A 57671-nucleotide genomic window follows, 5' to 3' on the forward strand; every position below is an offset into this window, starting at 1 on the left:
TGGCTCTGGCTCTGGCTCTGGCTCTGGCTCTGGCTCTGGCTCTGGCTCTGGCTCTGGCTCTGGCTCTGGCTCTGTAGGCTGTTGTTCAATACCATCTAAGTCAACATCTAGTGGCGATACTTCTGAATCTATTTCACTCTCTGTTGAAGGCTCTAATGGCTCTTCTGCCTCACTTTCAGCCTCAACGCTAATATCAGTATTCTGTTCGTTATTATTATCAATAGCATCAATCGCATCAATCGCATCAATCGCATCATCGATTGACAAAGGATCAGATAAGTCTAATAACGGATCAGATTCCGGAGCTGCGCTAAGCATGTCATCGATAAAGTCTTCACTATCAAAATCATCAGACTCTGCTGCTTCACTCTCCCCACCCTGAGTAAGTTCAGCTTCAGCCGACGCGACTTCCTCTAATGAATCTTCCGATGGTGATGCAGTTATATCAAGGTCTGATTCCGGCATAGCTCCAAGATCTAGAGCTGACTCAACATCGGCCATCGTCTCGGTTTCTGAATCAATACCCGATTCAGTTGAAAGTTCTGTTTCATCGATGGATTGCTGTTCGATCTCCAGAAGTTCATCGAATAGTTCCGTACCATCGGACTCAAATTCTTCACCTGAGTCCATCAGTTCATCTAACGTGTCTGTCGAATCTAAATTAGGTTCTGATTCTGTAGAATCAAGAAGATCGTCCAATAAGTCAGTACTGTCTTCATCGACAGATACTTTATCGGCTTCGCTATCACCATTAAGCACTTCATCAAGAGTTTGAGTCGACTCATCAGAAATATCCTCATCGATACTGATATCCGATTCTGACTCTGAAAGTAGTTCATCCAGCAGTTCAGTACTGCCATCTTCAAGCTCTTCTAATGATTCAGCGTCAGGCGAATCTAGCTGAAGATCATTTGAATCAAGAAGTTCATCTAATAAATCAGTGCTATCAGAGGCAATATCTGATGTTGTCTCTTCCTCTAAAAGCTCATCGAGTAATGCAGTTTCATCAACAGATTGCTCCTCAAGGGAATCTAAGTCTGCTTGAGACTCGATCTGAGCAAACAGGTCATCAATTTCACTGTCACTCGCTAGTGGCGCATCACTTAGGTCAAAATCATCTTTCGAATCAACCGAGGCAAAAATATCATCAATTTCCGTATCTGAAGGCTCGCTCGACTCTTCAGTATCTAAGTTGAAATCGTCAGCAGATTCTGCCAATAACGCATCGACATCGAAATCATCGTCTTCCTCAGAATCTGCCGCTTCACTTAACAAATCATCAAGCAATGATTGATCTAATTCGTTATCTAGTAGGTCTTCTGCTGTGTCATCACCGGCTAAAAGTGCTTCAATATCATCTTGTGACATCTCATTGTCATCAGATAAGTCGAACTCAACATCATCGCCTTGGTCATCCATGGAGACATCATCAAGAGCTCTCTCCATCTCTTCTAGCCCAAGCGCTTTGTCTTCGCCATTGACGCTGATACCATTTGAACTCATATCAATGTCTTCGAGTTCTGCATCTAAGTCGCCATTGTCACCTACACCGGCAAATGGATCTTCGCCATCTTCACCTTCTAGATTAAAGTCGAGATCATCATCATCTAATCCGGCAAAGACATCATCTTCATCTTTCGCTGAATCATCACCATCCATATCATCAGAGAAGGCTAGATCGACATCGTCGTTATCTCCAAACAGATCATCATCAAGCAACAGATCATCATCAATGCTTTCATCTAGGTTCTGTGGCGGAATAACTGGCGCTTGAGGTGTCGGAGCTTCTTGAGTTGAAGATAACTCGTCTTCTTGATTTTTCTTAGAGCGACGACCTATCAATAAAATAATGATCAAACCAACCAATAAGCCTGGAACAATCGCCAATGCAGCAACCATCATGTTGTTAGACAAGATCTGGTCTAGCATCGAAGGTTGCTCTTTTTGCTGATCAGCAACTCTATCACGCTCTTCTTGAAGCAACTTCTCTACTTCTGAACGAATTCGGTTTTCATCACCTAACTCATCTTTCAGCCCGTCAACTTCCGATTGAACTTGAGATAGCATTAAACGAAGTTTGTGATTTTTCTCTTCTAGAGCCATTAACTCACTTTCAGATAACTCTAGTTCACTCTCTAGCAGCGTTACCTGTGGGATTTTTATAACGGGCTTTTGCTCTACTGGCTTAACGGTTGGTTTATCAGTAGCAACTTTATTTTCAGTCACAACTTTGTTTTCCGTTACAACGTTTTCAGCTGTCGAGCTATCAACAGGCTTTGCAGGTTTGCTTGTTGTTACGCTAACAGGCTTAGTCGGTGCTTTACCGGTAAGTTTGGCTTTGTGCGCTGCCATCACGTTGACCGCTTCTTGAGTTGAAACGTTTTGGACCTGAGAAAGTGATGGAATACGTAAATTACTGCCCGGTATCAAACTATGAATATTTTGATTTTCGAATGCACGCGGGTTTAATTTATAGATGGCAAGTAATGTCTGCTGAACGGTTAGATTTGACGAAGGTTTTACTTGAGACGCAATTCGCCACAACGTATCAGCTTTCGTTGTTGGCCCATAAAATTTAGCGGGCTCACTGCTGTTTGAACGTGTAATTTGCTCAGAAAATTGCGGTGATGTTTGAACCTCACCATTTGGCCCTTTCAGGCGAATGCTTTCTGCACTAACGATTGAAGTCTGAGTCACGGCAACTATTGCAAGTGGCAATAATAGACGTTTTAAAATTTGACGCATATGAAGGCTCAGTTTTGTGCTTATGAGAAAAAAGTTATGATCTGTTAAATATATCGGATAAACCGAGCAAAACTATAGGGTAAGAGGCAAAAAATGTGTGGCGGATGGAATATTAGCAGTAATCTCACAGATTTTTGTTCAAATTAATCGCAATGAACAAAAAAGCCTCACACAAAGGAGAGGCTTTCGTTACTACAATAAGCATCAGCTAACAGCGCTTAGAAGTAGTCTCTGATTAAGAGTTCGGCAATTTGTACGGCGTTAGTCGCTGCGCCTTTACGAACATTGTCTGCGACAACCCACATATTTAGGCCACTATGATGGCTAATATCATTGCGGATACGGCCAACCATTACATGATCCTTACCGTTTGCATCGACAACCTGAGTTGGGAATTCTTGGCCTTGAAATACTTCAATTCCGTCGGTGTTTTCAAGTAATTGAATTGCCTGTTCAGCACCAATAGGTGAACGAGTTTCGATGTGTAACGACTCTGCATGACCATAAAATACAGGTACACGAACACACGTCGGATTCACCGTAATTGAAGAGTCATTAAAGATCTTCTGTGTTTCCCACACCATCTTCATCTCTTCGCGAGTGTACCCATTTTCGGTAAACTCATCAATTTGAGGAATACAGTTAAACGCGATCTGCTTAGAAAAAGCTTCCGTATCTGCCGGTTGTCCGTTTAACAACTTCGCTGTTTGACCAGCAAGCTCATCAATTCCCGCTTTACCAGCGCCTGATACAGATTGGTAAGTTGAAACGTTAACACGCTCGATACCCACTTCATCATGAATAGGCTTTAATGCCACCATCATTTGAATCGTTGAGCAATTTGGGTTTGCGATGATGTTACGGTTACGAAACTCAGCAATCGCCTCAGGGTTTACTTCAGGTACAACTAAAGGAATGTCGTACTCGTAACGAAATTTAGACGTGTTATCAATGACAACGACACCTTCATCTGCCGCTATCGGTGCCCATTTTTCAGAGAGATCGCCACCAGCAGAGAAAAGAGCAATATGTACTTGAGACCAATCGAAATCTTCGACATTCTGTACTTTTACTGTTTTACCGTTAAAACGATACGCTTTACCTTCACTGCGTTCGCTAGCTAGCAAGTGCAGCTCACCAACAGGGAACTCACGCTCTTTTAGAACTTCAATGATCGTTTCACCGACTGCACCAGTCGCACCTAGTATCGCAACGTTAAATTGTTGGCTCATTACTTACCTCAACTTTAAAACCTAAATCAGCAAGTGGCTGCAAATTGCATTCTTGACCACCAACTAACGTGACCGCACTGTACTCACGGCGATCCCAATATTGCTTTCGCATTAAATCAAACGAACCCGGCTGCGATATTTTGCGTCGAAAGATTGCGTCATCCTTACGTACATCATAAATCAACTGAGTAATATTATTCAGTGTTGCTTCATTCCACGCAGACTCTAACTTTAGTTTAGGAATAGGCGCGGTTGGTAATAATTCATCGGCACTCGCTGTTAAATTGTTCCCAAGGAACTGACAATAGGAATTAAATATCATTGTCGTACCACGAGCTTTGCCTTCTAAACCATACCCTGCAACATGTGGGGTGGCGAATGCTAACAGAGGAAGCAACTCCATATCAACTTTCGGTTCAAATTCGAATACATCTAACGCGGCAATAAAACCGTCTTGCACCAACAAGCGTTGCTTTAACGCTTCATTATCAACAATCGGACCACGGGCTGCGTTAATTAAGATTTGATCAGAACGTAACCTTTTCAATACTTCGTCGTCGATTAAGTGATGGGTGGCGAACTCCCCATCTCGGGTGATTGGCGTGTGAAGAGAGATAATGTCTGATTGCTCAAGTAATTCAGCCAAAGGCGTAAAGTTGCGCGTATCACCTTGCTGCTGTTTTGGGGGATCGTTGATTAAAACATTAATGCCTATACCCTCTAAGCAACTCGCTAGATAACTGCCAACCTGCCCTGCTCCAATGATGCCGACCGTTTTATCAAAAATTGAAAAGCCGTGTTGCTGACCTAGTACCATCATTGCACTGAACACATATTCCGCAACACCAACTTTATTACAACCCGGCGCCGCCGTAAAAAAGATCCCTTTTGACTTAAGTAAAGGTTGGTCTACATGGTCCATTCCAGCCGTAGCTGTACCAACAAATTTCAGTTTATTCGCCTTAGCAATAAGGGCTTCATTAACTTTAGTTACTGAGCGGATCATTAGCGCGTCAACATCTATTAAATCATCAGCCGTGAGTGTTCTACCGGGCTTAAGTATCACGTCGCCTAACTGACTAAACAGATCCTGCGCGTAAGGCATATTTTCATCGATAAGAATTTTCATTGTGGTGACCGCTATGAACTAGAAACAAGAGAAAGGGTTAACGTGATTGTGCAAAAAAACGATTCTGCTGTCGAGCAGAAAGAAAAATGCCCGACTCACAAAGGAGTCGGGCAAACATTCCAGAACAAAAGGAATCTGTCCCGCTCTCCTTGGGACAAAATTTGCGTCTGTTCAATTAACCTATTAAATAGGTCAATCAGCTCTGGAAACTGGTGAGCTCATATGAGCATCATTCAGTTATTAGCTCTGATGGTTCTTAACCTTATTAAAAGATTAAGCTTGGTATTTTTTAATAACCAATGTTGCGTTTGTGCCACCAAAACCAAAGCTGTTAGACATAACAGTCGTTAGCTCTTGCTCGCGTGTTTCAGTTACGATGTCAAGGCCTTCAGCTGCGTCGTCTAGGTTTGAAACGTTAATGCTAGGAGCAATAAATCCGTTTTCTAGCATTAGCGTTGAGTAAATTGCCTCATGAACGCCAGCAGCACCAAGTGCGTGACCTGTCATTGCTTTTGTTGCAGAAATTGCAGGGCTATTACCGCCAAAGACTTCTTGAATTGCGCCAAGCTCTTTCACATCACCAACTGGAGTAGATGTGCCGTGAGTATTCACGTAATCAACGCCGTCAACATCTTGCATTGCCATCTTCATACAGCGAACTGCGCCTTCACCTGATGGTGCTACCATGTCGTAGCCATCTGATGTTGCACCGTAACCTACGATTTCACCGTAAATCTTAGCACCACGAGCCAAAGCGTGCTCTAGTTCTTCAACAACTAGCATGCCGCCGCCACCAGAGATAACGAAACCATCACGGTCAGCATCATAAGTGCGTGAAGCGAGTTCTGGAGTCTCATTGTACTTCGAAGATAGAGCGCCCATTGCGTCAAACATCATCGTTAATGACCAATCTAGCTCTTCACCACCACCAGCAAAAACAACATCTTGCTTGCCAAGTTGGATAAGCTCCATCGCGTGACCGATACAGTGTGCTGATGTTGCACAAGCAGAGCTCATAGAGTAGTTAACACCGCGGATTTTAAATGGTGTGGCTAGACAAGCTGAAACAGTCGAAGCCATTGTACGTGGAACCATGTATGGTCCAACACGCTTAACGCCTTTTTTACGAATGATATCGACAGCGTTAACTTGGTTAAGTGACGATGCACCGCCTGAGCCAGCAACAATACCTGTGCGCTCGTTAGAAACCTGATCTTCTGTTAAACCAGAGTCAGCAACTGCTTGTTCCATAGAAAGGTATGCAAACGCTGCCGCATCACCCATAAATCGCATTTTTTTGCGGTCTATATGGTCAGCAGGTGTCATTTTTAGGTTACCCCAAACTTGAGAACGTAAGCCATTTTCTTTGAACTGTTCTGAAGCTGTGATACCAGATTTACCTGCTTTTAGAGACGCTAAAACTTCTTCGACGTTGTTACCGATACTTGAAACAATACCCATACCGGTGATTACGACTCGTTTCATGTGACATTCCTATAATTCAAAATTCTGCTAGATAATAACTAAGAAGGCGAACAAAAGTGGTCAGCTTTCCCATAAATTCGTACAATCCTATTATATATATGGCTCAACATCGCGAATTTCAATCTTTATGACTTCAATAACTAACGCACAGATCGCATGGAATGAAACTGGCACACCCGTTTCAGACCAATTTGACGACGTTTATTTCTCGAACGCAAATGGTCTAGAAGAGTCTCGATATGTGTTCCTTGACCAAAACCACCTTGAACAACGTTGGTCTCGCTCACAAGAGCGCCGCTTCGTAATCGCTGAAACCGGCTTTGGTACCGGGTTGAACTTCCTTGCTGCTTGGGAACGTTTTGATACATTTAAAGCCAATAATCCTACAGCTACATTACAAGAGCTACATTTCATCAGCTTTGAAAAATTCCCAATTAGCCTAGAAGACTTAAAAAAGGCACATCACGCTTGGCCTGAGCTTGCAGAATACGCGGAAAAACTTCAGCTGCACTACCCTATCGCACTGCCAGAGTGCCACCGAATTATTTTAGATGATGGTGCGATTACTCTAGACCTATGGTTTGGCGATATTAAAGATTGCATGCCACTCGTTCCTACTCCGGCTAAGGGAATAGTAGACGCTTGGTTTCTTGATGGATTTGCTCCAAGTAAAAATCCAGAAATGTGGAATCAAAATTTATTTAACGGCATGGCCCAACTGGCAAAGCAAGAATGTACCTGCGCTACGTTTACCGCCGCAGGGTTTGTCCGAAGAGGCTTAATAGAAGCTGGCTTTGAGATGAAAAAGGTCAAAGGATTTGCGACTAAGCGCGAGATGATTGCAGGTTCACTCACGAGTAAAAATATTCACACCAACATCAAGCCTTGGTTCGCTTTGTCAGATGCTGTGGCTACGAATGATATAGCCATCATTGGCGGCGGCATAGCAAGTACAGCTCTTGCTAAAACGTTAACTCGTCGTGGGAAATCAATCACCCTCTATTGCGAACACCACAAAGCGGCTGGCAATGCCTCTGGTAATAACCAAGGCGCAATATACCCATTACTGAGTGAAGAAAAGTCTAACGTATCTCGCGTCTTCGGACCTGGATTACTTTTTGCCAGGCAGTTTATTAATCAAGCTTCATTAACTATTCCATTCGATTACGATTGGTGTGGTGTTGATATATTGATGTGGGATGACAGTTCACGTAAAAAATTAGAGCGCATGCTTGAAGGAAACTTCAACACGGATCTAATTCAACGTTTAAATGTAGAGCAAACCAACTTAACCGTTGGTTTAGACACCGATATGGAAAGTGTCTACTTCCCTCTTGGTGGATGGGTTAGCCCACTTCAATTGACGCAAGGCTTATTAAAAGAGCTAGAGCAACTGGAAAAATTGAAGGTTAACTATGAACACCATGTTGAGTCCATCGAATGGCAAGAAGACAAACAACATTGGCAATTAACGATTGGCACACCGACAGGAACAATCACGACTACTCACTCACAAGTCGTTATCGCTAACGGGCACAAATTCAGCGAGTTAGAACCGACTAAAACGATCCCTCTGACCCCGGTCAAAGGGCAAGTGAGTCATATTCCCACGACACCAAATTTAGAAAAGCTCAAAACCGTACTTTGTTTTGACGGCTACCTCACGCCGCAAAACCCCAATAATGGTCATCATTGTATAGGAGCAAATTACGATAAGAGTAATATTAACCAAGAGTTTGATTCTGAAGTTCAAGCACATAATGGTGAACGATTAGCAGCTTGCTTACCGAATCAAGAGTGGGCAAAAGAGACCGATACTAGTGACAACTTTTCACGCCAGGGTATTCGCAGTGTAAGCCGCGATCATCTGCCATTTGTTGGTAATGTCGGCAATTTGGAAGCGATAAAACAACAATATCAAAATCTACATAACTTTAACCCGAAACGCGAATCGCTTGATACTATCGAACCGGTAATCAGCTACCCGAATCTATATTGTTTTATCGGGTTAGGATCTCGAGGATTAAGCTCTGCGCCTCTTCTTGCTGAAGTGCTTGCATCGCAGATCTGTGGTGATCCATTGCCACTACCAGCCGATGTATTGGAGGCAATACATCCTAGCAGAATGTGGGTACGTCGATTACGAAAAGGAAAGGCTTTGACTGCGGGTTGGACCGCCGATAAGAATAAGCGTTCTGAATAGCGCTTCTAGACCTAGTTAGTAACAGATCCATAGAAAAAAGCCCGAGTCACATTCAGTCATTCGGGCTTTTTGTTACTTATTCAGGTTTCACAACCAATTCAAGCTTGGTTGCTGATGAGCACTTAACTAAGAGCAGCGACTGCATCTTTAAGTTGAGTAATGATCTCTTCATTGGTAATAGAAGCCGTGTCGAAATCAAAATTATCATAGAAGCTTGGAACAGAGACCGACGCTTTCACATTACCGCCGAAGTAAGGAGCCGACCCTACAGCTGCACCTAGTACAGTTTGTGCACCGCCTGGGCCTGGAGAAGTCGCAAGGTAAACCGCTGGTTTTTCACCAAATACTGAACGATCGATACGCGTTGCCCAATCAAAAAGGTTTTTATAAGCAGCAGGGAAGTGACCATTGTGCTCAGCAAATGAAATAACAAATGCGTCAGCTTCAGACAAATCGCGAAGAAATGCTTGTGCACCTTCCGCTTGACCAATCTCTTTTTCAGTATCTTCACTGAACATTGGTACGTTGTAGTTTGAGATGTCTAATACTTGAACGTCAGCACCTTCAATCAAGTTTGCAGTGTAAGTTGCTAGTGCTTTGTTAATAGATGTTGAGCTGGTGCTAGCACCAAATGCGATAACTTTCATGATGTACCCTTATCTTCGTTCTCTTTAAGTAGGTTCAGAATAGCGGACCCACAGTTTGGAACAAGCAGAAAAAACTCATCAACTCATTCGAAAATCTTGAATGGGTGACAATTCACACTTGGATGAAACTTAAGCAAGGTTGTGCAACTCAACCCATAAATCATTAACGATCACAGTATCAGCAGGCGTTAACTCAGAGCGAGCATCAGCTAGGCTCTTCTCTATACGCTTTTTCACCTCAACAAGATCTTCTATGCCTTCCTCTTCGCAAGAAGCTACCGATAGAGAAATATGTCCTCTTAAATAACCACCAGCAAACAACTCATCATCAGACGCCGTTTCAATTCGTGCATCAATAAGTTCAAGTAGCTTTTCTTCAAATTCTATAATCATTGTTTTCTCTTATTTCACAATAAACTGGCTAGGACATAATGGTGCAACTTGGTAATAAGAACGCAGTGCTTCAGACAAAGCTTTCACACGTTCAGGGATACCTTGTTCAAAGATATCCATTACCTCTTGATGTACCTTTTGCATAAACGCCAAACGGTCAGGTTCAAAATTGCCGTGTAGATTGTCACAGCTAACATTAAAAGGAAAGCCTGCACTTATTGCTATGATCCATTCGTAAGCTTGAGGGCGGATCTCCACTTTTTCGAACTCTGCTTGCACCTGTGCTGTGCGACCATCAGGCTCATACCAATAACCAAAGTCTTCCAATAAGCGACGCTTAGGGCCCGCGACACACCAGTGTGCAATTTCATGCAACGCCGACGCATAAAAGCCGCGAGCAAAGATAATTCGGTGGTGTGATGTCGCTTCATCCGCAGGTACATAGATGGGCTCGTCACCACCGAGTTCAAGCTTTGTATTAAAGCGCTCAAAGAAGGTTGAGTTGAAAATAGAGATAAGATCTTGATAGTTGTGGGTCATTTTACTGGCGCAAAGTTTGAATAGTTTAAGCTGGCAGCATTTTCACCCGTTTCGACAATGAGGTAAACCTTTTTATCCTTTCAAGCATTAGAATATATAATCCAAACAACCTTCTTTTAGTACAAATACTCATTCGTCATTTGTCACTATTCCCTCTAAACTCGCGCTTCTTAATTTTTAACTCTGAGATGTGCTTTTATGCTATTAAGTGTCTTGTATATTATTGGTATTACAGCGGAAGCAATGACCGGTGCGCTTAGCGCTGGGCGTCGACAAATGGATTGGTTTGGTGTGATGTTAGTAGCAAGTGCTACTGCGATAGGTGGTGGTACGGTAAGAGATATTTTACTAGGCCATTACCCACTGGGTTGGGTCAAAAATCCTGAGTTTTTAATGATTACCTGTATTGCGGGTATTATTACAACGGTAGTAGCGAAATGGATCATAAAATTCAAAGGCATCTTCATTCGTTTAGATGCGCTTGGGCTAGTCGTTTTTAGTATCATCGGAACAAACGTCGCATTAGATATGGGTCTTCACCCACTCATTTGTATGGTCTCTGCACTAGTGACCGGAGTTTTTGGTGGATTACTGCGTGATCTTATTTGCCGTCAAACTCCATTAGTTTTGCACCAAGAGCTATATGCTTCAGTCGCACTTGTTGCTTCAGCTATGTATCTAACACTGCTGGAATTTGGTATTTCAGATGTTTTCGCAACTATTGTTACGCTAGTCGTGGGCTATACAATGCGCATGGCAGCAGTGAGATTCAAATGGCGACTGCCTTCATTTCATCTTGAGACAGAAGGCTCCATTCACTAAATTCACTATCCACTTATAAAGCCAAAGGTTGATATTGTTGCAACCTTTGGCTCGTCATAGGTTTTGCTATCCAATAGCCTTGAAAATAGTTCACTCCATTCTTACCGCACATTTCAAACTGCTCTCGGGTCTCTACCCCTTCAGCAATAGTTTTAGCTCCAATACTCTGTGCAACGGCAACCGCCTCTCTTACAAAACTTACGTCACCGATATAGCTGCGATCGATTTTCAAATAAGGAGCTCGAATCTTCAACGCTCGTTTACGTGTGGAATAACAAGCGCCGTAATCATCTAGCGCAGTCAGTATTCCGTACTGCTCTAAATGCGCTTTTCCTTGTAAAATTCCAGCTAGGTCGGACTCTTCAAACTCAGTAATTTCGTAGATGATTTGAGCACTGACCAATCCAAGCTTTTTCAGCCTTCGCATAAGGTGCTCTATCGATTGGCGATCATTAGCAAGCAGTGTAAAAACAGAAGGAGACACATTAATGAAAAGTTTACTATGTCGATATTCTGTATGTGCAAGATTGATTGAATGGAGTTTTCCGCATAACAAGGTCGCGACGACGTTCGACTCATCACCAGGAAGCATTGATGAAAAATAGTGACCGGGGTTAACGCTACTTCCTCGATCATCCTTAATCCTTACTAGACCTTCAAAGGCCAATACCTGCCCCATATTATCGACAATAGGCTGGAATACACTATGAAAAGTCATACCCTGATAAAAGCCATACACTCCCCCTTCCTCTTCATAGCGAACAAGGCTTTGAATGTAGTCCGTTTGAACCGAATAGATCGACGCCAACTCCATAGTGTGTCTCCTTTATGTCTATTCAATGTATCAAACTATTGCCTGATAAAAAGTAAGCCTATGTAAGCGCGGTCATTACTTACGCTTACTAATATTATTTTGTCATTTATTAAAGACCATGGTGAAATTTCACCAAATATCAACTAGATCCAAAACCATGAGCCAAACACAACCACGCTATGCTTTTGTTTGCCCTAATTTAGAAACCCTGTCTATTGAGCAGCAAGGAGAATCGTTTCACCTTGAAAGCGATTGCTATGAGCAATTATCGCAATATGCAGCCCACGCTATTGATTCTGCTATGAAGCAGAATATCCGCGTTTTGCTGTTAGATAGAGAAAGTGGTAAACAACTCGACTTTTACAATTTCTTAATGGCATAAAAAAGCCCCGACATCGTTGTCGGGGCTTCCAATTTACAATCTATGTTAGATCTTCGGCGTTTCAGTCACTACACCATGGTTCTGTCCACGATGACGAAGTAAATGATCAAGAAGAACAATCGCTAACATCGCTTCCGCAATAGGTACTGCGCGAATGCCAACACATGGATCGTGACGGCCTTTAGTGATTAACTGTGTTGGCTTGCCATCTTTAGTAATCGTATCGCCCGGTACTGTAATGCTTGAGGTAGGCTTAAGAGCAATACTTGCAACGATATCTTGCCCTGTAGAGATGCCACCTAAAATACCACCAGCATGGTTGCTTGAGAAACCTTCAGGCGTTAGCGGGTCGCGATGCTCGCTTCCTTTTTGATTTACAACATCAAAGCCATCACCGATCTCAACACCTTTTACTGCATTGATGCTCATGAGAGCGTGAGCAATATCCGCGTCTAAGCGATCAAAAATGGGTTCGCCTAATCCAACGGGGATATTGGTTGCAACAACTTGAAGCTTAGCGCCAATTGAGTTGCCTTCTTTAAGAAGATCGCGGATCAGCTGATCAAACTCAGGCACTTTGTCTGCGTCTGGGCAGAAAAATGCATTGTTTTCAATTTCATTCCAATCAACTTTATCAATTGAAATATCACCCATTTGAGAAAGATACGCTTGGATTTCTACGCCAAATTCTTGCTTAAGATATTTCTTAGCAATCGCGCCAGCGGCAACACGCATTGCTGTTTCGCGTGCAGAGGATCGGCCTCCACCACGGTAATCACGTACACCGTATTTTTGGTGGTAGGTATAATCAGCATGGCCTGGGCGGAATTTATCTTTGATTTCTGAGTAATCTTTAGAACGTTGGTCAGTATTTTCGATCAACAGACCTATCGAAGTGCCCGTTGTTTGGCCTTCAAATACACCTGATAAAATTTTAACTTCATCCGCTTCGCGGCGTGCTGTGGTATAGCGAGAAGTACCCGGACGACGACGGTCTAAATCCTTTTGTAGATCTTCCTCAGTAAGCTCTAATCCTGGGGGGCATCCATCTACGATACATCCTAGTGCTATACCGTGACTTTCTCCGAATGTCGTCACTCGGAAGTGTTGTCCGATACTGTTTCCTGCCATTGCTTCCTCAACCTTTTAGACCCTGTATATTGGGCTTTACACTTTAATTCTTAGTTATTTCATAGTGTCTTTATTACGGTTTGATGTAAACCCCTAAAGTCGAGCTAATTTGCTCTTTGCTAACTATAAAGAAGTTTAGCGCGCATAAAAAAACGCCAAGCATGAAAACTTGGCGTTTTTAAAATATGAAGGCTGATGACTTAATCGATGTAAAGGGCGAACTCTTCTGCACAATCAACAAGCTGCTCACGAGTTAGCATGAATACACCGTGTCCACCGTTAGAGAACTCAATCCATGTAAATGGAATGTTCGGATACTGTTCCATCATGTGAACCATAGAGTTACCCACTTCACAAACTAAAATGCCTTGCTCTGTCAGATAGTTTGGTGCGTTTGCTAAAATTCGACGAACAAGCTTAAGGCCATCTGTACCCGCAGCTAAGCCTAGTTCTGGCTCGTGAGTAAACTCGTCTGGCAAGCTATTCATATCTTCTTCATCCACATATGGAGGATTAGATACAATCAGATTGTATTTCTCTTGTGGCAGATCACGGAATAAGTCTGAACGCATAGGGAATACCTGCTGCTCCATACCGTGATCTTGTACATTTTGTTCAGCAACCTGCAGAGCGTCAACAGAGATATCAATCGCATCAACTTCAGCATCAGGGAAGGCATGTGCACATGCAATCGCAATACATGCGCTGCCTGTACATAAATCCATAACACGCACTGGCTCTTCGGCTAACCAAGGCTGAAATTGAGCTTCAATAAGCTCAGCGATTGGTGAACGAGGGACTAATACACGTTCATCTACAAAGAACTCAAGGCCACAGAACCAAGCTTTATTGGTTAGGTATGCAGTTGGAGTACGCTCATTAATACGCTTAACAACACGTTCAACAATACGTAAACGTTCGCTACTGGTTAAACGTGAATTCAACACGTGAGGCGGAAGATCAATAGGCAAATACAATGTTGGAAGGATCAGCTGTACCGCTTCATCCCACGCATTATCAGTACCGTGACCGTAAAATAAGTTAGCGGCATTAAAACGACTGACTGTCCAACGAATCATATCTTGAAGGGTATGGAGTTCCGATACCGCTTCTTCTACAAAAATCTTATCCAAAATTGCCTCCGAAAAGCGCTACAATACTGCTAATACTGTTTAAAAAGTTAAGCTATCAAGCTGCGTGCATGACAATGAGCAAAACATGAGCAAAAAAGACACCGATATTGATGACGATTTCGCCTTATTTACCGATGCAGTAAAGGGCGTAAAAAAGTTGCAACAGGATACCATAGTCCAGCCACCAAAAAGAAACGCAATACAAAAAGAAGTCAAACGTACTGCTCGCGAAGCCAGTGATACAGAATTCTACTTCTCAGATGAGTTTGTGCCGCTTTTAAATCAGGAAGGGCCGACGCGCTACGCTCGTGATGATGTCTCAACTTATGAAGTTAAACGTCTACGCCGTGGCGTCTATGTACCCGATGTGTTTTTAGACATGCATGGTATGACTCAAAACGAAGCGAAGCGAGAGTTAGGCGCGATGATAGCTTACTGCATTAAAAATGATGTGCATTGCGCCTGTGTTCAGCACGGTATCGGGAAGCATATCCTCAAGCAGAAATCCCCACTTTGGCTTGCACAACACCCCGATGTGATGGCTTTTCACCAAGCACCTTTAGAATTTGGCGGCGCTGGTGCATTGCTTATTCTTTTATCAATCCCTGAGAAATAAACTCTCTAGCTATACTAGGCTCGGTTTAATGACGTAAATCGGTTGGGATAGTCATGGTATCCTCATCGAGCTTCGGACGCTGACCACCACGCTTACGGAATTGTTTGAGTTGGAATACGTAGGCGAGAACCTGTGCAACAGCAGTAAATAATCCATCAGGGATCTCTTGCTCAAGCTCAGTAGTATGGTAAAGCGCACGCGCTAATGGTGGCGCAGGGATAACGTAGATATCATGCTCTCGCGCTACTTCTCGAATCTTCAGGGCCATATGATCGACACCTTTTGCGATGACAACAGGTGCTTTATCAACGTTCTGTTTGTAACGCAGTGCAACAGAGAAGTGATCGGGGTTGGTGATGATGACATCGGCCTCCGGAACATCGGCCATCATTCGGCGTTGAGCCATTTCTCGTTGCAGCATCCTAATACGGCCCTTAACTTCAGGCTTACCTTCGGTATCTTTGTGCTCGTCTTTGACTTCTTGCTTGGTCATTTTCAGCTTGTCTGCGTGCTGCCAAATCTGAAAAGGAATATCAATAGCGACCACAACGAGTAACGAGCAACTAATCAGTAGAATAAAATCGAGTAGGATCTCTAAGGCATGGAAGATGTTTTGTGGATAGACATCCATACTGAGCTGAAACAGATCATTCTTTGACGCATTAATCAGATAGAAAGCAACGCCCGATACCAATGACACTTTGAGTATTGATTTAAGCAGCTCTACTAAACTTTGTAGACCAACCATTCGCTTAAGACCACTAAGCGGGTTCATTTTCGATGCTTTGGGCATGGCGGCTTTCATTGAAAAGTTAACACCGCCCACACCAGCAGCGCCTATCAACGCTGCCACAAACAACATAGACAAAATCAGAATCAGCGGGCCGAGTAGACTGCCTAACGCACCCAATGCGATCTCGCCAAGCTTACTCATGTCGAACACCTCTTCCCGGCTCAACGTAAATAAGCGACTCATCGACGAAAACAGTTCTCTGGCTAGAGATTCACCAAACCACATCAATGCAATCGCCCCAACGATTAGTACCGAAACTGATGCGAGTTCTTTTGACCTTGCAACCTGCCCTTTTTCTCGGGCCTGCTGCAAGCGTCTGGGCGTCGCGTCTTCTGTACGTTCTTGACCTGAATCTTCAGCCATCTCTGCTTCCTAACATAGAGCCTCTTAACCTCTCATCACGCTAACAATCGAGTCGAATTAATCGACAGATCTGTTGCTCACCTTGGATCCAAAATAACTCGTAATGGCTAAATAGACCGCCGACGATGTACCAGCAAATCAATAAGCCAACTAACAAAGCAAAAGCAAAACCTAATGAGAATATATTTAATTGTGGCGCAGCACGCGTCATTACGCCAAACGATAGGTTAATAGTAAGCAGCGCAATGATACCCGAGAGCGCCATACTCAGTGCCACTTTGAACATGATGCTCAACCACAAAGCTATTTCTCGAAAATCAACCGTCGTCAGTGATCCTGAGCCTATTGGTAAACTATGGAAACTCAGTACTACCAATTGGATCATCTTTAGATGGCCATCCGTTGATAGGAAAAACATCGTCGCCAAAAACATGAATAGCTGACCAAGTAGGGGCGTACTTTGTCCATTGGCTGGGTCAACCATTGACGCAAAACCCAAGCTCGATTGCATACCGAGTATTTGGCCAAGAATAATGAACGTTTGAATCATAAACTGGGTGATTGTGCCCATGGCAACGCCGATGATCACCTGCTCTAATACAATTAAGAAACCTTCAAAAGAGAGCAGTTCAAATTGTTGAGGAACCGCTGGAATAGCGGGGGATACAGCCAGTGTGACAGCGAGCCCGAGATAAAGACGCACCCTAGAAGGGACAAAACGAGCACCAGTAACCGACATCACCATCAACATGGCAGCAATTCTGGTGTATGGCCAAAAGAAATTGGCAATAAATTCTAAAACGGTACTGGTAGGATATTCCATAAGCAGCCCTTAATAGAGGATCTGCGGTAAACGTTCAATAATGCCAAAGAAATAATCCATCAGCAGTTGCATCATCCAATGCCCAAACAGCATCAGCGATAAAAGCGTCACAATTAAACGAGGAAGAAAACTCAATGTTTGTTCATTAATAGAGGTAGCAGCTTGGAATATTGCTACAACTAGACCTATAAGAAGGCTAGGTATAATGATGGCACACACCATCATTAGCACCATCCAAAGGGCTTCTCTAAATATCTCGACAAACAGCTCAGGAGTCATCGTTATCTCCCGTCACAAGGCAAAGCTTCCGGCCAATGTGGAGAGAATTAGGTTCCACCCATCAACCAGAACAAAAAGCATAAGTTTAAATGGCAAAGATACAATCATAGGAGAGAGCATCATCATACCCATCGCCATCAAGATTGAAGCCACCACAAGGTCAATAATCAAAAATGGCAAAAACAGCATAAAGCCTATTTGGAATGCGGTTTTTAACTCTGACGTGATAAATGCAGGAATAAGTACCGCCATTGAAACATCTTCAGGGTTATCGACCACAGCTCCCGATATATTAACGAAGGTTTCTAGATCCTTAACGCGAGTCTGTTTCAGCATGAATGCTTTTAAAGGCTCTTGTGCCGTATCGAATGCATCTCTCGCTGTCATCTGTTCATTGAGATACGGCTGGACGGCATTTTCGTTTACTTCGTTAATCACAGGGGACATGATAAAAAATGTTAAGAAGATGGCGATACCGATAATGACTTGATTAGACGGTGTTTGTTGCAAGCCCATCGCTTGACGAAGAATCGACATAACGACAACAATTCGAGTAAACGATGTCATCAAAATAACCATGGCAGGCAAGAAGCCCAGCATGGTCATTAATGCCAATATCTGGATATTGATTGAGTAATCTTCCCCACCATTGGGGTTGGCCGTCATTGTAAAAGCGGGGATCCCTCCACCACCACTGACACTACCTGACGCTGCGGTTCGAGATGCCCCTTGATCGCTTTCCATCGCCGTAACAGTAACGCTCGATGCGCCCGCTGCCGTTGATGGAATCGGTGTGCCCAGTTCTTCTTGGGCAAAAGAAAACGAAGCGAATAGCAGCAACGATCCCGCAAAGATAAGTGTGATTAGACGATTAAGATTAGCCATTTTTCTTTAGCAACTGATTCATTTGATTAGCAAACGACCCTGTCGCTAACTCCTCCTGAGTAATCGGGGTATCAAGCTTAGAGATCAATTGAATCGATTGGCTAGTCACACCAACTAAAAACTGATCTTCTCCGGCTTGAACAATCATAATTCGCTCTTTCGTTCCAACAGAAAGTTGGCGAACAATGCTTAATCCTTTTTGATTCATCATCGTTGGCACACGCATTCTTTTTAATGCCCAAGCCAATAAAACAATCAGTGCAACAACGAATAAAAGCGACCCTACTGTGGTCGCTAAATCCAATTGATTGCCTGTTGCTGCCATTGAGCTAAATGGCAATAGTCCAAGCCCTAAAACTGCATATTTCATCAAGTATCTTCGTTTCTTCGTTCTCTTTAAGTACAAGCTATCTCAGCTTCTTAATTCGCTCAGTTTGGCTAATAACATCCGTTAATCGGATACCAAATTTGTCGTTGACTACAACCACTTCGCCATGAGCAATCAAAGTACCGTTAACCAATACATCTAACGATTCACCCGCAACACGTTCAAGCTCTACAACCGAACCTTGGTTTAGCTGTAGTAAGTTACGAATACTAATTTGTGAACGCCCTACTTCCATCGAAATAGTGACTGGAATATCTAGTATTGTATCGAGTTTACGACGCTCATCTTCAGAGATTGGCGAAGAGGAGTCTTTTAACTCATCAAGCGGTGCAGCAAGAATATCGTCAACATCAACATCAGGAGCGGTTGGATCTTCCCCTAATGCGGCTGCCCATTCGTCTGCTAGTTTCTGGTCGTCACTTGGTTCACTCATTCTTCATTACCTACTCTTAATACTCATCATCATCGTCGCCATGATCATCCTCAAACTCAGACATTATGTCTTTTCCAAGGAAAGCGAGATCCGTTTTAACAACATCTGGGCGTTTAATTTCTTCTGAAACTTGAACTGCTAGATTCTCACCAGAGCGACCCATTTTCACTCGGTATGTCGGCAATTCTTCTACAAACATCGTCGCATGTTCCGGCATGGTAATAGGAATGACATCGCCCGCTTGCAACTCCATTAAGTCGCGTAGTGCGATATCTTGCTCTAATAAATTCACACGGAAGTTAACTGGTACATCCATGATCTCTTCGCGTAGAGCTGAACTCCAACGAATATCGGTTTCCATCTTATCCGATTGGACACCTGCATCGAGTAATTCACGAATCGGTTCAACCATCGAATATGGCATAACTACGTGGAAATCACCGCCACCACCATCAACTTCAATATGGAAAGAACTCACAACAATAACTTCGGTCGGGCTAACTATGTTTGCCATACTCGGGTTAACTTCTGAATCCAAATATTCAAACTCAACCCCCATTACTGGTGACCATGCTTCTTTATAATCTTCAAAAACAATCTTAAGAAGAAGTTGGACAATTCGTCTTTCAGTCGGGGTAAATTCACGCCCTTCGATACGAGCATGGAATCGACCGTCACCACCAAAGAAGTTCTCAACTAAGATGAAAACTAATCGCGCTTCCATAGTGATCAACGCGGTACCCTTTAGCGGTCTAAAGCGCACCATATTGAGACTGGTTGGCACGTACAGTGTATTTTGGTATTCACCAAACTTCATCATCTGTACGCCATTAATGGAGACTTCAGCCGTCTTTCTTAACATGTTAAAGAGGCTAATTCTCAAGTGTCTTGCAAAGCGCTCGTTAATAAGCTCGAGCGTTGGCATTCGACCACGAACAATTCGGTCTTGAGATGAGAAATCAAAGTTAACTGCCGAAGCGTTATCAACTTCAACTTCATCTTCGACTTCATCAACATCATCCACACCATGGAGGAGAGCATCAATTTCGTCTTGGCTTAATAGATCAGTCACGTCACACCTACTGAATTACAAAATCGGTAAACAATACACGCTCAATCACTGGGTGACCGACAGCTCGTGTTAGATTTGCTTTAATATCTTCACTCGCTTTATCTCTAAGCTCAACTCGACCATTAGCACTTCGTAATTGATCAACGGTTGCCGATGCGAAGGTGCCAAGCAGAGAGCTTTCAATTAACGGTGAATGGTAACGAGCTAAATTTTCGTTATCACTTCCTCTAACCATTAACTGAACTTTAATCTGTACTAACCTATCTCGTGAGTCTCCAGTGACATTAAATAGGAAAGGCTGTGGAATATTCACATAAGCTACTGGATCTGCCGGAGCACCGGCTTGTGCCTGCATTGCCGCCTCTTTAGCGGCAGAATCATCGGATCCCATCAAGAAAAATGCCGCACCGCCACCGCCTACAAGCAATACCACAACCGCGATGATTATAATGAGGAGTTTACTTTTTCCTTTGGGCGCTTCTTGTTCTAGTTCTTCATCAGCCATAACAATCTCTATTTTTCTTTTTGTATCGTTTTGTTTTGTATAGTTTAAGCGTAATAACTGATTCCATCACGCTTTGTTGTGACATTCAAATCAACTTTTGTGCTTGAATCAAGGTTTTCTTCACCATTTAGTGCGTTGTTGCCTGAACCTTGACCAGATTGTTCATTATCTTGGCCTGCATATCGCCCTTGCTGTTGACCTGCGCTTTGCTGTTGCACCGACGTATCACCCAATTGAACCCCTTGCTGGGCTAACATTTCACGTAATCTAGGCATTGATTGTTCGATAACTTCACGTGCTTGTGGGTTCGTGACATTAAAATGAACCGACGTATTATCCCCATTCATATTCATTCTAATTTGCATTCGACCTAATTCAGGTGGATCTAGACGAATATCGATATTCTTCAGATTTTTTGACATCATCATTTGAACTCGCTCTGCGACCTGATCGCTGGCCATTTCACGAGACAACTGCATCGGTAGCTGAGCCTGAGCGGTTGCTTCTGCACGCGCTGGAGATATACCTTGCTGCTGACCTGTTGCTAACGCGATTTGCTGAGCCAATGCCGCGTCTTTTGGATCACTAGGCTGCCCGCTATTAATACCATTCGCCGCTTTCAGTCCTAACGCTGCTTTTAACGCAGCCTGATTATTCGCTTGGCCATGAACACCCGTTGGCATCGCACCGTTCGCGGCAACCATCTGCTGTAATTGAGCCTGAGTTAAGTCAGCAGGCATAGCCGAGGCCATATTTTCAACCGCCAACTTATCCATTGCTTGAGCCGACATAGCTTGAGCCTGCATAGCCTGCGGCGATTGATTCAAAGCCTGTTGGACAGAAGCTGCAACTGCGGCCTGATTTTGAGGAGGCATCGATTGTGTACGATTAGCCTGAAGAGCTGCTTGCTCTAGATTCGCTTGTTCTACCGCTGATGGATTGTTCCACATTATAGCGCCAGCACCCACACTTGCTGCTGCGAGAGCTTCTTGATCCGATTTACGATTACTATTCTGCCCTACTGGCTGCGCTGCTTGCACTTGAGCTTGTTGTTGCGTAAGAGGCTGTTGATTCTGAGCTTGTGATAACTGACTCACCTGCTGGGAGGATTTAGACTCTTGAACAACGCCATCGATGGGTTGAGCTTCAGAAGATACTTTAGCAACTGGCGCGGTATTGTCTGATTGTTGTAATTGATTAGCACCTTGCTGCGCAGTGACCGCTGCAGCACCTTTTTTACCTACAGAAACGGGATCACCTTTAGCACCGTGGGGTTGAGCTTCTGTGACTGAGGCGTTTTTAGCTGTAGCTAATTGCTCTTTTTCAATGAACGGCTTAACTGATTCAGGAATATCCGCAGCTGATTTTTGTTTTGTGTCCGGATCTGCACTTATTTGTTTAGGATCTTTAGAGTCGACGGCTTTAACCGCTGTTTCTGGTTGTGTATCTTTTGCAGTAACAACACCCGCAGTACTTGCGGCTACCTTAGCGGCCTTCTGCTTATCTTCATCTTGTTGAGGCAAGGCTTTGCCGTCTTTAGCTTGTAATGCGTTGTTCGACTCGTTCAGTCTTCCCAGCAATTCATCACTTTCACTGACTGTTTTAGTTGCTTGCTTCGAACTTTGAACATCAGCATCTTTACTTTCTTTTTCACCACTCGCGCCCTTAACCTTAGTTACAGTCTCATCATCACTGCTTTTCTTACTGGTCACTTTGGAGCTTGATTCATCAGAGTCACTGGTTTGCTTGAGGAGTTCATCGGCGCTTTCATCACCGGAGTCACTTTTTCCTTTCGATACCTTTGTATCTGAGCTCTCTGAAGGCTTACCGTCTTTAGCAACGGCCTCTACAGTGCTTCCCTCTGCAGGCTCATCACCATCAATTAGATCGCCCACCATTTTCGAGAATGCTGCAAAAAAACCGCCGGACTCAGTCGAAGCGACATCTGACGTAGCAGAGGTCGCGTCAGTGCCTGTGGACACTGCGGATTTGGTTTTTGGGCTATCAGAAACTGGCGTTAGATTTATATTCATAGGTAACACTCTTAGCAAGAAAACGGTTTAAGCTGGCTGACTTTCACTTATCGCAAACGGCAAGAAGGCACGATAAAATGGGGTCTGCCCTTAGATTTTGCAAGAAATACGCCAAGAGTATTAGTTAAAAGAGATCTCGATGCGATTTATTACGGTTAAATTGCAATGTCGAAAACTCATCTAATTGTTTCTGTTCTTGGGCGGCTTGCAGTTTCTGCTGTTCTGTCTGTTTCTTTTCCAGTAACCATTCATATGAACGACGCTGTTTACGTACCTCTAACCAATGCTCCTCACAGTTATCTACCTGACTTTTAAAGTGAGATTCGGCTAACTTTTGTTTCGCAAGGGTCTCATCTAACTGAGTCAAAAATCGGTTGAGGTGACCATATTGACTGGCTGTTAATCCTTCTTTACCGCGATCAATAAGTTGCTGACAATAATCTAAACGGTATTTTTCAATCTGAGATAGCTGCTCATAATAATTGTTAAGCTCGAATCGAGCTTGGTTAAGAGCTAAAACCGCTTGGTCTTCTCTGTCTTTTGATTGACCTAATAAAAATCCTAACGCATTTTCCATAACGCTATGACTCTATCTGAAGAACATTTTTTAGCATCCCAACACACATGGCATAAGGAACACTCTCTTTCATGCTCTGCTGTAAATATTCATCAAGACGAGGTTTAAGAGTAAAGGCACTATCAATGGCCTGATCCGTCCCTGGTTTATAAGCACCAATAGAGACAAGATCTTGGTTTTTACGACATATAGAGAGTACCTGCCTAACGGCTTTGGACATCAACATATGCTCGTCAGTGGTAATTTGCGGCATAACACGACTGACCGATTTCTCGACATCAATCGCTGGATAGTGCCCAGCATCGGCCATTTCACGCGACAACACTATATGTCCATCCAAGATAGCTCGAGAGGCATCCGCAATAGGATCCTGTAAATCATCACCTTCAGTTAATACGGTAAAGAAAGCAGTGATTGAGCCTTGATCATCACTACCGTTACCTGCTCGTTCTACTAACGCTGGTAATTTAGCAAATACCGAAGGTGGATAACCTTTAGTTGCTGGCGGCTCACCAACAGACAGTGCAATTTCACGCTGTGCTTGAGCAAAACGAGTCAGAGAATCCATCAGTAGCAATACATCTAAGCCTTGATCGCGAAAGTATTCAGCAACGGTTAACGCGGTTTGGCAACCTTTCAAACGCATCAAAGGCGACGAATCAGCAGGCGCGGCAACAACAACAGATCGCTGTCGACCATCAACCCCTAGTATCTCTTCAATAAATTCTTTTACTTCTCGTCCACGCTCACCAATTAGCCCGACTACGACAACTTGCGCCGTTGTACCTCGGGTCATCATGCCAAGCGTCACTGACTTACCAACACCAGAACCGGCAAATAGACCAATACGTTGACCTTTACCGACAGTCAGCAAACCGTTAATCGCTTTAAGGCCTACATCTAGTGGTTCAGTAATGGGTTTGCGTGCTAACGGGTTAATCGGGTCTGCATTAAAAGCAGCTCTTTTTTCTGTGTAGATAGGACCTAGACCATCGATGGGATTACCAACACCATCAATAACACGTCCAAGCAATTCCATACCAACAGACAAACCAACATCGGTCGTCATTGGCGTCACTTTAGCGCCCGGTAAAACACCCGTTATTTGCTCACTTGGCATTAGATAAAGATTGTCTCCAGAAAAGCCTACAACTTCGGCTTCCATCTGACCTGTCATGGTTTCAACGGTACACAAGCTGCCAATGGGAGCTCTACATCCTGTTGCCTCTAAGGTTAAGCCAACCACTCGTACCAACTTCCCAGAAGCGACGGGTTTACAGCTTACTCCTTGGGTTTTGTACTGATTGAGACGCTCGGCTAACGGAAGCATTACTCACCACCTTGATGACGGTTACTACCACAGAAACTGGCCATTACGTTGCGGATGCGTTCTTCTAATCGATAGTTAACACTCGATTCGCCCGCTTCGATTTGAACATCGCCTCGGTTCAGTGAAGGTTCGTTATGAAGTGTCCAGTTTCTAAAGTCGAGTTCTTTTTCACCGTAAGACTCGCGAATAATATCGGCATCTTCAGGGTGCAACTTAAGTGTAATGGCGTGACCTGATACTGGAAGTGCTTCAACAGATTGCTTCAGAGTATCGAGAATAACTTGAGGGTTGGTTTGAGCTTCAACGTGGACGACCTCTTTGACTAAGATAAGTACCATGTCGACGAGCTGCTTTTCAACTTGAGCGTTCATTAGCTCTAACGGCTGAGCAAACTGATTAGCAAGGGTTACAAAGGTTTGTACTTGAACGTCTATGTGCTCTTGACCAGCAGTAAGCCCTTCTGATTTACCAAGTTCGATACCTTCGCTATGACCTTCTTCTAGACCTTGCAGTTTGCCTTTTTCATAGCCTTCTTTAAAGCCCGCTTCCTGGCCTTGTAACAAGCCTTCTTGATAAGCGGCCTGTTTGATTTTTTCAATATCTTCATCGGTAAGTTGCAGTGGTTCTTCTTCGACAGGCTCTTCAAAATTAGGCACCCAACTAGGGTCGTAATTCATCGCTGTATCTTTAGCGTGCTTATTAACCTCAGCCCCGTAGTCAGGCAGCCCCCATTTCTTAGGCTGAGCGACTGAATCATCATCAAGGCGTAAAAAGCCCCGTTTTCTTTCACCTGACATGGGAAACCTTAATTATATATGTGCGTTGATACTGCTTATCTGTTCTGTCTTAAAGAGCGTTCGCTTGGGTTACGATGAGAGTCCGATTATAAGAACTCGTCAGCACCACCTGAGAGCATGATTTCACCGTTGTCCGCCATACGACGTGCAATAGCCAAGATTTCTTTCTGTGCCGCTTCTACGTCAGAGACTTTAACCGGAGCCATAGCTTCCAGATCATCTTTCATCATCTCAGCTGCACGTTTCGACATGTTCTTGAAGATCTTATCTCGCAAGGCATCATCAGCACCTTTAAGCGACTTTTGAAGTACATCTTGAGGCACGTCGCGTAGCAATTTCTGAATACCTTGATCATCAACTTCAATAAGATTTTCAAAGACAAACATAAGATCTTGAATCTGCGTCGCCATGTCTTCATCTTGATCACGAATTTGATCAATCAAGATACCTTCTACGTTGGTATCCATATAGTTCATGATTTCAGCCGCCGCTTTCAGGCCACCAATTTTGGCAGCTTGGGCACCAGCTTGACCCGCAAACTGTTTCTCCATGATTTCATTCAATTCAGCCAGTGCCGATGGTTGAACTTCTTCAAGGTTGGCGATTCGCATCATAAGATCTAATCGGTCACGCTCAGCAAATTGAGATAAAATTTCTGCCGACTGATCGGCTTCAAGATATGACAATACAATGGTTTGAATCTGAGGGTGCTCATTGATAATGATGCTGGCTACTTGGCGAGGGTCCATCCATTTCAATGAGTCCAGACCTTTCGAACCGGTACCAAGCAGAATTTGATCCACAAGGTTATTGGCTTTGTCTTCACCAAGTGCAGCCACTAATGCATTACGCATGAAGTCTTCGCTGCCCATACCGATATTCGTGTATTTTTGGATATCTTCTAAGAAAGCTCGGTGAACAGCACCAACCTTCTCTTGGCTAAGGTCTGACGCCTTAGCCATGGCGCTACCAACGCGTTGAACCTGCTTCGGCTCTAAATGACGAATAATACCTGCTGCATCATCTTCATTCAGACTCAAAAGAAGAATTGCAGCTTTTTCATCACCGGTAATTGTTGAGATATCGACGGTTTCTTCATCACCGCCAGCCCCATCTTGAGGCACAACTTCGTTAGGCATCTTCCATCCAGTTCTTCACAACTTGAGCTGCGAGCTCAGGTTCATTAGCCACTAATGCACGGACTGCTTTGAGTACATCTTCATCTTTATGGAGGTTAGGTAAGTCAATGCTCGAACCAAATTCAAACAGTTCACCACCTTCTATATCTCCACCAATTAAGCTTGTCTCACCATCGGCACCAATTGGCATGCCGTCAGGACCGTACAATCCTTCATCTTCATCAGCCGCAGGGTTGAGTAGTTTTTTCATTGCAGGGCGAACCAGTACTAAGATCACTACAACAATAACAAGCGCACTTGCAAACCAGCGAATCCAGTCATTAAAGTTAGGATGCTCCCAGATAGGGACATCTGCAATACTTTCCATTTCAGGCTGGGCAAAATTCATACTAAGAACATTTAGCAGGTCACCACGCCCTTCATTAAATCCAACCGCGCCAATTAAAACCTGGCGAATTGAATTAAGGTCACTCTCACTTAACGAAGTATAAGTCGTCTCACCCGTATCAGGGTTAACCGATGAGCTATTCTTAATTGCAACAGCGACGGTTTGACGATTAATGGTGCCCGCTTGGCGACGTTCGTGGCTAATGGTGGTGTCTAATTCAAAGTTCCGCGTCGCTTCTTTGTGTACTGAGCCTTGCCCTAGCAGCGAGCCATCTTTCATCTGCGCAACATCTTGAGGTATAGATGCATCTGCTGGCGGTTGATTACTTAACGCTCCCGGAATACCAGCAACAACATTTCCGTTATTGTAATCTTCGAGTGTGTATTCACTACGAGTTGCTGGGGTATTGGGATCGAATTGTTTACGAGTCTGTTCAATGGCGCTGAAATCAAGTTCAATATCAACCTGTGCGGTATAGTTTCCAAACCCTAGAATTGGGATTAAGACCGAGTCAATTTTCTCACGCATCGCTTGTTCTTGCTTGCGCTCTAATTCGTGTTCTTTACGACGTGCTGCTGATGCTGGATCTTGTGAACCTGAACTTAACAATCGTCCGTGTTGGTCAGTGACAGTAACACGTGTCGGTTTCATACCGGGTACTGCGCTTCCCACCATATCAACAATTGAGTCGACTTCCCCTTGTCTTAACTGAGTACCTGTTCTTAGCGTCAAGAATACCGATGCTGAAGCCTCTTGATTGTGACGAACAAACACACTTTGTTTTGGCAGAGCAAGCAAAACACGCGCTTTGCGTACTTGCTTCATCTCTTCTATCGCTTTCGAAAGCTGACGTTCGCGGCTTAATTTTAATCGCTCTAACTCTAAACGCTGTGAAACACCAAAACCCATATCTTGTAATAAGATTTCGTCTCCAGCGTGACGCTGCTGGTTTAAACCTGCTCGTGCAAGATTAAGCTTTAAATTACTGTAGTTGGCGACAGGCACCATGATGGTATTACCATCTAACGAATAATCTTGCTTTTGTTGATCTAAGTAATCTAAGACGGGGATAAGCTCATCGGTCTCATAAGCACCAAGCGGGCGCATTTCTGGCTCTTTTACCCAGAAAAAAAGCATAACAATGAGTGCGACACAGATGGATATGGAAAGAACCAGTACGACTTGGCGAAGTAGGTCTAAATCGCCAATGGCCATATCAAATTTTGATGAGCTTTTTTCGTCTAAATCTGGATTCTGCTCTTGCATGTCAAGATCAGAACTGGCGACCATAGAATGACTGTCTGCAGAGTCCGTTAGCGCTAAGTCTGTGTTTTGATTATCGTCGGCCACGTTAATTTACCTAATTTATACTGGCATGTTCATGAGTTCTTTGTATGACTCAACGAGTTTGTTACGTATTTGAATAGTGGCCTCAAAAGCAACACTAGATTTGTTTCGAGCAATCATGACATCAGACAGTGAGACGTCTTCATCACCACGGTCAAAACGCATTTGCATGTTGCCCGACGTCTTCTGTAGCCCATTCACGTTATTGAGCGCCTTGGTCAACATGTCACTAAAATCAGCACCTACAGACTGCCCTGTAGCGGTTGGTTTTGTGTTTGTGGCTTCAAGCTTTAACGCTTGCATTTCGCCTTGTAGACCATCGACTCTCATAACAACCTCAAATGCCAATTCTTTGACTTATGTTAATTCTTATCTAAAAGCAGCAATAAATATGCCATAATTTTTGCGTCTTTTTTCATATAACTCTAACCAGGAACGTCAATCCCAGCGTCGCGCATCTTAGCAAGCTTATAACGTAGTGTTCTTGGGCTAATTCCTAGCTTTTCCGCCATCTCTTTACGGCGTCCATTGCACTCAACTAACGTGTCTAAAATAATGCTGTACTCTTGGTCGCGAAGTTCACCACCTAACCCCGATGGCGGTGTCGAAGTCGCTAACGGCGAGTCAACCTGAGCAACGGGTTTAATTGTTGGCGCTGCCGTCCCTGTTTCTACGGCATGCTGTAGACCACTTGCGTCCTGCCAATCAATACCTTCAAGTAAAATGTGTTCGCCAGTAATATTTTGATTATCACTAAGAATGAGCGCTCGCTGTACCACATTATCAAGCTCACGGACATTTCCAGGCCATGTGTAGTGCAGCAACTTAGAAATCGCTTCAGCATTAAAGTGAGGAACAGGGATACCCAATTTTTTACAGTGTCGTTCAACTAAGTGCTGAGCTAAAGGTTCTATATCACCCGTTCTCTCACATAGTGCAGGCCATGTAATTGGAAAAACATTAAGACGATAATATAAATCCTCTCGGAAATTACCCTCTTGAACATACAGTTTTAAGTCTCGGTTACTGGTTGCAAGAACTCGCACGTCCAGTTGAATACTCTTACGGCTGCCTAAGCGTTCAACTTCTCGCTCTTGAATAACACGCAGTAATTTCGCCTGTAGGTTTAGGTCCATTTCGCTGATTTCATCGAGCAAGATTGTGCCACCTTGTGCTTGTTCAAATTTACCCGGACAAGCTTGAACAGCCCCAGTAAACGCACCTTTTTCATAGCCAAATAGTGTTGCTTCTAGCATGTTGTCAGGAATCGCTGCGCAGTTGATTGCGACAAACGCGCCATCTTTACGAGTTGACGCGTTATGAATATAGCGCGACATCACTTCTTTCCCGGACCCACTTGGACCAAGTACCATCACGTTTGCGTCTGTTTTCGCCACTTTGTCTGCTAGCGCTAATAGTTTAAGGCTCTTTTCATCGGCAACAATTGCATCACCGTTGTCGTCAGATTTTACCGGAGCGTAACGGCTGACCATATTAAGTAGAACTTCAGGTGCGAAGGGTTTTGCCATGTAATCAATGGCACCGTCTTTCATGGCTGATACGGCATCTTCGATATTGGCATAAGCCGTCATCAAAAGAACTGGAAGATTTGGCCAATGCTGTTTGATGTTGCGTAGAAGCGCTAAACCACCCATTCCTGCCATCTGTACGTCAGAGACAACAATATCGATAGAGTTTGATTTAAGCTTAACTAAAGCATCTTCTGCACTGTCTGCTTCTAGCCATTCATAACCCGCTAATGCTAGCGTATCGACCAAAGCTTCGCGTAGACCTTCATCGTCTTCTACAATCAAGACTTTACTTTGAGCCATTGTTATTCTCCGTTATTTGTCTCTGCTTATCAGAAACGGTCTCTTGCGTATCAGAAACCATCGTTTGACCGTCCGAGGCACTATTTTGTAATGGCAGGCACATAGTAAAGCATGCACCGTCACCTTGTTCTGAGATAAGCTCTAACGTTCCGTCATGAGCACGACAAACCATTTGTACCACAGCCAGTCCAAGACCCGTTCCCTGAGATCGAGTGGTAAAAAAAGGTTCCATAATTTTGCTTTGCAGCTCTTTAGGTACGCCTGGTCCACTATCTTGAACCGAAATTTTTAGCATGCCTTTTACTGGGCGAAAGAACACATCCACTTGAGCGCTCTTACCACTAATTTGAATCGCATTTAATACCAGATTACTTAATGCGGATGCGATTGCATTTGCATTGCCTAGAAGAGCAGTATGTTCTTCTTCCACTTCTAAGTGATAATCGATTTGATTGTTCTTTAATGCCGTCTCAACCATTGGGTTGAATTCTGTAACCAACTCACCAATCGTAAATGGTTTTACAACTTTGTTATCACCACCTTTAGCAAACAGAAGCATATCGTTCACTTGCTTCTCTAAGTCATGCAATCTGTCCATCAATTTGGATTGAAATCGATCTTTGGTTGCAGGAGGAAGGTTAGGAGCCCCTAAATTCGACGCATAAAGCATCGCGCTTGATAGTGGCGTTCGTACTTGGTGTGCCAAAGAGGCTACCATTTTACCCAATGACGATAACCGCTGGAGATCACCAATACGCGATTGAAGTAACCGGGTTTCAGTAAGATCAGTGATTAAAATAAGTTGGCCGGTATGCGAAGCAGAAATTGCTAATCTCACCTTGCGTCCATTCCGTAATGAAATCTCGTGACCATCATCTTCACGAGGTGAGAATGCCGTTTGAATAACGGTGAACCACTTTTCTCCAATCAATGAGACTTCAAGTAATTTTTGAGCTTCAGGATTAGCTTCACGCACAACACCTTGAGTATCTAATAAAATGACACCCGCAGGCATCACGTCTAACACTTGTTTATAGCGTTCGACCTGATCTTCTAGTGTTCCTAAATGCGATTGATGTTCAGTGATCTCTGGTGTTTGCATGTCGACTTTCTGCCAATAAAACTACAATAGCCTAACATGCAATTAGCACGCCAGGCTATTATCGTTATATATCAACACGTTAGTTTAATGCCAACTTATTGACAGACTATCGTTGCAGGTTGTACTTCCGCATTTTCTCAACCAGTGTTGTTCGTCTCATGCCAAGCATATCGGCCGCTCTAGCGACGACGCCGCTCTGGGCATCTAATGCTTGGTTGATCATGTTAACTTCAAGTTCTGCAAGAAGCTCCTTGAGGTTAAGACCTTCAGGTGGCAGAGATTGCGGTGCATGATCATGCGTGTGATCGGCAAAGCCATCGGCTGAATCTAAACTAAAGTCTTCTGAGAAAATATCGGCTAAAACGTCACGTTCCTGTTCTTCAATGGAAGCAAAACTTGATTGCTCCGGTTGAAACTCTGGAATGTCGCTATAGCGATATTTGGTTGGAAGATGGTTAACGTCCACTAAACTATTCGGGTACAGAATAATCATTCTTTCAATCAAATTCGCAAGCTCACGAACATTACCTGGCCAATCATGTTCCATCAGCGAGTTTATCGATCTCGGTGTAAAGCAAATTGGCTGGCCGCCTTCTGCTTCCATTCGCGTCATTAACTCTTGAAGTAGCAAAGGGATATCATCTTTACGGTCTTTTAACGCTGGCATTTCGATTGGAAACACATTTAAGCGGTAATAAAGATCTTCACGAAATGACTCAGCGTCAATCATGCCTTCGAGATTTCGGTGCGTTGCTGCAACCACTCTTACATTAACTTTAATGGTGGTATTTCCACCGACGCGCTCGAAACAACGTTCTTGAAGAACACGAAGTAGCTTAACCTGCATCGGCATTGGCATATCGCCAATTTCATCTAAAAAGAGTGTGCCACCTTCAGCAAGTTCAAAACGCCCTTTTCTTGAAGTGATCGCGCCAGTAAATGCGCCTTTTTCATGACCAAACAGTTCGCTTTCCAATAAATCAGGTGGAATAGCACCACAGTTAATCGGCACAAATGGGCCATTTCGGCGAGTTGAATGGTAGTGGATGTTACGTGCAACAACCTCTTTACCCGTCCCTGATTCTCCAAGGATGAGTACATTGGCTTCGGTATCAGAAACTTGCTCAATTAGGTGCCTAACCTCTTGAATGCCCAGGCTTTGCCCAACTAAACTACGAAATAGCGTATTTTTCCTTGAAGCAGCGGAGGTCTGGACTCCCTTTCGACCAAGGAAATCTTTGCAATGCCTGAGGGCTTCACTCAGTTGAGGATAGTTAAGTGGAAACTCCAACTCTCCAATATATTGAGGATAATCGTCGACTGGATAAGATTGTTTACCCGCGACTAATAGTGGAATATGGTGAGCAGTTGATAGCTTTTGACTCAAGCTCGAAGGCAGTACTTGTCCTTGTAAAGAACCAATGATGCATCCTGCTGCAAACTTAGACCAATCGAGATCTTCGATTTGATCTGACGTCACTACTTCACACTGTTCTCCGACGAATTCTAAAATATTACTCAGATTGATTCGCACTTGTGCGTCATCTTCGATCACAAGTATTTTTGCTAAACCATGCATAGGTGAGAATGATTGCCTTCATTTTGATAAGTTGGTGGCTAAGTCTAATAGTCCGGAAACAAGGCGCTTACTTTGATAAGAGCTACTATAACGATAGACAATTTATATAAATCAGCAACAAAAAAAGCCACTACAATACTGTAAGTGGCTTCTATTTTATTTGATTAAAAAAATAAGGCAACTAAGCAATTACTTGTTGTGAGGTTAATGTCATCTTTTGCTTAGTAATTACATGCCAACGTCAGAGGCAGTTAAATTATGATATTCAGCCGGAATTTGGTCCCATGCTGACTTAATTTCACGAATAATGTCGATAACATCGTCGATTGGCTGCGGATCATTTTTGTGATTTGCGGCCGAAATCTGAGTGATCATGAACTCATATAACTGGTCCAAGTTTTTTGCAACGTCTCCGCCATCACTCATCGATAAGCAGCTTCTTAAGCTAATAATGATGTCCAATGCCTTGCCTAAACGCTCCCCTTTCACTGGGATGTTTCCTTGCTGCATTGCGGCTTTACCTTGAATCAGTCGCTCAATGGCACCGGCCATTAGCATCTGTACAATCTTATGCGGTGACGCTGCACTTAATTGACTGTCTACTGATACTTTTTTGTATGCCTGTAATGAACCACGCATAGCTTTCCTCTTCTATAAAAACTTCTTGTACTGTTGAACAGACTTATTACCGTAGCGGTATTTTTTAAGGGCATTGCCGATCTGCATTGTTTCTGATTGCATTAAACCGACAATCCGTTTGGTCTGTTCAACCAAAGAGAGCCAATCTTCTGACTCAGCAAAACTCGGATTTTCTTTTATATAGTTTAAGATATTTTGCAATATCTGTTCCCTTTTATCGACCAGTCCAACGATTTCTCCAGCATCAAAGTCATCTTTCTGTAAAATCGCTGTGATTTGGTGATCGATATCACGTATTTCTGTTGTTACAACCATCACATCTGCTAGAACCATCGTGGAAACCTATAGGGTCATGCTCAATTATCAACCTAGAGCATTCATCATACCAGCCAGCTGATACTGCATCTTGCTAGTTGAATCTTGCATACTGGCAAACTTGGAGTGGGTTCGTTTCTCAAGACCATCCATCCGGCGATCGAGTGCCGCTTGATCATCGACTAAGCGGTAATTTCTCTCCACTAAGCTCTGCTCACGTGTTCTTATTGTCCCCGTTGCATTCGTCATACTATGAATGGCATCTTCGACTTTTTTAGCAAATCCTTGGTTACCACCAAAGAAGTCACCTAACTTAGTAAAGTTGTTGTTGAGCTGGCGATCAAGCATATTGTAGTTAATTTCTAACGTACCTTGCCTAGTGGTGGTAATACCAAATTCGGTCAAGCTTTTTAGCTCATCAGGTGCAGGCTCAATACTTGATGAGAACACCGACTTTAACCTTGAATCAGCACTTCGGATGATGCTGTCACCAGCCAGTGGCCCACCTTGCCCGGTACGCGGGTCAACTCCACCTAGCTCTTTACTGGTCTGATAAAACTGGTTATAGGCTGCGACAAACTGCTCAATGTCTTCTCGAACACCTTGTCTATCATACTCAATGTCAATTTCAGCGGGTGCTTTACCCACTTCAGACTTGCCTTTAACGGTAAGATCAACACCTTCTATCGCGTTTTCAATGACATTGTTGTGACTAGAGAGTTGAGCGACACCATCAAGCATCACTTTAGAGTCTTGGGCCGCTTGAACTTGAGTCATGCCGACGTAGGTATCAAATGCATTTTGAGCCGATATCAAATCAGCATCTGCTTGATCGACACGTTCTAAATAAGCACGCTCTTCTGGCGTCAGCTTGGCTCGTTCTAGTTGCTTCGCTCGTTCAGGTGTCATTTCACCGGAAGCAACGGCACGTTCGATAGAAGCTTTTTCAGCCGCTAACTTACGGTCAAGCGCTTGTTTTGCTTCTTTAGGTGTGACGTAAGAATCGGTTAGTGTACCTGATGCACTGTTGCTCCAGCCTGGAACATCTGGTGCTTTCTCAAGTGCTTTAGCATCAAGCTCAGGTGCAGGTTCGTAATAGGAATCGAGGAGCGTACCAGAGGCTGTTTCCGTCCACCCTGGAATACGGTCCTGAGGTTTTTGGTACTTGTTGGCGTCAGCTGCTGCTGCGATAGCATCTTTGGATAACTCATTACCCGCAGTACCGGCTTTTTCAGCATTAGGGTCAGCTGAAATGGCGGCATCAGAAGCTTCTTCTGCTAACTCTTCATCGACGCCCTTTGCGGCATCACTGATCTTTTCAGCAACTTTTTGCGCAAACTTTTGTTCAAGTGGTGAAAGTGGGCTAATCAATTGCTGAGCAGCTGAACGTGCTTTTTCTAAATCTTTAACACGTTCTTCGAGGGTTTTATATTCAAGCTTATTAAGTGGGTCATGTAAGCCCGCTTGTGCTGAAATCTTGATAGCATTGTCATGTCCTGAAAGGTTTGATGCGACAATGAGTCTTGGGCCTTCCATATCATTGATAACCGAGGCACGTACGCCTGGGTTACTTTTATTACCGTTTATTTCACGTACGACATCGACCAACGTAGCGTTTTCTTTTACATCGATGGTGAAGTCATCTTTACCCAGTTGAATCTGCAGCTTACCAGGGCCAAATTTGTCATCTGGTGATAACACATCAGATGCCACTTTATGACTCTGCGCAAGCTGCAACACATCGATAGCATACCTACCAGCCATTGCTTCCGTGTTTGCGGTTGCAGCGACGACACTTTCATTCGTAGTGCCGACAGTTCTTGCTGCAAACGCTTTATTCTGACGAAAGCTAGCCATTAGGTCTTTCATCGTATCCAGCGACTCTTTGAGTCGACCATAGGCACTAATACTAGCATCAATATTAGTCCGCTCATTATCAATACGTTGCTGCTTAGGCATACGCTCTGCATTGACAATTTTGCTGACCATAGAATTGATATCCATGCCAGTATTCATCCCCATAGGGCCTAAACTCATTAAATCACCTCAAAAAACACGATTATACCTTGTCAATAACCAACCCTGATGAATAGCGGGCGGCTTGATCTCGAAGGCGGCGTAACACCTCTAGCATCTCCTCTTCCGGTATCTGACGAATAATATCACCAGTACTGGCCTCATAGATGGTAACAACGTCCCTTCCTGATTGTTCATCAACACGGAAGGATAAACCAGTATTAATAGAGGAGATAAAGTCATTCATCTGCTCTACCATCATTTCACGCTCTTGCTTGTTAAGCTTTTCTCGCTGTTTTACCAGCTCGATTGTTGCTTCAACAGATTGAACATGCCTTCGATTTATTTCTGACGCTTTATTACCCTCCGTTCGGGAGGAAACGTTCGGGGCACCATTGTTTTCTGAAGCAAGTTTAATGCCACTATTTGAGCCGTAAGGCTGGATGTTCGATGTGTTGGATGATATTTCCATAACAATCTCCCCTCCACCTTATAGGTTGGTAACCATACAGTCACCTTTCCCAATAAGCTCCTGACGAAACCTACCGATCAACCTAACAAGCTAAGAGCTGCAGATGGTGACTGCTTCGCCTGAGCTAGCACTGACGTACTCGCTTGTTGCAGTATTTGCGATTTCGTCATTTGCGTTGTTTCTTTTGCGTAATCGGTATCTTGAATACGGCTTCGAGAGGCATTAACGTTCTCGTTGATGTTGTCCAAGTTACTGATCGCATGTCCAAATCTATTTTGGAATGCACCTAAAGATGCACGCTGACTATCAACCGCTTTTAACGCGCCATCAATCACCGAAACACCTTCTTGTGAACCAGCAACGGTTGTTACGTTAACATCTGCTACGGTCACATCTTTTGCTGCACCAAAACCTATTTCACCACCTAGGCCGCCACCAATGGCTACGTCACCAGAAACCTTTTGGCTAGACGCGTACAATTGAAGTTTGCCCTCTTCCCCAACGGAAGCTTTGACATCCTCACTTTGACCATTAATGTAAGTGGCAAGCTGCTCCATATCATCACCTTGTTTGGCATTGATAGTGAGTGCTTTTGCTACCCCGTTTTGATCATTATAGTTCAGTGTGAGATCCGTTGCTGCATCTACTTTCCAATCAGGTGTTTGACCGTTTGTAGCCACATAACTTTTCCCCCCCATAGTCATCGTATCTGAACGCATATTACCCATGCTGAGCATGACCGCTTCACCAGAGCCTGCGCCAATTTGAAATGACTGATTACCAAACGAGCCATTAAGCAGTTTATTACCACCAAATGAGGTTGTTTCGGCAATACGATTTAACTCGTTATTTAGGGCGGAGACTTCTTCTTGAATCGCTACTCGCTCTGAACGAGAGTTAGAACCATTTGAAGATTGAAGGGAAAGATCACGCATACGTTGCAAGATATTGGTGGTTTCATTCATTGCCCCTTCTGCTGTCTGAGCAATCGAAATACCATCATTGGCATTTTTTACCGCCATGTCTAAGCCACGACTTTGCGAGGTTAAACGGTTGGAAATTTGAAGACCTGCCGCATCATCCCTGGCACTATTTATCTTGTAACCGGACGATAGGCGTTCCATCGACTTTTGAGTCCCGTCAGCAGCACCATTTAGATAGCGCTGCGCGGTCATCGCCGACACATTTGTGTTTACGTTAATTGCCATTGTTGATCTCCTTCGGCATTTAGGTTGATGCGCCGTCGTGTCTCTCACCTCACTTTGACGCATCTCATTTCTCTCAGTCCTGTAACGGCCAAGGGCAAATAAGCTTTAGGAAATATTTAATTATTTTTTGATTTAATTTTGTACAAAATAAAAATGTGAGCAATAACAAATAAATAAAAACATATGCAACTAAAAACTGGCAGTATTACAATTTTCGGCTATAAGCCAATATTTGCCGAATATATAGAAACGATAAATATCTAAAGCCGTAACATAACAAAAACTAACTTTAGCTAAATACAAAAAAAATCCAGCCTAAGCTGGATTTTGGATTGCTCATTTAAGAGCTACTTTGAGAATTCTTTCTAGAGACTAGATGGAACCCTAAAGCTAAATCTATTCTAAAACCAAATGTATTCTAAAACTTGGTTTAGCCTAATAGGCTAAGCGCAGAGTTTGGCGCTTGTTTCGCTTGAGCAAGAATTGAGCTTGATGCTTGCGAAAGAATTTGTGTTTTAGTGAGTGCCGTTGTTTCTTTAGCAAAGTCTGTATCTTTGATTCGGCTCTTAGACGCATTTACGTTTTCGTTGATGTTATCTAAGTTGCTGATTGCATGGTCGAAACGGTTTTGGAATGCACCTAGCTCAGCACGGTGACTATCTACAAAGTTCAATGCAGTATCGATGATAGCTACTGACTCTTGTGCGCCACCTACAGAAGTTACATCAATATCATTTACAGTTACTGCTTGACCAGGTTGGAAACCTAGCTCACCAGAGAGTGCACCACCAAATGCGACATCACCTTCTACTTTGTTTGCGCCAGCTAACATTTGCAGTTGGCCGTCTTCATTTACTGAAGCTTTAATGAAATCTTGTTGACCGTTAATGTAAGTCGCAAGTTGCTCAATATCATCGCCTTCTTTAGCATTGATAGTTAGCGCCTGATCTTGACCAAAGTTATCTTTGAATGTCATTGTCAAATCGCTGCCGCCAGCTTGTACTGACCAGTCTTTGTCTTGACCGTTAGCCGTTTGGTAGCTTGTACCGCCCATTCCTGCATTATCACTACGCATGTTGTTAAGAGACAACATTACTGCTTCACCGTTGTCTGCACCAATTTGGAAAGACTTAGTATCAAACGTGCCGTTTAGCAGTTTATTACCACCAAATGAAGTGGTTTCTGCGATACGGTTTAGCTCGTTGTTAAGCGCGCTAACTTCTTCTTGAATCGCTACACGCTCAGATTTTGAGTTAGAGCCATTTGCTGATTGTAGAGATAGGTCACGCATACGTTGCAGAATGTTCGTAGTCTCATTCATTGCACCTTCAGCGGTTTGAGCAATTGAAATACCGTCGTTTGCATTACGTACCGCAACATCAAGACCACGACTTTGAACATTCAAACGGTTTGAGATTTGAAGGCCAGCAGCGTCATCTTTTGCGCTGTTGATCTTGAAGCCAGATGATAGGCGTTCCATTGACGTTTGTTGTGCGTTGTTCGCGCTGTTTAGGTAACGCTGTGCTGTCATTGCTGATACGTTAGTATTTACGTTCACTGCCATGGTATATCTCCAATTGATTCTTCGATGGTTCAGGTTTCCGATGTCTCGAAAAACCAAGCTGTTCTTTTAAAGTTACTTTTATTAACGGCACCCTTTTCCAAACCTTGAGAATATTTTTACGTTTTTTATAAAAAAAATGCTTTTGAGATACAAATCGTGATATATCGTTCAAATTATGAACATATCGATAATTTTTACTAAAGGATTGCCTATCTCTGCCGATGATTTCACGCTCACATTAAGAGACAGTTTTTTATTGGAACGGAATAGATAAGGAAAGAAACTGTAGATTAACCTAATAGCGTAAGCGCTAAGTTAGGCTGCTGTTTAGCTTGAGCTAAAATTGAAGTACTCACTTGTTGGAGGATTTGTTGCTTGACCATTTGCGTGGTTTCTTTCGCATAATCTGTATCTTTAATACGACTATTGGAAGCGGCTAGATTTTCATGAACGTTATCTAGGTTGTTAATCGCATGACCAAACCGATTTTGCATCCCCCCCAGTTCAGCTCGGTGACTATCTACATATTCTAGTGCGGTATCAATGATAGACACCGCTCGCTGCGCGCCACCCACATCAGTAATGTCTACATTATCAACCGCTTCGTAGCCAACTAACGACAGCTGCAGCTCTGATGCAAGCTCACCTGAAAAGGCGATAGTTCCTGATGTTTCTTTTCCAGACATATAAATTTGAAGCTGGCCTTCATCATTCACTGATGCAGAGACCGCGTTAGTTTGCCCATTAATGTAGGTCGCTAGCTGCTCTATGTCATCACCAGTTTTGGCGTCGATCTGAATGGTCTGCAGATCACCAATGGCATCGGTATACTGCATACTGAGTGTTTGTGACCCTTGGCTCACTCGCCAATTTGAGTCAGCCTTTCCTGCTGCAAGGTAACTAAAACCACCCATCCTTAAATCGTCAGAGCGCATTGAGTTTAACGAGACTTGTACTGCTTCACCTGAGCTAGCACCAATTTGAAAAGCAGACTCTCCAAACGAGCCATTGAGTAACTTTCGACCACCAAAAGAGGTCGTTTCAGCGATTCTGTTCAATTCAGCATTTAAAGCGCTCATTTCTTCTTGTAATGCAATTCGTTCTGACTTGCTGTTAGAACCATTTGCGGACTGCAAGGAAAGATCACGCATTCTCTGAAGTAAGTTGGTCGACTCTTGCATCGCACCTTCTGCTGTCTGCATGATCGAAATACCATCATTGGCGTTTCGAACTGCAACATCGAGACCGCGCATTTGAGACTCAAGACGATTTGAGATTTGCAGACCAGCAGCATCATCTTTGGCACTATTAATACGACTCCCCGAAGCCAAACGCTCAAGAGATTGGTTCAGCATGTTCGTCGCATTGCCTAAATGGCGCTGCGCAGTCAGTGCTGAAACATTGGTATTAACCGTTATTGCCATAAATTCCTCTGTTAAAACAACGTATTGATGACACGTGTTTATGCTGATTTGCTAAAGATAAATCACTGCCTCTTTATTTATCGGTCATTTGTAGGGAATCTTTAACAAAAAAACGGGCACAAGGCCCGTTTTTTCATTAACTTAAAAAGATTACTTAACTGCTAATTCCTGCAACATCTCAGCAGAAGGCGCGAAGAAGTAAGCACCGGTTACCGCTTTAGTAAAACGAAGCAGTTGATCCGTTTTGCCATCTGTTTCGCCATACATGCTTTCAAGCATCACTTTAAAGTTATGGATGCGATTACAGTAAGCAATAAATAGAAGCCCATGCTCACCACTAGCACTACCATAAGGTAGGCTGTGACGCACAATTTTCACCGCCTTACCCTCTTCTTTAATGTCTACTCTGCCAACGTGAGAGGCGGCAGGAACATCGTCTAGCTCAATTGAATCAGGCTTAGTACGGCCAACCACTTTCTCTTGCGCAGCAACATTCAGTCTGTGCCATGAAGGAAGATCATGAACAAAGCGCTGCACCATTACATAACTACCACCCGCAAATTCTCCCTGAGGAATTATAGCGACCTCTTGGCGAACTTCATTTTTCGGATTTTCAGTACCATCTACGAAGTCTGTCATATCGCGAGAGTCTAAGTAACGGTAACCATTGGTTTCATCTACTACATCAACATCTTGAGTAATATCAGCCAACAGCTTTCTTAGAACATAGAAGTGCAAGTCATGGCGGTTTGAATGACAGTGGATGAGTACATCTACATCACTACTTGGTGCTGTAATATCACCGCTACCTAGCGTTGGAAAATCAATAAGCTCACTTGGCGTCGATTGATTCAACTGTGACCATAGTGAGTGAGTAAAAGCGACAGACACCGATAATTCAGCTTCTGGCTGAGCATCATTAACACTATCAACTAATGCAGGAAGCGCTTTGAGATGACCCAATACCGCTGCTGTATTTTGTTTGATTTTTAATAACGTATATTGTGCAAATGGACCTGCTTCTGGCAGGATTGCACTTTGTGGTTGCGACATTAACTCGTCCTCATATTTCGAATTCTTATTAGCTTTCTTATTGCAGTGAAGGGATACGAAGGCTATCTCTCACACTACGACTATTTATTAAGTAAATAGCAAACCATAACAGTAGCATTAGGGTGATACCGTTTGCCCAACTAAACGCACCATATTCAAGATGAACATGGTACAAAGTCAAAGCGAGCTGAGCACATACTGTTACCAGTGTAATGTACCTGCCCCAGCTTACAATTTTATTGACCCAGTTCCGTTCTAGGTTACGTAAGCCAATTAACCACATGAAAATTATGCTTGGTATTCCCATAGCCAACCCGACATACAACGTCGTTTGGTCTGGATAGACAATACCAAGGATTTTAGCACCACTTTCACGGCTTGCTCCTGCAACCACAAAAACAACCCAGGCTTTAGCCAATAAAATCCAACCTAGCCAAAGCCAAATTGGAGCTTTTAAAAATCCATTTTTATCATGTTGTTCAACCGAATAACGCACGAATCTGCTTACTGCTTATAACTAACTTTGCGTCACTTTACCGTAAATAGAAGTGCATGTGATCGTCTATTAACAAAATCTAGCAAAAATAAGGGTTCTTAAATGAGATTATTTGGGTATATGTTTAGGGTCTGTTGACCTTACTATCACTCTTGTTAATTGAGCGATACGAGAAATATCCAAACAATATAAGCAAGAGCACAGGTAGCCCCCACAGGATTGCATTCTTAACAGTTTTTGGTGGGTTATATAGAACAAACTCACCATAGCGAGCCGTCATAAACTCAATCACCTCCTGCTCACTTTGCCCTTCGTTGATTTTTTTGAATACAATCAAGCGCAAATCTTTCGCAATTGGAGAGTTTGATTCAACCAGATTTTGGTTCTGACATTGGGGGCAACGCAAAGACTTGGCGAGGTTAACCGCGACGACTTGCTGCTCTAGGGAATGAAACTCAAACAGTTCAACAAGCTCAGAGGCTTCTTTAGTCGGTGCAGAAAAAACCGCCTGCGTGTCGGCTATAGCGGCGTAGGTAGGAGAAAGGAATAGCAATACAAAGCAAAAAATACGAATCAAAGTGATCTCTCTTCATCAAAGTACGAACTAAAATGCTTTTGCCACACAAGCTCTGTTAATCGACCAATGTGTTTTTTTACAATCATACCTTCATTATTCACTAGGTAGGTTTCTGGCGTACCCACAACACCGAGATCAATAGCTAATTGACCTTTAGGATCGAATATCACATCACTAAATGGATTACCGTCATCTATTAAGTACTGCTGGGCTGCTCGCATATCATCACGATAATTCAAGCCGATAACAGGCACACCTTGTTGACTTAAACTCAATAGATAACTGTGTTCACTTCGGCAAACGCCACACCACGTTGCCCAAACATTTACGATTTGGTGTCCCCGCCCTATCATCACTTGTTCAGTTATCGTTTTATCACCAACGACCAGATCAACTGAACTAAAGCTAGGGAAGTTTCGAACGGCACCTTCAACCACCTTAGAGTTACTTTGATTGAAGATACTGATTATCGTTATGATCGCGAAGCTAAAGACAACTATCGTTAAGATGATTAAATTACGTAACTTGGACTTGCTCATGTTGCTCTACTCTTGTTTTTTTTGATGACATCATCGCCACAACCCCGCCTAACATCATCATAAAAGTACCAAACCAAACCCAGCGAATATACGCCTTGTACTGTATTTTTACCGCATAACTATTACTACTTAATTTCTCACCTAGAGTGACATAAATATCACCATGCCAAAAAATTTTGATAGCCGGTTCACTCATATTCATAACACGAACGGGATAATGACGACGTTCGGGTGAAACAGTAAATGACTGTCCATTTTGGTGAATCAACTCTATCTCAGCGCGCTCAGCGGTATAGTTAGGTCCAACAACCCAGTGAGTGTCATGATAAATAACCTGCCACTGCTGAAAATCAAACTGAGTCTCACTAGACAGCTTTCGCCCTAATTCATGTGAGTGCTCACTATTCATTACAGCACCAATACATGAAATAGCTATGCCTGCATGAGCCAATAGCGAAGCAAGTTGATTTAATTTATATCCAGCGGCAATGAACGTATATATGTGGCTCGCGATAACCCATATTGCCAGTATCCAAACAAACCATACAACACCTTTAATCTGTGTAACAAATAACTGCTCAGTCTGTAGTTGAGGATACTGAACTAGAGAAAGAAGCCCCACATAGCACACACTGCCCAATAACAGAGATAACCCAATAATAAATAAGCACTGTCTTAGCGTAACGTAATGACCTTTATACCACTTCAATAACGGACCGATACCCATGGCAACAAGAGATAACAGTGTAATGGGTAATATCAGCGTATTAAAATAAGGGGCACCAACAGAAATGCTACCTAGGCCAAAAAGCTCATACAGCATCGGATAAAAAGTGCCAAGAAACACGGTAAACGTAGTAACAACTAACAGCCCAATCGCGACATAAAGGAGATAGCTACGACTGACTAATGCTCGAACCGGCTGACTCGAAATTGCATCGAACTTGAAGACCAATAAACCTAACGAACCAATCAGTGCGGTTACTAAAATGAGCAGTAGAGCGATACCTTTACCTGGGTCAACTGCAAACGCATGAACAGATGTGAGCACCCCTGATCGAACAATAAATGTACCAAGAATACTAAAACAGAATGTCGAGATGGCGAGCCCGATTGCCCAACGATGAAACATTTTGTATCGATGTGCAGCTAGATGTGCGTGAAGTAGCGCAGTACCCGTTAACCAGGGTAACAGTGACGCATTTTCAACGGGATCCCAGAACCACCAACCTCCCCAGCCAAGCTCGTAATAGGCCCACCACGAACCTAATACAATTCCACCAGTTAAGAACACCCAAGAAACCAGTGTGAAATTACGACTCAAAGTTAACCATTCAACATCGAACTTGTCGCGCATCATTGATGCACAAGCAAAAGCCAGCACGGTTGCATAGCCGATGTAACCGAGATAAAGAAGAGGAGGGTGGAATATCAATCCGACATCTTGCAGCATCGGATTAAGATCACGACCTTCGCTCATGAACTCAAAAGATGGCGCGTATGGATTTGACGCGAGTAGGGTAAACCAAGAAAAAGCAGCAATTAACAAATTCATCAACCAAAGCACATCGCTTAAATACTGCGATCGAACTTGCTTAATGAAGGATATCACGGTTGCCCAACAACACAGTGTCATCACCCAAAATAGCATGGACCCTTGATGCCCACCCCAAATGGCCGCTATTTTGAAGAAGACAGGAAGTTGAGAATTTGAATGGGAGGCAACGTATTCAAGACCAAACTGGTCCGTCACAAACGCTGCTCCTAATAAGAGCAAACTTGATAAAGAGAGTAAGCCATTAAGTCGTGTAATTGGTAGCATCAAAGCATGTGTCTCTTGCTTATACCACCAACGCTCTACTACGTAATAAAATGCTAAAACTGAACTTAATACTGTAACCAAAAGTAGCGTTACAAAGCCTAACTCTCCTACCATTCTTATCCTTTTGACCTCATCGCTATAATGAAAACAATCTAGACGACTGTCATTTGTCCTGCATAGAGGATAAACGTTCTGAGCATTAACACACCCACTAAGCTCAAGGTCGTTACAACTAGTATAAAGCCGCTGTTATGACGAACTTCCTTCGGTGTTACTGCATTAAGCACTAGTGGTAAAATCATGCCCACTAGAATAACACCAATCCAGAACCATTTAGCCCAAAACCCACTCCCAATAGCATTCCAAGCTGCAAGCTCTGCTTGACCACCACTAAAGATAAGGCCAGTGAAGAAAGTAACAAGAACAAACAGTTCAAACAGTACAACAGGACGTTCAAAACCATGAACCCAACTAACACTCGGGCTGTTCATTGGCTCTTTAAACACCAATATACCAAACAGCAAACATGCCGCAGCACCTGATGACAAGCTAGAGAACAAAAATAATATCGGTAACACCGGATTATTGAGCATTGGGAAGGTTTGAAGCGCTGATAATAAGAAGCCCGTATAAGCAGCTAATGTAACGGCTAAGATGCCAAGAAAGACTTCAATAGCATTTTCAAACTGTCCTAGTTTCACCAATATTCCGTCAACAAAATCAAACTTACCCTGTAGTAAGCCTACGATTTGTTTCCTGAAGATGATACCAATCCAAGCAAACAGTACCGCCATGTAGATGTTAAACAGCATGACACCCATCGACATTACTGACGTCGGATTATAGAAAACCATGATCTTCCAAAAATCCAACGGCTTAGTTAAGTGGAAAACCAAAATAGTTAAGCCAACAACGATACCAAATGGCGCCAGAAAAGCCGTTGCTTTCATGATTCCATTGTCAGCAGCATCGCCTTCGATAACCTTCCTTTTTAAATATATTGAGATCATTACTGCACCCGCTGACATACCAGCTAAGAACAGATAGATTGCAATGATCCAATCCCATACGACCGTACCAGATTGAAATGCGGTAGCCCATGCACTCATGATCAAACCTCCCCTTTGTTATGCGGTATTTTGTACAACTTAGGCTTAGTACCTAAATGCAACTTATCTCGATAAACAACCTCATTATTGAGTAACTTGCTTATCTCACTCGCAGGGTCATTAAGATCGCCAAAGGTTAAAGCGTTCGTAGGACAAGATTCCACACACGCAGGTAATTTACCCTGTGCAAGATTAGTATCGCGGCAGAAGTTACATTTATCTGCTGAACCGTTTTCAGGATGGAAGAATCGTACTTGGTAAGGACACGCTAACAGGCAGTAGCCACAACCAACACACTTCTCTTGGTGAACATCGACAATACCGGTTTTTTCATCTTTATAGGCTGCACCCGTTGGGCAAACCATCACGCAAGGGGCGTTATCACAGTGTTGACAAGAATTACGTGTAAAGCGGTATTCAACATCAGGGAACTCACCTTTCGGCTCACTGCGGACAATCTCTAAGCGAGACACACCTTCAGGAACCTTGTTCACTTCGCGACACGCATCTGTACAGGCAGTACAACCGATACAAGCGTTTTCATCATGCACCATGCCATAAAGCCTAGTGCCATCTTGTTCAACGTTAGCCAACGTTTTTCGGCTACTTAGCGTGGCCGTTCCTGCTATACCAGTAGTAACAATTACCGCACCAGCGCCAGTTAAGAAGTTTCGTCTAGAACAGCTCATACTACTTCTCCTCTTCTTTTTGGTTAAAATCAGAGTGGCAATCCACACACATTTGGATTTTTTCTTTACGTTCTATTCCTAGAACTTTAGCCTTCTTAGCATGAACATCGTGGCAATTTGAGCAGGTAAGGTTTTTAGCGTGAACATCGTGTGTCCAACTCTTATCTTGTAACTTTTTAGGGGTATGACAATCAATACATTCACTGTTAGCCTTCAAAATCAGTTCAGGATCTTGAAAAACCTTATCCGTACCTTGTTTAGATTGTGCGCTGGAGTATTTGATGACTTCCGGGGCGCCTTCACGGTGATCCGGACTTATACTGTTATGACATTCCGTACAGTTGACTTCACGACCAAGAATCTTGTGCGCGTCCTCTCCATGGGAACCTGATAATGTCTCTTTTGAATCCTTATGACATTGGACACATTTATAGTCCTTGTCACGGATAAGCGTAACTTCATGTCGACCTGACGTATCTTCAGACTGCAAGGTTGAAGTATCGGCAACGGCATGAAGAGAATAACCATAGAGGCAGAATGCAAGAATAGACTTTAGCATTATGACTATGGCCAACTTTATATTGCCCATTTTATCCTTTCCTTATATCAGTGCTAATACAGGAACTGGTTATTAAAAACGATAATCATACTGTTAAGTGACAATTAAATGCTAATAATAACTATTCGCAACTATTATTTACTGATCAAATTTAACGTCTTCCAGAGTTATAAAAAACAAACCCTAAATGATATCAATTCTTATTTCGGAATAAGCCACAACGCTATATTGTTTATATTACGCGCCTGCCTATTTAGAGGTAGGGTATTAGTTCAAAAAGTAGACACGTATCACCCTATTTATTCTCAGGCCTTTGTCGCTAAGTGTTTGATAAAAATCAGGTTAACAGAACCAGAAATAACCCTTAAGGGGTAGAAAGGGGGAATCGTGAGCTACATCACCATTGTGAATTGATCTAAAACAATCTATTCAATGTAAGCAACTATTATTAATTGTTACATCCAGTAATATTATTAATAGTTCTCCAATTCTTTATTTCGATATAGCCAGTTCACAACGCTGTTTATAACAAAAACAGAATACGGAGATAACACTGTGAAAAAATTGCATTGGATTCCTAAATCCGCTGCAGCAATGATATTGGTAGCCGCCACTATATTTAGTGCTACGAGTTTTGCTGCATCAGAAAAAAAAGGATTAGCTGAAGCTGACCCTCGTAATGAAACTTACGAGCAAAACCACCCCGACCAATATAAGACTTGGAAAGCAACCTCAGAAAGTGAACAGATAGAAGATGCCCTAGCGGAAGATCCAAACATGGTCATCATGTGGGCAGGTTATGGTTTTGCTAAAGACTATAACAAAGCACGTGGTCACTTTTTCGCCCTTGACGATGTACGTCAAACACTGCGTACTGGTGGACCTCAAGATGAAAAGTCGGGTCCAATGCCAATGGCGTGTTGGAGCTGTAAAAGTCCAGATGTCGGCCGCGTTATTGAAGAGCGTGGAGAAGATGGATACTTTGAAGGTAAATGGGCACGTTTAGGCTCTGAAATTTCAAACCCTATCGGTTGTGCTGATTGTCACGATACTCGAAGTGAAGAGTTTAAAAATGGCGAGCCAGCTCTAGCCATCACTAAGCCTTATGTTGAGCGAGCTTTTGAAGCCATCGATAAGCCTTTTGAACATCAATCTCGTTTAGACCAACAGGCCTCTGTATGTGCTCAGTGTCACGTCGAGTACTACTTTACCGGACCAACTAAGGGCGTTAAGTTCCCTTGGGATATGGGTACCTCGGTTGAAGAAATGGAGCGCTACTATGACGCGCTTGGTTTTAAAGACTGGACACATAAAGTCTCTAAAGCACCAATGTTGAAAGCTCAACACCCGGGCTACGAGACTTGGCGTGATGGCATGCACGGTAAAAACAAAGTGGTTTGTGCCGATTGTCATATGCCAAAAGTAACCAAAGAAGACGGCACCGTTTATACGGATCATAAAGTGGGTAACCCATTTGATCGCTTCGAAGATACTTGTGCTCAGTGTCATACTCAATCTAAGCAAGTAATGCGTGATATCGTTTCAACTCGTAAAGCTCAAGTATTAAATATGAAGCTAACGGCAGAAAAACAAATTGTTGCAGCGCACTTTGAAGCTGGCGCAGCATGGGATGCCGGTGCAACGGAAGCAGAAATGGCACCAATTCTACAAGATATTCGTCATGCACAATGGCGTTGGGATTATGCTATAGCCTCTCACGGTGTCCATATGCACGCTCCTGAGGTCGCGCTTGAAGTGCTTGGAACAGCTGTCGACCGTGCTGCTGATGCCCGTACTAAACTTGTACGCTTGCTTGCGAAGAAAGGCATTACTGACCCGATTGAAATTCCAGACATTTCAACCAAAGAGAAAGCACAACAAGCTCTTGGTATGGATATGGATGGCATGAACAAAGAGAAGCAAGACTTCTTGAAAACGGTTGTTCCTAATTGGGAAAAAGCCGCAGAGAAACGTCAAGCTGATTACTAAGCTACACTAAAAATCACAACAGCAATAAAGAGCCAAGTTCATAACTTGGCTCTTTTTTTATCAATCATATCTAGCCCAGAAACACTGCCTTGAACGCTAATTTACACGACTCTAAAACTGCCCTGACTCTTCACCATACAATGACATAGACTTCATACGCAGCTGATTTATCTATACGTTTTATCCTTACTATATCGCCCAAGTAATACACCTAGTCAGGATATAACAATGAATATTAAAGCCATTGCTTTAGCAATAACCGGCATACTTGTACTCGCAGCATGTAAAGAAGAGGCATCTATCCCAACAGGGCCGACACACGCAACAATTACACTGGTAGAAGCCGTAACAGAGTCAACTAAAACACCACACAAAGTGTGTAATGACGTTGTTGTGACAAAACAGGCAGAAGTCAAAGATGATGGAAAAGTTTTAGGAACACTTGGCGGGGCCGCAGCAGGCGCAGCACTTGGTAATCAAGTCGGTGGCGGCTCGGGTAAAACAGTCGCAACCGCGGTCGGTACCGTTGCGGGGGCAATGACAGGCAGACAGATTCAAGAAAATGCTCAGAAGAATAGTACTACGACAACGACAGAAATACGCTGTACTACAGAGTACACCAACTCGACAGATGTCGTGGGCTACGATGTCACTTATGAAATTGCGGGAATTTCAACAACAGTTCGAACGGACAATCAGCCTCAAAGTAATACCTTTCCAATTATTGATGGGAAGGTAATTATTCCCCATTAAAAGATAATGAATTAATCATCATTTCTACTACACAACCTGACTATTTAGTTTTTCAGGTTGTGTCACTAATTCAACTACCCCTGCGATAAGGTAACTCTAGTTACTAAGCAAACCCTTAGCTTCAAATTCATTGATGGCAAACAGGCTATATTTCGTAAAACCAAGAATCGTTCGCTACGTTCAGTAACTCAGGTGCACTCCCGTCCAATTGATAGATGTGAAATGCTTGCAACGGCGGTGAATACACATGTAACGTCACTAAAGGTAAATCATCAGACTGTAAGTTAGATATCTGGTGAATGTCATCATCTTGCCCTACCGTGACAGACCCTTCTTTATAAAAAGTGGAATTTGTCGCGTAAATTTGACCATTGTCTGCGGTGTCAAATACCGTTTCAGTCGCGTCTCCGAGTAAGATTTTCACACCACATGCAGAATTAAGGTGATCATGTATCTTGCTGCGCTGACCATTTAGCCAACTAAGAATAAGAATTTCACATTGCTCACTACGAAACAAACGCCTACGGCAATAGTTCTCTTTTTGAAAACTCGCGAGACGTTTTACTTCCCCATTGCTCAACGTAACCTTATCCAGCAAATAACGAATAGTAGACAGTGATAGTGGTTTATTCGCCGCTTCCATATGAACTAGAAACTCATCAAAGCATATAGTGTCATCAGAGCCGATTAAGCTGCGCAGCGAATTTGTACTAGTTGCCGTATTAGTAGATTCGGACAAGCGATCTCCTCAGAAGAGATTTACTCTTTTGCTTATTGCACACCTACTAAACAATAGACCAAACACTCCTAAGCAGCATTCTGTTCACTAGAAATTCGCATAGCATCAAACTTCGTTTTCTCATCGTAAGTTTGACTAAACTGCTCTATTAGCTGCGCGACATGTGATTCATCAATTTTCTCTCCGACCCAAACGATTTGTTGGCAGCGATGGTCGAACAGATTCACAGCTCGATAGAAGTTTGCACCAGTAGTTTCCATAACCTCACCGCTCAGTCTTTCCACCGATGTTTGCACAGGCTTAATGAGTTCTTTTTGGCCCAATGACGATTCAATTCGATAAAGATAACCATCTTCTATTTTCTGTCGGCTCCAGTATTCAAATAAATCACAGTTCAGAATCACCCTTGATAACAGTACAGCAGATGACGACATGGAAAGTGGGGAAATATTCACTGGCGTATGCTTGAACTCGGGCTGCCCCGACAAGCCATCGCTAATGGGTAAAATGAGCTCACAAGGTTTACTCTGTTTCGCAGTTACCGCATTCCAGTGTATTGGCATAAAGAGTTGATCTTCACTCACCTCTTTAGTGGTGGTTGCACGGGCAATCACCTTACCAATCTGGCTGGTCACCTCAACCAATTGCCCATCTAAGATGTCATACGTTTGAGCAGTAATAGGGTGAATTTGTACATAAGGCTCTGAAGCATGAGACGCTAGCCTTGCTGATAGCCCCGTTCGAGACATGGTATGCCAGTGATCTCGTGTTCGACCACTGTTAAGCACCAGTGGATAGCTCTTATCTGTCTCGCCTAATGGTTTTGCATGCTGAACCGCAATGAACTGCGCTTTTCCGCTAGTAGTATAAAAACGATAGTCGCTAAACAGTGAGCGGTGCACAAGCTCAGATTGAAGCTCTAGCACGGGCCATTGCTGTGGCGTTAATCGGCTATAGCCTAGGTCATCAAGCTGAGTAAGCCCAATAAGATTTAAATCTCTTGGTTTCTCTTCATGGCCTAATGCCGTTAACTGGGCATATTCACTGAAAACCTCTCCTTCATGGCGATAACTGAAACTATCTTCAAAGCCCATATTTTTCGCAACTTCACTGACTATCCACCAATCGGGCTTCGCGCTCCCGGGGCTAGGTAGCAATCGACGTTGCCTTGAGATTCGACGTTCTGAGTTGGTGACGGTTCCTGACTTCTCACTCCAGCCTTGAGCGGGCAATAACAAATCTGCCATTCGCGTGGTTTCAGTATCTTCAATACAATCTGACACAACGACAAATGGGCAGGTTTCTAATGCTGCTTTAATTTTATCGCTATCGGGCAGGCTCACCATAGGGTTGGTGCCCATGATCCACACCGCTTTGATCTTACCTTCTTTCATGGCATCAAACATGTCGATGGCTTTTAGCCCTGCCTTTTTAGCTAGTGAATCAGTTTGCCAGAAATCACTGATCATTTGATGCTGTGTCGGGTCATCAAATTCCATGTGGGCTGCAAGCGTATTGGCCAGTGCCCCAACCTCACGGCCGCCCATTGCGTTAGGCTGACCAGTCACAGAGAATGGACCAGATCCTACGTTACCTATTTGCCCCGTTGCTAGGTGGCAGTTAATTATACTGTTCACCTTATCGCAGCCTTGGCTCGATTGGTTCACGCCTTGAGAATAGATAGTGACGACTTTATTGGCACCAGCGAACGTTTGATAAAAATCGATAAGATCTTGGTTATCGACCCCAGTTTCAATTTCAGCGTTGCTTTCTAGCGTCGATTGCTTTAAAGCCTTATCAAAGCCCTGAGTGTGCTGTGATACAAAGGTATGATCTACGTGCCCGTTCTCATCTAAATAGCTCAGCAAGCCATTGAACAAAGCAACATCAGAACCTGATTTAACACCGAGATGAAGATCCGCGATGCTACAAGTCTCTGTTTCTCTAGGATCAATAACGACCACTTTCATCGCGGGGTTCGCTTGCTTGGCTTGACGCAATCGCTGAAAAAGCACCGGATGGCACCAAGCTAAGTTTGATCCCACAATCACAACCACATCGGTTTGTTCAATATCTTGATAGCTAACCGGAACGGTATCGGTACCAAATGCGCGTTTATGTCCTACTACGGATGAAGCCATACAGAGGCGAGAGTTACTATCGATATTGCTACTGCCAATAAATCCTTTCATCAACTTATTGGCGACGTAATAGTCTTCAGTTAACAACTGACCGGATACGTAAAATGCGACTGAATCTGGGCCGTACTCGTTGATTGCTTGATTAAACTTATCGGCAACCAATTCTACTGCATCATCCCAAGCAAGGCTTTTTGTTTGCTCACCCTGTCTATTCTCGCGAAAAGTAGGATGAAGCAGTCGCCCGTCATGAATAACGGTATCGCCTAGTGCTATCCCTTTGGTACATAGCTTACCAAAGTTCGATGGGTGCTCTTGGTCGCCACGAACTTCCAGTTTCCCTGACGACATTGGCCTTGCTTCTACACCACAGCCGACACCGCAATAGGCGCAGGTTGTTTTAATCCATCCTTCGTTATTCGTATTCATTATTGCCTCATCCACATTGAGTCTAATTCTTCTACTTACGTAATCTGCAACATTTACGCCAAGCTCAACAAAATGAACGCATCAATTTCGATCAACACACATTACTTAATAATCAATAACTTATATAAACAACAAAGACCACATACCCATAAATGGGTAGAGTTCGCATTATGTTAGTGCGTACTTTTGCACCAAGTTACAACCTATTGCACCATAAACGCCCAATAACTCGCATTTTTGATTCGTTAGCCGTGCTACAAAAGCAAGTCAAACCGCCACGAATCAATCCTTATCCAATTGAAATATAAGAATTAATAATTTGTTTTCACAAATAAATTTCGCTTTGGCACTCTCCTTGCTCTAATCCAATTAATCAATTTCAACCCATCAGTTTGCAGTTAATGGAGTAACGCAATGAAGATAAATTCTAAGCAGTACGGGGTTGTCACCTTAGTTAGCGCAGGTCCTGGTGATCCAGAGCTACTGACAATTAAGGCTGCTAAAGCCATCAATAATGCTGAAGTCATTGTTTTTGACAATTTAGTCAGCAAAGAAATTCGAGCGACCTTCCCTGATCATGTTGAAAAAATTTACGTTGGTAAAAAGAAAGGCAGCCACAGTAGAACTCAAGATGAAATAAACCAGCTAATGATTGAGCTTGCGACTCATGGGAAAAGCATTTGCCGAGTGAAAGGTGGCGATGCCTTTATATTTGGACGTGGTAGTGAAGAGATGTTGCTGCTTGCTCAAAATGGCATTCGTGTTGACGTGATTCCTGGTATTACTGCAGCGTCTGGTTGTTCTACTTATTCTCAAATTCCATTAACACATCGCGGTATCGCGCAAGGTTGTACCTTTATCACCGCGCACGCCGATAAAACACTCTCAATTAAATGGGAGGCGTTAGCTTCTCTAAAACAGACCCTGGTTATCTATATGGGTCTTAGCCAGACAGACATGATTAGCCAACAATTGTTGTCTTCGGGTATGGATGAAAACACCCCTATCGCTTTCATAGAAAAAGGGTGTACCCAAGAACAAAAAACAGTTATTGGCACACTCAATCAGCTGACTGAACTCAAAGAGCAACACAATATTCAATCTCCCGCTCTAATTGTTATCGGCCAAGTCGTCTCTATCTCTGAGAAAATGCAATGGCTAGAGAAGCGAACCAAACACTCTGTCGAGAGTGAAAATCAGGAAGATAATCAACAATTAAAACTGTCGGCATAAACAATATTCGAAGAACAGAATCTAATTATAAATTTACACAGGAAGTCAAAAAATGAGCAAACAAAGGATTGTGGTCGTGGGCAACGGAATGGTTGGTCACAAGTTCATTGATACTTTAATCAAGTCACCAAGCGATGATGTTGAAATCATCACCTTCAGTGAAGAGAAGTATCTAGCGTACGATCGTGTTCAACTTACATCGTATTTCAATGGTAAAAGCGCCGAAGATCTGGCAATGACCAGCGAAGCTTACTATCAAGAAAACGGCGTTAGCTACGTCGTGAATGAGAAAGTCACCTCTCTCGATACCGACAATAACCAAGTTGTTACCGCAAACGGACGTATTGAAGCTTACGATAAATTGATTCTTGCAACGGGCTCTTTCCCTTTTGTTCCACCTATTCCGGGCAACGACCAAGAACATTGTCACGTATATCGCACCTTAGATGACCTTGATGCTATCGAACTGTCGAGCAAACAAAGTAAAACAGGCGTGGTTATTGGGGGAGGACTATTGGGTCTTGAAGCGGCGAACGCTCTGAAAAACCTCAATATTGAAACGCATGTCGTAGAATTCGCGCCTCGCCTAATGGCCGTTCAGCTTGATGCGGGTGGAGGCGACCTACTTAGACGTAAAATTGAAGACCTTGGCGTGATGGTTCATACCGAGAAAGCGACCTCGGAGATCGTGGCAGGAGAAAGCGCTCGATACCGTATGAACTTTGCAGACGGTAGCCACATTGAAACTGACATGATTGTTTTCTCGGCGGGTATTCGCCCTCAAGACGAACTCGCTCGTGATACCGCTATTGAGCTTGGCGGCCGTGGAGGTATTGTTATCAACAACCAATGCCAGACAAGCCTTCCTGATGTATACGCCATCGGCGAATGTGCTCTTTGGGATCAAAAAGTCTACGGATTAGTAGCGCCTGGTTACCAAATGGCAAAAGTAGCCGCGACTCATATTCTTTCTAGCCTCCCTACTTCAAAAGAAGCAAGCGACCTCGAATTTACTGGCGCAGACATGAGCACCAAACTTAAGCTTCTTGGCGTTGATGTGGCGAGTATTGGTGAGGTTCACGACAAAACACCTGGCGCACTTTCGTATACCTACAGTGATGAAATCGAGCAGGTCTATAAACGCTTAATCATCTCTGAAGATGGAAAGAAAATCGTTGGCGCAGTCTTAGTGGGTGATGCCGAGGCTTATGGGACGTTGCTGCAGATGATGCAAAACGATATGCCACTGCCAGAAAACCCTTCCGTGCTTATTCTTCCTAACGTGGCACAAGATGAGTCTGCAGGAATGGGGATTGAAGCCCTACCCGATACCGCAATGATCTGCTCATGTTTTGATGTGACTAAAGGTGATATCAAGCAAGCCGTTGCCGCTGGTTGTACAACAATGGCTTCACTGAAAGAGACCACCAACGCATCAACAGGGTGTGGCGGCTGTAGCGCTCTTGCGAAACAGGTTCTCGATAGCGAATTAAGCAGCTTGGGTGTTGAGGTCAACAATGATATCTGTGAGCACTTTGCTTATTCTCGCCAAGAGCTAAGCGATATTGTTCGCGTCAACAAAATCCAAACCTTCGACTCAATTTTAGACTCTCATGGTAAAGGTCTTGGCTGTACCATTTGTAAGCCAGCTATCGGTTCTATCTTGGCCTCTTACTGGAATGATTACATTCTGGAAGACGAACATATTGAGCTTCAAGATACCAATGATGTCTACCTTGGTAACATGCAAAAAGACGGAACCTATTCTGTCGTACCACGCATCGCGGGCGGTGAGATCACCCCTGACCGTCTCATCGTGTTGGGTGAGGTTGCTAAAAAATACGACCTTTACACCAAGATCACTGGTGGCCAACGTGTCGACTTATTTGGCGCTCAACTTAATGAACTACCAGCGATTTGGAAAGAGCTCATAGACGCAGGGTTTGAAACCGGACACGCTTACGGAAAGTCAGTACGTACGGTTAAATCATGCGTGGGCAGCACTTGGTGTCGTTACGGTGTAGGTGACAGTGTTGGCTTCGCCATTGATATCGAAAATCGCTACAAAGGACTTCGTTCTCCACACAAACTCAAGTTTGCTGTCTCTGGTTGTACCCGTGAGTGTGCAGAAGCTCAGTCTAAAGATATCGGTATTATCGCGACAGATAAGGGCTGGAACTTATACGTCTGTGGTAACGGTGGTATGAGACCACGCCATGCCGACCTATTTGCAAGCGATCTCGATACACCCACTCTGGTTAAATACATCGACCGCGTTCTGATGTTCTATATCCGTACAGCTGACCGTCTACAACGTACATCAGTATGGTTAGAAAACCTAGAAGGCGGCATTGAATACCTCAAACAAGTTGTCATTGAAGATAAGCTTGGCTTGGCGGAAGAACTAGAAAAAGAGATCGAACTGAATATCTCTAAATACCAGTGTGAATGGAAAACAACCATTGAAAACCCACAAAAATTGAAACGCTTTAAGCACTTTGTAAACAGTGACCAAACGGATCAAAACCTAACGTTTACCACTCTACGAGAACAGCGATTCCCAACACCTACGACTAAACATGATTTTGGTAAAGAAATCGATGTCGTTGAAGTGTAAATAACCGCTTTAGTTAACGCTATACCCTAAGTAATTGGTGTTGCAGTCGGGCGACAAGTGAGTGAGACCCCATGGGCATAGATCGCCTATGTGATTGGGGGGAATAAGCCCGCTAGCAATCTGCACGTTCAAGTACGAAGGGGGATATTTAAGATTAAGTAATGATTAGGAGAGAACTCATGGAAAACTGGATTACCGTTTGTTTAACAGAAGATTTAACCCCAAACATGGGCGTTTGTGCCAAGGTCGAGGAAGAGCAAGTCGCCATCTTTTACTGTGGCAGAAACAGTAAGCTGTATGCGCTATCTAATTTAGACCCATTCAGCGGTGCGAACGTTATCTCGAGAGGCATCA

At 43.4% G+C, this 57671-nt stretch carries 54 protein-coding genes (1 of these 54 running past the window's edge); 9 read left to right on the top strand and 45 right to left on the bottom strand.

What is annotated here, in order from left to right:
- From L4D20_RS06460 to fabB, 4 genes are all read right to left on the bottom strand, one after another.
- The coding region (locus L4D20_RS06460) for a FimV/HubP family polar landmark protein (protein ID WP_428800774.1) at positions 1-2745 on the bottom strand (2745 nt) is incomplete at its 3' end.
- A 218-nt stretch (positions 2746-2963) separates the two neighbouring features.
- On the bottom strand, positions 2964-3977 hold the full coding sequence (locus tag L4D20_RS06465; protein WP_428800775.1) for an aspartate-semialdehyde dehydrogenase: 1014 nt from the start codon (positions 3975-3977) through the stop codon (positions 2964-2966).
- Positions 3961-5106 carry a 4-phosphoerythronate dehydrogenase gene (locus L4D20_RS06470; protein ID WP_428800776.1) on the bottom strand — a complete coding sequence of 382 codons (1146 nt, stop codon included), beginning with the start codon at positions 5104-5106 and terminating at the stop codon, positions 3961-3963. Before L4D20_RS06470 ends, L4D20_RS06465 begins: the two co-directional genes overlap by 17 nt.
- 273 nt (positions 5107-5379) lie before the next feature.
- Positions 5380-6591 (bottom strand): beta-ketoacyl-ACP synthase I, encoded by a 1212-nt coding sequence (gene fabB / locus L4D20_RS06475; protein WP_428800777.1) that lies wholly within the window; start codon positions 6589-6591, stop codon positions 5380-5382.
- Positions 6592-6718: 127 nt separating this feature from the next.
- Between fabB and mnmC the strand changes: the two genes are divergently transcribed.
- The gene (gene mnmC, locus L4D20_RS06480) at positions 6719-8794 is read left to right on the top strand and encodes a bifunctional tRNA (5-methylaminomethyl-2-thiouridine)(34)-methyltransferase MnmC2/FAD-dependent 5-carboxymethylaminomethyl-2-thiouridine(34) oxidoreductase MnmC1 (protein ID WP_428800778.1); all 2076 of its coding nucleotides are present in this window, start codon (positions 6719-6721) and stop codon (positions 8792-8794) included.
- 122 nt (positions 8795-8916) lie between these two features.
- On the opposite strand, the gene L4D20_RS06485 is transcribed toward mnmC, so the two are convergent.
- The 3 genes from L4D20_RS06485 to L4D20_RS06495 all read right to left on the bottom strand — a co-directional run bounded on the left by L4D20_RS06485 (position 8917) and on the right by L4D20_RS06495 (position 10374).
- Positions 8917-9441: an NADPH-dependent FMN reductase gene (locus L4D20_RS06485; protein ID WP_428800779.1), complete on the bottom strand. Its 525-nt coding sequence runs from the start codon at positions 9439-9441 to the stop codon at positions 8917-8919.
- Between the two features lie 129 nt (positions 9442-9570).
- Positions 9571-9834, bottom strand: coding sequence for a YfcL family protein (locus L4D20_RS06490; protein ID WP_428800780.1), 264 nt, complete (start codon positions 9832-9834; stop codon positions 9571-9573).
- 9 nt (positions 9835-9843) lie between these two features.
- Complete coding sequence (locus tag L4D20_RS06495; protein WP_428800781.1) at positions 9844-10374, bottom strand: elongation factor P hydroxylase; 531 nt, start codon at positions 10372-10374, stop codon at positions 9844-9846.
- Between the two features lie 198 nt (positions 10375-10572).
- Here L4D20_RS06495 and L4D20_RS06500 point away from each other — a divergent pair, with 198 nt between their 5' ends.
- Entirely contained in the window at positions 10573-11196 is a 624-nt protein-coding gene (locus L4D20_RS06500) for a trimeric intracellular cation channel family protein (protein WP_428800782.1), read from the top strand.
- Between the two features lie 13 nt (positions 11197-11209).
- On the opposite strand, the gene L4D20_RS06505 is transcribed toward L4D20_RS06500, so the two are convergent.
- Entirely contained in the window at positions 11210-12010 is an 801-nt protein-coding gene (locus L4D20_RS06505) for an EAL domain-containing protein (protein WP_428800783.1), read from the bottom strand.
- 157 nt (positions 12011-12167) lie between these two features.
- Here L4D20_RS06505 and L4D20_RS06510 point away from each other — a divergent pair, with 157 nt between their 5' ends.
- On the top strand, positions 12168-12392 hold the full coding sequence (locus L4D20_RS06510; RefSeq protein WP_428800784.1) for a hypothetical protein: 225 nt from the start codon (positions 12168-12170) through the stop codon (positions 12390-12392).
- A 45-nt stretch (positions 12393-12437) separates the two neighbouring features.
- Here L4D20_RS06510 and aroC read toward each other — a convergent pair whose 3' ends face one another.
- Together aroC and prmB are read right to left on the bottom strand one after the other, a co-directional pair.
- Positions 12438-13523: a chorismate synthase gene (gene aroC, locus L4D20_RS06515; protein ID WP_428800785.1), complete on the bottom strand. Its 1086-nt coding sequence runs from the start codon at positions 13521-13523 to the stop codon at positions 12438-12440.
- A gap of 200 nt (positions 13524-13723) precedes the next feature.
- Positions 13724-14656: a 50S ribosomal protein L3 N(5)-glutamine methyltransferase gene (gene prmB / locus L4D20_RS06520; protein WP_428800786.1), complete on the bottom strand. Its 933-nt coding sequence runs from the start codon at positions 14654-14656 to the stop codon at positions 13724-13726.
- A gap of 85 nt (positions 14657-14741) precedes the next feature.
- Here prmB and smrB point away from each other — a divergent pair, with 85 nt between their 5' ends.
- Positions 14742-15272: an endonuclease SmrB gene (gene smrB / locus L4D20_RS06525; protein WP_428800787.1), complete on the top strand. Its 531-nt coding sequence runs from the start codon at positions 14742-14744 to the stop codon at positions 15270-15272.
- Positions 15273-15297: 25 nt separating this feature from the next.
- Here smrB and flhB read toward each other — a convergent pair whose 3' ends face one another.
- The 33 genes from flhB to nrfB all read right to left on the bottom strand — a co-directional run bounded on the left by flhB (position 15298) and on the right by nrfB (position 47449).
- A complete protein-coding gene (gene flhB, locus L4D20_RS06530) occupies positions 15298-16428 on the bottom strand; it encodes a flagellar biosynthesis protein FlhB (protein ID WP_428800788.1) in 1131 nt (376 codons plus the stop codon).
- Between the two features lie 40 nt (positions 16429-16468).
- Entirely contained in the window at positions 16469-17251 is a 783-nt protein-coding gene (gene fliR, locus L4D20_RS06535) for a flagellar biosynthetic protein FliR (RefSeq protein ID WP_428800789.1), read from the bottom strand.
- A 9-nt stretch (positions 17252-17260) separates the two neighbouring features.
- Positions 17261-17530 (bottom strand): flagellar biosynthesis protein FliQ, encoded by a 270-nt coding sequence (fliQ, locus tag L4D20_RS06540; protein WP_428800790.1) that lies wholly within the window; start codon positions 17528-17530, stop codon positions 17261-17263.
- Positions 17531-17542: 12 nt separating this feature from the next.
- Complete coding sequence (fliP, locus tag L4D20_RS06545; RefSeq protein WP_428800791.1) at positions 17543-18415, bottom strand: flagellar type III secretion system pore protein FliP; 873 nt, start codon at positions 18413-18415, stop codon at positions 17543-17545.
- Positions 18408-18785, bottom strand: a complete 378-nt coding sequence (fliO, locus tag L4D20_RS06550) for a flagellar biosynthetic protein FliO (RefSeq protein ID WP_428800792.1) — start codon at positions 18783-18785, stop codon at positions 18408-18410. The genes fliP and fliO overlap by 8 nt, the downstream gene beginning before the upstream one ends.
- A 37-nt stretch (positions 18786-18822) precedes the next feature.
- Positions 18823-19236, bottom strand: coding sequence for a flagellar motor switch protein FliN (fliN, locus tag L4D20_RS06555; RefSeq protein ID WP_428800793.1), 414 nt, complete (start codon positions 19234-19236; stop codon positions 18823-18825).
- Positions 19237-19252: 16 nt separating this feature from the next.
- Positions 19253-20308 carry a flagellar motor switch protein FliM gene (fliM, locus tag L4D20_RS06560; protein WP_428800794.1) on the bottom strand — a complete coding sequence of 352 codons (1056 nt, stop codon included), beginning with the start codon at positions 20306-20308 and terminating at the stop codon, positions 19253-19255.
- A 7-nt stretch (positions 20309-20315) separates the two neighbouring features.
- Complete coding sequence (fliL, locus tag L4D20_RS06565; protein WP_428800795.1) at positions 20316-20813, bottom strand: flagellar basal body-associated protein FliL; 498 nt, start codon at positions 20811-20813, stop codon at positions 20316-20318.
- Between the two features lie 44 nt (positions 20814-20857).
- Entirely contained in the window at positions 20858-22846 is a 1989-nt protein-coding gene (locus L4D20_RS06570) for a flagellar hook-length control protein FliK (RefSeq protein ID WP_428800796.1), read from the bottom strand.
- A gap of 124 nt (positions 22847-22970) precedes the next feature.
- Positions 22971-23423 carry a flagellar export protein FliJ gene (gene fliJ / locus L4D20_RS06575; protein WP_428800797.1) on the bottom strand — a complete coding sequence of 151 codons (453 nt, stop codon included), beginning with the start codon at positions 23421-23423 and terminating at the stop codon, positions 22971-22973.
- 4 nt (positions 23424-23427) lie between these two features.
- Positions 23428-24753, bottom strand: coding sequence for a flagellar protein export ATPase FliI (gene fliI / locus L4D20_RS06580; RefSeq protein ID WP_428800798.1), 1326 nt, complete (start codon positions 24751-24753; stop codon positions 23428-23430).
- On the bottom strand, positions 24753-25550 hold the full coding sequence (gene fliH, locus L4D20_RS06585) for a flagellar assembly protein FliH (RefSeq protein ID WP_428800799.1): 798 nt from the start codon (positions 25548-25550) through the stop codon (positions 24753-24755). Before fliH ends, fliI begins: the two co-directional genes overlap by 1 nt.
- An 86-nt stretch (positions 25551-25636) precedes the next feature.
- On the bottom strand, positions 25637-26689 hold the full coding sequence (fliG, locus tag L4D20_RS06590; protein WP_428800800.1) for a flagellar motor switch protein FliG: 1053 nt from the start codon (positions 26687-26689) through the stop codon (positions 25637-25639).
- Positions 26682-28427, bottom strand: coding sequence for a flagellar basal-body MS-ring/collar protein FliF (gene fliF, locus L4D20_RS06595; RefSeq protein WP_428800801.1), 1746 nt, complete (start codon positions 28425-28427; stop codon positions 26682-26684). Before fliF ends, fliG begins: the two co-directional genes overlap by 8 nt.
- A gap of 15 nt (positions 28428-28442) precedes the next feature.
- Entirely contained in the window at positions 28443-28754 is a 312-nt protein-coding gene (fliE, locus tag L4D20_RS06600; RefSeq protein ID WP_428800802.1) for a flagellar hook-basal body complex protein FliE, read from the bottom strand.
- A 95-nt stretch (positions 28755-28849) separates the two neighbouring features.
- On the bottom strand, positions 28850-30256 hold the full coding sequence (locus tag L4D20_RS06605) for a sigma-54-dependent transcriptional regulator (protein WP_428800803.1): 1407 nt from the start codon (positions 30254-30256) through the stop codon (positions 28850-28852).
- On the bottom strand, positions 30243-31358 hold the full coding sequence (locus L4D20_RS06610; RefSeq protein WP_428800804.1) for a sensor histidine kinase: 1116 nt from the start codon (positions 31356-31358) through the stop codon (positions 30243-30245). Before L4D20_RS06610 ends, L4D20_RS06605 begins: the two co-directional genes overlap by 14 nt.
- 106 nt (positions 31359-31464) lie before the next feature.
- Entirely contained in the window at positions 31465-32937 is a 1473-nt protein-coding gene (locus L4D20_RS06615) for a sigma-54 dependent transcriptional regulator (RefSeq protein ID WP_428800805.1), read from the bottom strand.
- A 228-nt stretch (positions 32938-33165) separates the two neighbouring features.
- Positions 33166-33576 carry a flagellar export chaperone FliS gene (gene fliS, locus L4D20_RS06620; protein ID WP_428800806.1) on the bottom strand — a complete coding sequence of 137 codons (411 nt, stop codon included), beginning with the start codon at positions 33574-33576 and terminating at the stop codon, positions 33166-33168.
- Between the two features lie 12 nt (positions 33577-33588).
- Complete coding sequence (locus L4D20_RS06625) at positions 33589-33909, bottom strand: flagellar protein FliT (protein ID WP_428800807.1); 321 nt, start codon at positions 33907-33909, stop codon at positions 33589-33591.
- Positions 33910-33939: 30 nt separating this feature from the next.
- Positions 33940-35928 (bottom strand): flagellar filament capping protein FliD, encoded by a 1989-nt coding sequence (gene fliD, locus L4D20_RS06630; RefSeq protein ID WP_428800808.1) that lies wholly within the window; start codon positions 35926-35928, stop codon positions 33940-33942.
- Between the two features lie 22 nt (positions 35929-35950).
- A complete protein-coding gene (gene flaG, locus L4D20_RS06635; RefSeq protein WP_428800809.1) occupies positions 35951-36379 on the bottom strand; it encodes a flagellar protein FlaG in 429 nt (142 codons plus the stop codon).
- Positions 36380-36456: 77 nt separating this feature from the next.
- On the bottom strand, positions 36457-37587 hold the full coding sequence (locus L4D20_RS06640; RefSeq protein WP_428800810.1) for a flagellin: 1131 nt from the start codon (positions 37585-37587) through the stop codon (positions 36457-36459).
- 430 nt (positions 37588-38017) lie between these two features.
- Complete coding sequence (locus tag L4D20_RS06645) at positions 38018-39151, bottom strand: flagellin (RefSeq protein ID WP_428800811.1); 1134 nt, start codon at positions 39149-39151, stop codon at positions 38018-38020.
- A gap of 290 nt (positions 39152-39441) precedes the next feature.
- Entirely contained in the window at positions 39442-40575 is a 1134-nt protein-coding gene (locus L4D20_RS06650) for a flagellin (protein ID WP_428800812.1), read from the bottom strand.
- 150 nt (positions 40576-40725) lie between these two features.
- Positions 40726-41628, bottom strand: coding sequence for a Dyp-type peroxidase (locus tag L4D20_RS06655; protein ID WP_428800813.1), 903 nt, complete (start codon positions 41626-41628; stop codon positions 40726-40728).
- A gap of 37 nt (positions 41629-41665) precedes the next feature.
- Positions 41666-42124 (bottom strand): DUF2919 domain-containing protein, encoded by a 459-nt coding sequence (locus L4D20_RS06660; protein WP_428800814.1) that lies wholly within the window; start codon positions 42122-42124, stop codon positions 41666-41668.
- Positions 42125-42248: 124 nt separating this feature from the next.
- The gene (nrfF, locus tag L4D20_RS06665) at positions 42249-42698 is read right to left on the bottom strand and encodes a heme lyase NrfEFG subunit NrfF (RefSeq protein ID WP_428801267.1); all 450 of its coding nucleotides are present in this window, start codon (positions 42696-42698) and stop codon (positions 42249-42251) included.
- On the bottom strand, positions 42698-43240 hold the full coding sequence (locus L4D20_RS06670; RefSeq protein ID WP_428800815.1) for a DsbE family thiol:disulfide interchange protein: 543 nt from the start codon (positions 43238-43240) through the stop codon (positions 42698-42700). Before L4D20_RS06670 ends, nrfF begins: the two co-directional genes overlap by 1 nt.
- A complete protein-coding gene (locus L4D20_RS06675; protein ID WP_428800816.1) occupies positions 43218-45176 on the bottom strand; it encodes a heme lyase CcmF/NrfE family subunit in 1959 nt (652 codons plus the stop codon). Before L4D20_RS06675 ends, L4D20_RS06670 begins: the two co-directional genes overlap by 23 nt.
- Before the next feature lie 38 nt (positions 45177-45214).
- On the bottom strand, positions 45215-46171 hold the full coding sequence (gene nrfD / locus L4D20_RS06680; RefSeq protein WP_428800817.1) for a cytochrome c nitrite reductase subunit NrfD: 957 nt from the start codon (positions 46169-46171) through the stop codon (positions 45215-45217).
- 2 nt (positions 46172-46173) lie between these two features.
- Positions 46174-46860, bottom strand: a complete 687-nt coding sequence (gene nrfC, locus L4D20_RS06685; protein WP_428800818.1) for a cytochrome c nitrite reductase Fe-S protein — start codon at positions 46858-46860, stop codon at positions 46174-46176.
- A gap of 1 nt (position 46861) precedes the next feature.
- Positions 46862-47449, bottom strand: coding sequence for a cytochrome c nitrite reductase pentaheme subunit (nrfB, locus tag L4D20_RS06690; protein ID WP_428800819.1), 588 nt, complete (start codon positions 47447-47449; stop codon positions 46862-46864).
- A gap of 564 nt (positions 47450-48013) precedes the next feature.
- On the opposite strand from nrfB, the gene nrfA reads away from it, so the two are divergent.
- Positions 48014-49408 (top strand): ammonia-forming nitrite reductase cytochrome c552 subunit, encoded by a 1395-nt coding sequence (gene nrfA / locus L4D20_RS06695; RefSeq protein WP_428801268.1) that lies wholly within the window; start codon positions 48014-48016, stop codon positions 49406-49408.
- A 228-nt stretch (positions 49409-49636) separates the two neighbouring features.
- The gene (locus L4D20_RS06700) at positions 49637-50161 is read left to right on the top strand and encodes a glycine zipper 2TM domain-containing protein (protein ID WP_428800820.1); all 525 of its coding nucleotides are present in this window, start codon (positions 49637-49639) and stop codon (positions 50159-50161) included.
- A gap of 145 nt (positions 50162-50306) precedes the next feature.
- Here the strand turns inward: L4D20_RS06700 and L4D20_RS06705 are convergent, their stop codons facing one another.
- Both L4D20_RS06705 and L4D20_RS06710 read right to left on the bottom strand, forming a co-directional pair.
- Entirely contained in the window at positions 50307-50900 is a 594-nt protein-coding gene (locus tag L4D20_RS06705) for a cysteine dioxygenase (protein ID WP_428800821.1), read from the bottom strand.
- A 68-nt stretch (positions 50901-50968) separates the two neighbouring features.
- The gene (locus L4D20_RS06710; RefSeq protein WP_428800822.1) at positions 50969-53467 is read right to left on the bottom strand and encodes a molybdopterin oxidoreductase family protein; all 2499 of its coding nucleotides are present in this window, start codon (positions 53465-53467) and stop codon (positions 50969-50971) included.
- Between the two features lie 414 nt (positions 53468-53881).
- Between L4D20_RS06710 and cobA the strand changes: the two genes are divergently transcribed.
- The 3 genes from cobA to nirD form a co-directional block, all read left to right on the top strand.
- A complete protein-coding gene (gene cobA, locus L4D20_RS06715) occupies positions 53882-54700 on the top strand; it encodes a uroporphyrinogen-III C-methyltransferase (RefSeq protein WP_428800823.1) in 819 nt (272 codons plus the stop codon).
- Positions 54701-54752: 52 nt separating this feature from the next.
- On the top strand, positions 54753-57317 hold the full coding sequence (gene nirB / locus L4D20_RS06720) for a nitrite reductase large subunit NirB (RefSeq protein WP_428800824.1): 2565 nt from the start codon (positions 54753-54755) through the stop codon (positions 57315-57317).
- A gap of 179 nt (positions 57318-57496) precedes the next feature.
- Positions 57497-57671 carry the 5' portion of a nitrite reductase small subunit NirD gene (nirD, locus tag L4D20_RS06725; protein ID WP_428800825.1) on the top strand. Its footprint extends 170 nt past the window's final position, so the window shows 175 of its 345 coding nt (coding positions 1-175); its start codon is at positions 57497-57499; the stop codon falls past the right edge of the window.

Origin of the sequence: Vibrio kyushuensis, from assembly GCF_050337325.1 — a bacterium.
Classification (GTDB): Bacteria; Pseudomonadota; Gammaproteobacteria; order Enterobacterales; family Vibrionaceae; genus Vibrio; species Vibrio kyushuensis.

Excerpts from the sequence above, each read along its gene's own strand:
- L4D20_RS06465 (WP_428800775.1), bottom strand. The coding sequence starts at position 3,977 with ATGAGCCAACAATTTAACGTTGCGATACTAGGTGCGACTGGTGCAGTC.
- L4D20_RS06470 (WP_428800776.1), bottom strand. The coding sequence starts at position 5,106 with ATGAAAATTCTTATCGATGAAAATATGCCTTACGCGCAGGATCTGTTT.
- fabB (WP_428800777.1), bottom strand. The coding sequence starts at position 6,591 with ATGAAACGAGTCGTAATCACCGGTATGGGTATTGTTTCAAGTATCGGT.
- mnmC (WP_428800778.1), top strand. The coding sequence starts at position 6,719 with ATGACTTCAATAACTAACGCACAGATCGCATGGAATGAAACTGGCACA.
- L4D20_RS06485 (WP_428800779.1), bottom strand. The coding sequence starts at position 9,441 with ATGAAAGTTATCGCATTTGGTGCTAGCACCAGCTCAACATCTATTAAC.
- L4D20_RS06490 (WP_428800780.1), bottom strand. The coding sequence starts at position 9,834 with ATGATTATAGAATTTGAAGAAAAGCTACTTGAACTTATTGATGCACGA.
- L4D20_RS06495 (WP_428800781.1), bottom strand. The coding sequence starts at position 10,374 with ATGACCCACAACTATCAAGATCTTATCTCTATTTTCAACTCAACCTTC.
- L4D20_RS06500 (WP_428800782.1), top strand. The coding sequence starts at position 10,573 with ATGCTATTAAGTGTCTTGTATATTATTGGTATTACAGCGGAAGCAATG.
- L4D20_RS06505 (WP_428800783.1), bottom strand. The coding sequence starts at position 12,010 with ATGGAGTTGGCGTCGATCTATTCGGTTCAAACGGACTACATTCAAAGC.
- L4D20_RS06510 (WP_428800784.1), top strand. The coding sequence starts at position 12,168 with ATGAGCCAAACACAACCACGCTATGCTTTTGTTTGCCCTAATTTAGAA.
- aroC (WP_428800785.1), bottom strand. The coding sequence starts at position 13,523 with ATGGCAGGAAACAGTATCGGACAACACTTCCGAGTGACGACATTCGGA.
- smrB (WP_428800787.1), top strand. The coding sequence starts at position 14,742 with ATGAGCAAAAAAGACACCGATATTGATGACGATTTCGCCTTATTTACC.
- flhB (WP_428800788.1), bottom strand. The coding sequence starts at position 16,428 with ATGGCTGAAGATTCAGGTCAAGAACGTACAGAAGACGCGACGCCCAGA.
- fliR (WP_428800789.1), bottom strand. The coding sequence starts at position 17,251 with ATGGAATATCCTACCAGTACCGTTTTAGAATTTATTGCCAATTTCTTT.
- fliQ (WP_428800790.1), bottom strand. The coding sequence starts at position 17,530 with ATGACTCCTGAGCTGTTTGTCGAGATATTTAGAGAAGCCCTTTGGATG.
- fliP (WP_428800791.1), bottom strand. The coding sequence starts at position 18,415 with ATGGCTAATCTTAATCGTCTAATCACACTTATCTTTGCGGGATCGTTG.
- fliO (WP_428800792.1), bottom strand. The coding sequence starts at position 18,785 with ATGAAATATGCAGTTTTAGGGCTTGGACTATTGCCATTTAGCTCAATG.
- fliN (WP_428800793.1), bottom strand. The coding sequence starts at position 19,236 with ATGAGTGAACCAAGTGACGACCAGAAACTAGCAGACGAATGGGCAGCC.
- fliL (WP_428800795.1), bottom strand. The coding sequence starts at position 20,813 with ATGGCTGATGAAGAACTAGAACAAGAAGCGCCCAAAGGAAAAAGTAAA.
- L4D20_RS06570 (WP_428800796.1), bottom strand. The coding sequence starts at position 22,846 with ATGAATATAAATCTAACGCCAGTTTCTGATAGCCCAAAAACCAAATCC.
- fliJ (WP_428800797.1), bottom strand. The coding sequence starts at position 23,423 with ATGGAAAATGCGTTAGGATTTTTATTAGGTCAATCAAAAGACAGAGAA.
- fliI (WP_428800798.1), bottom strand. The coding sequence starts at position 24,753 with ATGCTTCCGTTAGCCGAGCGTCTCAATCAGTACAAAACCCAAGGAGTA.
- fliH (WP_428800799.1), bottom strand. The coding sequence starts at position 25,550 with ATGTCAGGTGAAAGAAAACGGGGCTTTTTACGCCTTGATGATGATTCA.
- fliG (WP_428800800.1), bottom strand. The coding sequence starts at position 26,689 with ATGCCTAACGAAGTTGTGCCTCAAGATGGGGCTGGCGGTGATGAAGAA.
- fliE (WP_428800802.1), bottom strand. The coding sequence starts at position 28,754 with ATGAGAGTCGATGGTCTACAAGGCGAAATGCAAGCGTTAAAGCTTGAA.
- L4D20_RS06605 (WP_428800803.1), bottom strand. The coding sequence starts at position 30,256 with ATGGCTCAAAGTAAAGTCTTGATTGTAGAAGACGATGAAGGTCTACGC.
- L4D20_RS06610 (WP_428800804.1), bottom strand. The coding sequence starts at position 31,358 with ATGCAAACACCAGAGATCACTGAACATCAATCGCATTTAGGAACACTA.
- L4D20_RS06615 (WP_428800805.1), bottom strand. The coding sequence starts at position 32,937 with ATGCATGGTTTAGCAAAAATACTTGTGATCGAAGATGACGCACAAGTG.
- fliS (WP_428800806.1), bottom strand. The coding sequence starts at position 33,576 with ATGCGTGGTTCATTACAGGCATACAAAAAAGTATCAGTAGACAGTCAA.
- L4D20_RS06625 (WP_428800807.1), bottom strand. The coding sequence starts at position 33,909 with ATGGTTCTAGCAGATGTGATGGTTGTAACAACAGAAATACGTGATATC.
- fliD (WP_428800808.1), bottom strand. The coding sequence starts at position 35,928 with ATGAGTTTAGGCCCTATGGGGATGAATACTGGCATGGATATCAATTCT.
- flaG (WP_428800809.1), bottom strand. The coding sequence starts at position 36,379 with ATGGAAATATCATCCAACACATCGAACATCCAGCCTTACGGCTCAAAT.
- L4D20_RS06640 (WP_428800810.1), bottom strand. The coding sequence starts at position 37,587 with ATGGCAATTAACGTAAACACAAATGTGTCGGCGATGACCGCGCAGCGC.
- L4D20_RS06645 (WP_428800811.1), bottom strand. The coding sequence starts at position 39,151 with ATGGCAGTGAACGTAAATACTAACGTATCAGCAATGACAGCACAGCGT.
- L4D20_RS06650 (WP_428800812.1), bottom strand. The coding sequence starts at position 40,575 with ATGGCAATAACGGTTAATACCAATGTTTCAGCACTGACTGCGCAGCGC.
- L4D20_RS06655 (WP_428800813.1), bottom strand. The coding sequence starts at position 41,628 with ATGTCGCAACCACAAAGTGCAATCCTGCCAGAAGCAGGTCCATTTGCA.
- L4D20_RS06670 (WP_428800815.1), bottom strand. The coding sequence starts at position 43,240 with ATGAGCAAGTCCAAGTTACGTAATTTAATCATCTTAACGATAGTTGTC.
- L4D20_RS06675 (WP_428800816.1), bottom strand. The coding sequence starts at position 45,176 with ATGGTAGGAGAGTTAGGCTTTGTAACGCTACTTTTGGTTACAGTATTA.
- nrfD (WP_428800817.1), bottom strand. The coding sequence starts at position 46,171 with ATGAGTGCATGGGCTACCGCATTTCAATCTGGTACGGTCGTATGGGAT.
- nrfC (WP_428800818.1), bottom strand. The coding sequence starts at position 46,860 with ATGAGCTGTTCTAGACGAAACTTCTTAACTGGCGCTGGTGCGGTAATT.
- nrfB (WP_428800819.1), bottom strand. The coding sequence starts at position 47,449 with ATGGGCAATATAAAGTTGGCCATAGTCATAATGCTAAAGTCTATTCTT.
- nrfA (WP_428801268.1), top strand. The coding sequence starts at position 48,014 with ATGATATTGGTAGCCGCCACTATATTTAGTGCTACGAGTTTTGCTGCA.
- L4D20_RS06700 (WP_428800820.1), top strand. The coding sequence starts at position 49,637 with ATGAATATTAAAGCCATTGCTTTAGCAATAACCGGCATACTTGTACTC.
- L4D20_RS06710 (WP_428800822.1), bottom strand. The coding sequence starts at position 53,467 with ATGAATACGAATAACGAAGGATGGATTAAAACAACCTGCGCCTATTGC.
- cobA (WP_428800823.1), top strand. The coding sequence starts at position 53,882 with ATGAAGATAAATTCTAAGCAGTACGGGGTTGTCACCTTAGTTAGCGCA.
- nirB (WP_428800824.1), top strand. The coding sequence starts at position 54,753 with ATGAGCAAACAAAGGATTGTGGTCGTGGGCAACGGAATGGTTGGTCAC.